This is a genomic window from Mycolicibacterium chubuense (assembly GCF_001044255.1).
Classification (GTDB): Bacteria; Actinomycetota; Actinomycetes; order Mycobacteriales; family Mycobacteriaceae; genus Mycobacterium; species Mycobacterium chubuense.
In genome coordinates this window covers 1-56,486 of the sequence record NZ_JYNX01000013.1, presented here as the reverse complement: position 1 = coordinate 56,486, position 56,486 = coordinate 1, and the positions used below count along the sequence as shown (strand labels likewise).

Below are 56,486 nucleotides of genomic sequence, written 5' to 3'. Positions count from 1 at the left end.
GTGACCACCTGGCCGGTGCAGGAGGTCGCGGAGCTCGCGCAGAAGTTCGGGGTGCTCGACAGCGGCGCCGCCGCGGGGCGACCCGCGATCACCACGGCCGAGCGGATGGCCGACGTCGTGCTCGCGCTGTCAGGCACGTCGAACGGCCGGCTGGCCGTCGAGGGCTTCCGCGAGCTTGAGCGCCGCACCGGTCGGCCGCTGGCCCACCTGGCCGAGGGGAGCGAGGAGAAGCGCATCACCTATGCCGACACCCAGGCGCGTCCCGTACCCGTCATCACCAGCCCGGAGTGGTCGGGGAGCGAGACCGGCGGCCGCCGGTACGCCCCGTTCACGGTGAACATCGAGGCGCTCAAGCCTTTTCACACGTTGACCGGCCGCATGCATTTCTATCTCGACCACGACTGGCTCGAGGAACTCGGCGAACAGCTGCCGGTCTACCGTCCGCCGCTAGACATCCACCGGCTCTTCGGCGAACCCGAGCTGGGCAGCGCCGGCTCGGACGGCGGCGTCGGGCTCACGGTGCGCTACCTGACCCCGCACTCCAAGTGGTCGATCCACTCCGAGTACCAGGACAACCTGTTCATGCTCTCGCTGTCGCGCGGCGGGCCGACGATGTGGATGAGCCCGGCCGACGCCGCGAAGATCGCCGTCCGCGACAACGATTGGGTGGAGGCGGTCAACCGCAACGGAGTGTTGGTGTGCCGGGCGATCGTCAGCCACCGGATGCCGGACGGGGTGGTTTACGTTTACCACGCCCAGGAGCGCACGATCGACGTGCCGCTGACCGAGACGACCGGCACCCGGGGCGGCATCCACAACTCGCTGACCCGGCTTCTGGTCAAGCCCAGCCACCTGGCGGGCGGTTACGCCCAGACCGCGTTCGCCTTCAACTATCTCGGCCCGACCGGAAACCAGCGCGACGAGGTCACCGTCGTGCGGCGACGCTCCCAGGAGGTGGTCTACTGATGCGCGTCATGGCCCAGATGGCGATGGTGATGAACCTCGACAAGTGCATCGGCTGCCACACCTGCTCGGTGACGTGCAAGCAGGCGTGGACCAACCGCCCCGGCACCGAGTACGTGTGGTTCAACAACGTCGAAACGCGCCCGGGACAGGGCTATCCGCGGACCTACGAGGACCAGGACCGGTGGCGCGGCGGATGGGTGCGCGACGCCCGCGGGCGGCTGCGGCTGCGCGGCGGCGGGCGCCTGCACAAGCTGCTGCACATCTTCGCCAACCCGAAACTCCCGTCCATCGACGACTACTACGAGCCGTGGACCTACGACTACGACACTCTCACCAGTGCGCCGCTGGGCGAACACTTCCCGGTCGCGCGGCCGCGCAGCCTGATCAGCGGCAAGCCGATGAAGGTGGAGTGGTCGGCGAACTGGGACGACGATCTCGGCGGCTCCACCGAGATCGTGCCTGGCGACCCCGTCCTGGCCCGCGTCAGCGAACAAATCCGTCTGGAACTCGAGCAGACCTTCATGTTCTACCTGCCGCGCATCTGCGAACACTGCCTCAACCCGTCGTGCGTCGCCTCGTGTCCGTCGGGGGCGATGTACAAGCGCGTCGAGGACGGCATCGTGCTGGTCGACCAGGATCGCTGCCGCGGCTGGCGTATGTGTGTGTCGGGCTGCCCGTACAAAAAGGTCTACTTCAACCACAAAACCGGCAAGGCCGAGAAATGCACGTTGTGCTACCCGCGGATCGAGGTCGGGTTGCCGACGGTGTGCTCGGAGACCTGCGTGGGCCGGCTGCGGTACCTGGGCCTGGTGCTCTACGACATGGACCGGGTGACCGAGGCGGCCTCGGTGCCCGACGAGCGGGATCTCTACGAGGCGCAGAAGTCGATCCTGCTGGACCCCCGCGACCCGGCGGTGGTGGCTGCCGCGCGGGCGGAGGGCATCTCCGACGAGTGGATCGAGGCGGCGCAGCGCTCGCCGGTCCATGCCCTGATCCACACCTATCAGGTGGCTCTGCCGCTGCATCCGGAGTTCCGGACCGTCCCGATGGTCTGGTACATCCCGCCGCTGTCACCGGTGGTCGACGCGGTCAGCCGCGACGGACACGACGGTGAGGACATCGGCAATCTCTTCGGGGCGCTCGAGGCGCTGCGCATCCCGATCGAATACCTGGCCGGATTGTTCACCGCAGGCGACACCACCGTCGTCGAGGGCGTGCTGCGGCGGCTGGCCGCGATGCGTTCCTACATGCGCGACATCAACCTCGGCCGCGAAACCCAGCCCCACATCCCCGAGTCGGTGGGCATGACCGAAGAGCAGATGTACGAGATGTACAGACTGCTGGCCCTTGCGAAATACGAAGAGCGCTATGTCATTCCGACGGCGTACGCCGATGTCGACCCGGGGTCGGTGGAGGAGCCCGGTTGCTCGCTGAGCTTCGAGGGCGGACCGGGCATGTACGAGTCAGGTCCCTTCGGGGAGGCCAGCGGCCAGCCGGTACCGGTGGCCGTGGAAACCTTTCACGCGCTGCGGCACCGTCAGACCGGCGACGGCATGGCCGCAAACGCCACCCGGCCCTCGCGGGTGAACCTGCTCAACTGGGATGGTCGCGGCGCTCCCGTCGGCATGTTCCCGGATTCCAGGGGGACCGAATGAGGCTGTTCGCCCGCTCGCGCGACGCCCTGGCCGACCGCGTCGTGTGGCAATGCGCGTCGCTCCTGCTGAGCTATCCCGACACGGACCGACTGCACGTCGCGGCCGAGCTCCTCGAGTACGCCGACGGCGCTGCCGGACAACGACTTCGGCGGACCGCGGCCGCGCTCAGCGCGATGAGCCCGATGCAGGCGGCGCAGCAGTATGTCGAGACGTTCGACCTGCACCGGCGCGCCACGCTGTACCTGACGTACTGGACCGCCGGCGACACCCGCAACCGCGGACAGGCGATGCTGGCGTTCGTGCAGGCGTACCGCGACGCGGGGGCGGTGCCACCCGTCGGTGAGGCGCCCGACCATCTGGCCGTCGTGCTGGAGTTCGCGGCCACCACGGACGCCGAGCGCGGACGGCGGTTGCTCGCCGCGCACCGGACACCGCTGGAGGTCGTGCACCGCGCGCTGCACGACACGGGGTCGCCTTATGCGGCGGCGCTCGCCGCCGTTCTGACGACGTTGCCCCCCGCCTCCGAGGAGGAGATCCGGCGCGCCCGGCGGTTGGCGGCCGACGGCCCGGCCGCCGAGGCGGTCGGCCTGGCGCCGTTCACGCTGACAGTGCCGCCGCGGCGGGCACCGGAGGGGGTCTGAGATGGGGGAGATCTTCTGGGACGTGGTGCCGTACGTGACAGTGGCTGTCGTCGTCGTCGGCAGCTGGTGGCGCTACCGATACGACAAGTTCGGCTGGACCACCCGCTCGTCTCAACTCTATGAGAGCAGGCTGCTGCGCATCGCCAGCCCGATGTTCCACTTCGGCATCCTCGTGGTGATCGTCGGGCACGTCATCGGTCTGGTGATCCCCGAGTCGTGGACCCGGGCGGTGGGTCTCAGCGAGCACGCCTACCACCTGCAGGCGGTACTCCTCGGGTCCATCGCAGGGGTGGCCACCCTGACAGGGATCGCGTTGCTGATCTACCGCAGGCGCACGCGCGGACCGGTGTTCCTGGCGACGACCGTCAACGACAAGCTGATGTACGTGGTCCTGGTGGCCGCGATCGTGGCCGGCCTGTGCGCCACCGCGCTCGGTTCCGGGCTGGTCGGTGAGGCGTACGACTACCGGCAGTCGGTGTCGGTGTGGTTCCGCTCGATCTGGGTCCTGCAGCCGCGCGGCGATCTGATGGCCGGGGCGCCGATCTACTACCAACTACACGTGATGATCGGGCTCGCCCTGTTCTGCTTGTGGCCGTTCACCCGGCTGGTGCACGCGTTCAGCGCACCGGTCGGTTACCTGTTCCGTCCCTACGTCGTCTACCGCAGTCGCGAGACACGGTCGGCCGACCTGATCGGATCCCATCCGCGACGCCGTGGGTGGTGACGAACTTCGTTTTCCGGATAACAGCGTCTCTTTGGCGTCAGACAGTGACAAAATGACGGCGTGAGCAACGGGGCCAGGGCGAAACCAGACCCGGGCGCGCGACCACTGCGCGACACGCTGTCGCAGCTGCGCCTGCGGGAGCTGCTGATGGAGGTGCAGGACCGCGTCGAGCAGATCGTCGAGGGCCGCGACCGCCTCGACGGCCTGGTCGAGGCGATGCTGGTGGTCACGTCGGGACTCGAACTCGACGAGACACTCAAGACGATCGTGCACACCGCGATCGACCTGGTCGACGCCCGCTACGGCGCGTTGGGGGTGCGCGGCCACGACCACGAGCTGGTCGAATTCATCCACGAGGGCATCGACGAGGAGGGGCGAGAGCTGATCGGCCACCTGCCTGAGGGGCGGGGTGTCCTGGGGGTGCTGCTCGACGACCCCAAGCCGATCCGGCTCGACAACATCTCCCACCATGCGGCCTCGGTCGGCTTCCCGGCCAACCACCCGCCGATGCGGACCTTCCTCGGCGTGCCGGTCCGGATCCGCGACGAGGTGTTCGGCAATCTGTACCTCACCGAGAAAGCCGGCGGGCAGCCGTTCAGCGAGGACGACGAGGTGCTGGTCCAGGCGCTCGCCGCGGCGGCGGGCATCGCGATCGACAACGCGCGGCTCTACGAACAGTCCAAGACCCGGCAGTCGTGGATCGAGGCCACCCGCGACATCGGCACCGAGTTGCTGGGCGGCACCGATCCGGCCGCGGTGTTCCGGCTGGTCGCCGACGAGTCGCGTAAGCTCAGCGGCGCCGAGGCGACGATCGTCGCGGTCCGCGCCGACCTCGACGAGCCGGCCGGCGAGGTCGACGAACTCGCCGTCGTGGCCACCACCGGTTCCGGACCCGCGGTCGACCTGCTGGAGCTCCCGACCGCGGCCACGGAGATCGGTGCGGTGTTCGTCAACCAGGTTCCGGGCCGGTTCGACACGCTGCAGCTGGCGGACGGCTGCACCGCGCACGGCCCGGCGCTGGTGTTACCGATCCGCGCCACCGACACCGTCGCCGGTGTCCTCGTCGCCCTGCGATCGCCGGGTGCGCTGCCGTTCAACGCCGGCGAGCTGGACATGATGGCCGCGTTCGTCGACCAGGCGGCGCTGGCCTGGCAGCTGGCCACCACGCAGCGCAGGCTGCGTGAACTCGACGTGCTCTCCGACCGCGACCGCATCGCCCGCGATCTGCACGATCACGTGATCCAGCGGCTCTTCGCCGTCGGGCTGGCGCTGCAGGGCACGATCCCGCGGGCGCGCACACCCGAGGTCCAGCAGCGGCTCTCCGAGTGCGTCGACGACCTGCAGCAGGTCATCCAGGAGATCCGCACGGCGATCTTCGACCTGCACGGCGGCCAGTCGGGAATCACCCGGCTGCGCCAGCGCCTCGACGAGGCGATCGCCCAGTTCGCGACCCCGAGGATTCGCACGACGGTGCAGTACTCCGGACCGCTGTCGGTCGTCGACGCCGCGCTCGCCGACCATGCCGAGGCCGTCGTTCGGGAAGCGGTGAGCAACGCCGTCCGCCACGCCGAGGCGACGTCACTGGCGATCAGCGTCGTCGCCGACGACAACCTGTGCATCGACGTCGTCGACAACGGCCGGGGGATCAGCGGTGACATCACCGGCTCCGGCCTGACCAATCTGCGTCAGCGGGCCGCCGACGCGGGCGGCACGCTGAGCCTCGATCCCGCCGAGGGCGGCGGCACGCGGCTGCGGTGGTGCGTCCCGCTGGGCTGAGATCAGGGATTCAACCGGATCTTGACGTGACCGCCCGAGCGCGACGTCGCGGCGGCGTAGCCGGCGGCAGCGTCGTCGAGCGGCAGGGTGGCGGTGAAGATGCCGCCGACGTCGAGGCGGCCGGACCGCAGCAGGGGAATCAACTCCTGCCAGGTCTGCTGCACGGGCGCGAGGGTCGAGCGGATCGTCAGGCTGCGCAGCAGGCACGCCAGGGCGGGCAGCGGATAGGGCTGCAGGTCGTGCACCCCGACCACCGACACGGTCCCGCCGGTCCGCACGCAGGCCAGCGCGTCGTCGAGTGAGGTGTCGGTGCCCACCGCGTCGATCACCGCGTCCGCGCCCAGCCCGTCGGTGGCGTCGAGAACGGGCCCGGCGCCCGGCGCCGGGACGGGGACCGCGCCCGCCGCCGCGCCCCGGTCGCGCCGCGCCGCCACCGGGTCCACCACCAGAACCGTTGCGGCACCGAGCAGTAACGCGCTGCGCAACGCGCACTGTCCGACGGCGCCCGCGCCGATGACCGCCACCGTGCCGCCCAGTGGGATGTCGGCGCGCTTGGCCGCCGCCCAGCCTGTCGCGAGATTGTCGGTCAGCAGCAGCGCGGCCTCGGTGTCGATGCCCTCGGGGATCCGCAGGAGCTGGAAGTCGGCCGCGGGAACGGCCAGCAGATCGGCCTGCGCGCCGCCGAGCAGTCCCGACCCGAAGATCTGCGGCCCGGACACGCAGCGCCCCGGATCCGCGGTGCGGCAGCCCGCGCAGTGGCCGCAGCCGGCGACCGAGGACACCAGCACCCGATCGCCGACGCGGAATTGCCGCACGTCCGAACCGATCTCGGCGACGACACCGACGGCCTCGTGGCCCACGGACACCGGCTCGGCGAGAGGGTAGTGCCCTTCGAGGAAGTGCAGATCGGAACCACAGATACCGCTCGCCGTGACCTCGACGACGGCGCCGTCGGGCCCCGGCAGTGCCGGATCCGGCCGGGTGTCGACGCGCACCGTCGCGTCGGGATCGATGACCACCGCGCGCATGTCAGGCGGTCCCGTCGGCGTCGACGCGGAACTGCGTGAAGTCGGGATCGGCCAGTGCCGCGCGGTACTCGCAGAGCCGCCACGGGCTGACGGTGTGGATCTCGCCGTCGGCGTTCTTGAAGTACGAGTGCTCGATGGCCGGGTGCGCCCACACCGTCGCGGTGATCCGTTCCTGGGTGCGTCGGTGCCACTCGCCGGTCGGCTCGGCCAGGGGCTCCATGGATCGGGCGCCCGTGTCGATCAGGTGGGCGAGGCAGGCGTTGATGTAGCGCATCTGCAACTCCGAGTGCATGATCAGGCTGCCGCCGTGCGCGAGATGCGTTCCGGGGCCGTACATCATGAAGAAGTTCGGGAACTTCGGCACGGTGATGCCGAGGTACGCGAAGGGCCGTCGGCCCCATTCGTCGTGCAGATCGGCCCCACCGCGCCCGGTCACCGTCATCGGCATCAGCAGGTCAGTGGCGTGGAAACCGGTCGCGTACACGAGCACATCCGCGTCGTGGATGACGCCGTCAACGGTGACCACCCCTTCGGGGACCACCCGTTGCAGCGGCGTCCGCCTCAGCGTCACGTTCGCCCGCTTCAGGGTCGCCAGCCAGCTGCCGTTGTCCTGCAGCGTGCGTTTACCGGTGGCCGGGTAGTCGGGCAGAACCCGGGCCAGCAGGTCCTCGTCGTCACCGACCTGCGTGGTGATCCAGTCGGTGAACATCATGCGCGCCAGTGCGTTGACCTCACTGACGGCGTGACCCTGGTCGGCGTATCCGGGGTCCACGCGGGCGGCGTCGAGGCCCTTGTCGGCGCCCGGCCACAGCAGCAGGAACCGGTACCAGCGGGCGTAATACGGCAGGTTCTCCATCGCCCAGCGCACGCCGGCGGGCACCCGCTCGTGGTACATGGGATTGGGGAACATCCACTGTGCGGTGCGCTGGAACACCTCCAGGTGGGCGACGCGCTCGGCGATCGCCGGAGCGATCTGGAAACCGCTCGCGCCCGCGCCGATCAACGCCACCCGCTTGCCGGTGAGATCGACCGTGTGATCCCACCGCGCGGAGTGAAAAGCCGGTCCGGCGAACGTGTCCCGGCCCGGTAGATCGGGTAGGGCGGGCCGGTTGAGCTGCCCGACGGCGGTGATCACCGCGTCGGCGGTCAGGGTCTGCATGCCGTCGGGGGTGCGCACCTGCACCCGCCAGGTGGCGCTGTCGTCGTCCCAGTGCGCGCCCAGCACCTCGGTGTTCCACCGGACGTGGGGGCGCAGACCGTGGCGGTCCATCACAGCGCCGAAATAGGCGGCCAGTTCCGGCTGCTCGGCGAAGAAGTGCTCCCAGTGATTACTCGGCTCGAAGCTGTAGCAGTACAGGTGATTGGCGACGTCCACCCGCGCGCCGGGATAGGTGTTCTCCCACCACGTTCCACCGGGACCCGCGTTCTTCTCGATGATCTCGAAGGCGATCCCGGCCTGGGCGAGGCGGATTCCGGCGAGGATGCCCGCTTCACCGCAGCCGATCACGATGACCCGGAACGCCTGAGCGCGAGCGGGATCGAGGGCGGCGGGGCGGCGCGGGTCGACGCCCTCGAGGTCGAGTTCTTCGAGCACCAGCGGCAGGTTGGCGTCGTCGACCGATTCGCACGCCGCCCAATCCAGCATCTCTTTGACCAGGTCGGGCGGCAGCGGCGCCAGGGGCGGGCAACCGCGATCCCGGTAATCGGCGATGACGGGCAGGGCCGCGGCGCGTGCACGGGCCTTGTCGTCGTCGCTCATGAAGCCCTGCACCTCGTTGAGGAACAGACCGGCCTGGGAGAACTCGCGAATGAACCGGGGATCACCGGTGAGATGGACCAGGGACAGCAGCAGAGTCGGGATGCTGACGTCGGCCAGCGCGGCCGCGATCTCGTCGGTGGGCGTGTCGAATCGCCGGCCTGCGTGGAACGTCCGCGTCACCGGTACTCCTCTCGCCATAACGCAACGTTGCGTAGCGTATCTGCGCGACGGGTGAGCGCGCAACGGATTGACCGCACTGGGTGCCGACGCCGCGGGCACCGGCGCTGACCTGCACCGCCGGGTCGAAAGCGGGACGGAAATCGCCTGCGGCCACCTCGCTGTCGGGCGCACAATCGAAGGTGCATGCGCCGGAGGAAGGGGTGCGTGGGGTCAGGCCTCCGGTGCAGCTGCGTTGCGGCGCGGTGCGCAGGGAGGAGGACAGTCATGAAGAAGCTCTGGCTCGCAGCAGGTGCCGCGGCGGCACTTCTCGGCGCGGGCCTCGTCAGCGCCGGGCCGGCATCGGCGCAACCGCCGTGCGGCAACTTCGAGGTCTGGGGCAACGGGGGCGGCCGCTGCGATTCCGGGCCGGGGCCCGATGGCAGCTTCACCCGTTGCGACACGGTCTACGTGTTGGGCATCGGCGGAACGAACTGCTATCTGGTGCCCGGGCCGCCGCCGCCGGCGGCGTAGAGCGGCGCCGGTGCCCGCTGTTGTAGATTCACGGCATGGAAGTACTACGTTCCGTAGTTGTCTTGCTGCACCTCGTCGGGTTCGCGGTCACCTTCGGAGCATGGGTCGCCGAGGCGGCCGCGCGCAGGTTCACCACGACGCGCGTGATGGACTACGGCCTGCTCGTCTCGCTCCTCACAGGCCTCGCGCTGGCGGCACCGTGGCCGGCCGGAATCGACCTGAACTACCCGAAGATCGGCGTCAAGCTGGTCATCCTGATCGTGCTCGGAGGCGTACTGGGCATGGGGAACGCGCGCCAACGGCGCACGGGCCATCCGGTGCCGCGTCCGCTGTTCGCCGCGGTGGGGGTGCTGGCCTTGGCGGCAGCAGCCATCGCCGTCGTGTGGTGACCGGCTGACCTCACTGCTCGCCGAGGCCCATCAGGTCGGTGACGTGATGATCCCGGCCGGCGGTGTAGCCGCCGTCCACGGCGATGGCCTGACCGCTGACGAATGCCGCGTCCGGCGACACCAGGAATGCCGCCACGGCGGCGACCTCCTCGGGGCGGCCGAAACGCCGCAACGCGTGCTCGTGGCGCAGTTCCTCACGGGGACCCGCCATGCCCTCGATCCCCATCACCGACTCGAACAGCGGCGTCCGGATGAAGCCGGGGCAGATCGCGTTGACGCGGATTCCGCTGGGCCCGTAGTCGATCGCCGCGTTCTTGGTCAGCAGGATGACGCCGCCCTTGGAGGCGTTGTAGGCGCTTCCTCCCGCGGTGCCCTCGATGCCCTCGACGCTCGACAGGGTCACGATCGCGCCGCGCTCGCCATCCACCCGGTCCTGCGTCGTCATCTGCGTGAGCGCCGCGCGCATCACCACGAAGGTCCCTTTGAGATTGACGTCGACGACCCGGTCCCACTCCTCGTCGGGCAGCAGGTGTATCGGACCGCCTCCTCCGACGCCGGCCGAATGCACCACGCCATCGAGTCGCCCGGTCTGATCGACCACACGGTGCACGGCCGCGCGCACGACCGCACCGTCGAGCACGTCCCCGCGCAGATAGGTGACCGCATCCGGGAGGTCCGGCGCGTCGGGGGCCAGGTCCATGCCCACGACCGTCGCCCCCTCGGCGGTCAGGCGCCGCACCGTGGCCGCTCCGATGCCCGAGGCCGCGCCCGTCACCAGAACCCCTTTGCCCACAAGCCCGTTCATCGGCACAGTATGGCCGACGTGGTGATTCGTCGCACGGACGTGCGGACACGCGCGCTCGGCAGATCGCGTCGACACCGCGGGAACACGGACCATCCACCCGGCGTGATCTGTATGGTGTGGCCACGCCGCCCGTCACCGGCGCCGACGCAGGAGGAACCATGACAGCACGGTTGGCCGGCAAGGTCGCTCTCATCAGCGGCGCGGCGCGCGGGATGGGCGCCTCGCATGCGAAAGAGATGGTGGCGCACGGCGCCAAGGTGGTGTGCGGTGACATCCTCGACGCCGAGGGCGAGCGCGTTGCCGCAGAATTGGGCGGCGACGCCCGCTTCGTCCACCTCGACGTCACCAGACCGGAGGATTGGCGGTCCGCCGTCGCCACCGCGGTGGAGGATTTCGGGACGCTCGATGTCCTGGTCAACAACGCCGGCATCCTCAACATCGGCACGATCGAGGACTACGACCTCGCGGAATGGCACCGCATCCTCGACATCAACCTGACGGGAGTGTTCCTCGGGATCCGTGCTGTGGCAGGCCCGATGAAGGCCGCGGGGCGGGGATCGATCGTCAACATCTCCTCCATCGAAGGCATGGCGGGCACCGTGGCCTGTCACGGTTACACCGCGACCAAGTTCGCGGTCCGTGGCCTGACGAAGTCGACCGCCCTGGAGTTGGGCCCGTTCGGGATCCGGGTGAATTCCGTGCACCCGGGGTTGGTGAAAACGCCGATGGCCGACTGGGTTCCGGAGGACATCTTCACCACGGCGCTGGGCCGCATCGCCCAGCCTCGGGAGGTGAGCAACCTGGTGGTGTACCTGGCCAGCGACGAATCGAGCTATTCCACCGGCGCGGAATTCGTCGTGGACGGTGGGACGATCGCCGGCCTCGCGCACAAGGATTTCGCCGCCGTCGACGTCGCCGCGCAACCGGACTGGATCACCTAACCGTCTGCCGGCCGGTCCATCCGCCTGCCCAGTTCCGTGCGCGAGCTGATCCCCAGTTTGCGGTAGACCCGGGTGAGGTTGTGCTCGACGGTCTTGGCGCTGATGAACATCGCCGCCGCGATGTGCTTGTTCGTCGCTCCGGTGGCGGCCATCTCGGCAACGCGCCGCTCGGAGGGTGTCAGCGCGGTCAGATCGTCGCTCGGTATCACCACGGTGCGCGAGAGTTCGGCCCGCGCACGTTGTGCCCACAGCGGGACACCGAGCCGTTCGAAGGTCTGCAATGCCTCGGTGAAATGGGCAGCTGCGGACTGCTTCTGGCGCAGCCGGCGCTGCAGCTGGCCGACCACGAGCTGGGTCCGGGCCCGTTCGAACGGCATCGGAAGCCGGGAGTGCTCGGTCATCGCCCGATGCGCGGTCCGCTCGGCGCCGGCGACGTCGCCGGTGGCGGCCTGAAGAATGGCCCGGCACCGCGCTCCGACGGCTTTCATCCAGGCGCGGTCGTGCTCTGCGCCGTCACGCTCCAGCCGGCCGGTCAGTGCGTCGGCGTCGTCGAATCGGCCGACCGCGGCCATCGCCTCGACCGCGTCCGGTAGGTGCCACGCGTACATGATCTCGGTGGCCAGCGACGGGCCGGACAGGAACGACGGGTTCAGTGCGGCCAGAGCCTCGCGGTGATTGCCGAGCGATTCCTCCAGGAAACACAACGTCATGCCGGGCCAGTCGGCGATGTGGGAAGCGCTGCGACTCTTCGTCGCGGCGAGCACCCAGTCGGCGTCCTTGCGGGCTTCCTCCACGCGGCCGGCGAACGCTGCGGCCACAGCACGCACGGTCATCGGGATGATCAACACGTCGTCGCCGCCGAGTTGCTCGGCGCGCTCGACGGCCTCGGCGGCGCGGATGGCGGCCTCATCGAACTGCCCGCACCAGATGTGGTTCATCGCAAGGAAACCGGCGATCGCCATCATGTCGCTCTCGGCGCCGCGCTCGGCGCACACCTCGCGCAGCGCCGTCAGCTGTTCGTGTGCCTGCGCCAGGCGGCCCGTCCAGGACAACGTCAGCGCGTGGACCAGAGGGGCGCGGAAGATGATCGGGACGTCGAATGCGCTGTCATGGAACTCCAGGGCGCGCCGCAGCGCCTGTGCGTCGAGGCCCCGCCCGCGCTGGAAGTTGAGGTACACCCACCAGGCCAGCGCAGCGCTGGTGACAGCCGGCACCCCCAACTCGTCGGCGAACTTCACGGCGTCACGCGCGTGCCGGGTCGCATCGTCGGGCTCGCCGATGCTGTTGAGCGCGAACGACAATCGCAGCAACACCTGCACCAGGACCGGTATGTTACCGACGGCGTCGTCGACGGCGCGGCGCAGCAGTTCCACCGCCTGCTCGTGCTCGTTCTGGTACATCAGGACCGTGGCGAGCAGGCTCGCCGCCAGGGCGCGCATGATCGCGGGCTCGACCGCGTCGACGGTGCCCAGCACCTCGCCCGCCCGGGCGGTGTTGCCGGCCAGGAAGTGGTTCTCCGCCGACGTGAGCCGCCGCGCCGTGGTGTCGCCGCCCAAACCGATGGCCAGGTCCACCAATTCGGCTGCGGCCGCCGGTGCGCCGCGGGCCCGGGCCGAGTTGGCCGCGGTGTCGAGCGCGGCGAAGATCTCGTCGTCTCCGGTCGCCGACGCCAGCGCCAGATGCCGGGCCTTCAGCTCGGGCAGGGTCTCCAGCGCTGCCAGCCTGCGGTGCATCGCGCGGCGCGCCGGCGCCCCGGCGTCGGCGTAGACACCGCTGGCCAAGAGGGGATGGGCGAACCGCACCCGGTTTCCCTGCAAGGTCAGGATGCCGGCCGTTTCGGCCTGCTCGACGCGGGTGGCCACCTCCTCTCGGCTCACCCCGGTGGCCTGGGCCAGCAGTTCCACGGACGGGTCGGCCACGCAGGCCGCGGCCAGCAGGAGCGCGCGGGCATCGTCGTCGAGCCGGCCGATCCGGGTGCGGACCACCTCGGTCAGAGTCGGAGGCAGCGCCTGCTCGGTGACGGCTCGCCCCTGCTTCTCGCCCTCGCCGATCGCGCGCGCGAGTTCGAGGGCGAAGAACGGGTTGCCGCCCGAGATCTCGGCGATGCGCAATACCGTGGGACGGGAGAAGCTGCGGCCCAGGCGCTCCGAGATCATCGTGTGCAGCGCGCCGGTGTCCAGGGGGCGCACCGCGATCCGGTCGACGCCGTCGGGCCTGCCCAGCGTCACCCAGCCGGCCGCCGCTCCCTCACCGGGGCGGCACCTCTCGCTCAGGAGCACACCGAACCGGCCGCGCAATCTGCGCACCGCGAACTCGATGACGGTGCGGCTCGACGTGTCCAGCCATTGCACGTCGTCGACGGCGACGAGCACCGGCGAGGCGTCGCCGAGCGCATGCAGGACGGCGACGAAACCCGCGGCCACCACCCGGTGATCGGTGGCTGGCCCCTCGGCGCCCGCCCGCAGCAGCACCCTGTCCAGGGCGAGTCGCTGCAGTGCCGGCAGCCCCGCGAACGCCTCGGCCTCGACGTCGGCGAGCAGGTCGGCCAGCGCGGCGAACGCCATCACCGACTCGGCCTGCCCGGCCCGTGCACCGAGCACCGTGAAGCCGTCGGCCCGCGCCCGGTCGACCAGCGACAACCACAGCGTGGTCTTGCCGATGCCGGCCTCGCCCTCGATGATCAGCCCGGTGGGCCGCGATGATGCGGAATCGAGGAATCCAGCAACCAGCGGATCGTCGAAGGATCCTGCGGGAGCGGGCGCCACGCCCTCCACTATCGCAGCGGGCAAAGAAGCGCGCAAAGTCCGCATGACATGGCCGGTCAGCGGACTGCCACGACCACCTTGCCCCGCGCGGTCCGGTTCTCCAACGAGGAGATCGCCTCCGCGGCGCGCTCGAGCGGGTACACCTCGGGTTGCGGTGCGGGCACCGCACCGGAGGCCAGCAACGGCTCGAGCTCTGCCCACTGCTCGGCCAGATAGCCCGGGTGCGTCATCGTCCAGGCTCCCCAGCCGACCCCGACGGCGTCGACGTTGTTGAGCAGCAGCCGGTTGACCTTCACGGTCGGGATCTCCCCGCCGGTGAACCCGACCACGAGCAGCCGGCCACCAGGCGCCAGCGAGCGCAGCGAATCGGTGAAGCGGTCCCCGCCGACCGGGTCGAGCACGATGTCGACGCCACGCCCGCCGGTCAGCTCCTTGACCGCGTCCTTGAACCCGTCAGCCGGGATGACGTCCGACGCGCCGGCGGCGCGCGCCACCTCGGCCTTGGCGTCACTGCTCACCACGGCGATCGTGCGTGCCGCGCCAAAGGCGGGAGCGAGGCGCAGCGTCGAGGTGCCGATCCCGCCCGCGGCCCCGTGCACCAGCACCGTCTCGCCGTCGCTCAACCGTCCGCGCGTCCGCAACGCGAAGTGCACCGTCAGGTCGTTGAACAACAGGCCGGCACCGGCTTCGAACGACACCGAGTCGGGCAGTTTGAACAGTCTCTCCGGTTGCAGCGCAACGACTTCGGCCATCGCCCCGTAGAGCATCGTGAGACCGGCGACCCGATCACCCGGCTGCACGTGCGCGCCCGCGGGAGCGCTGCGCACCACACCGGCGATCTCGGCGCCGGGGCTGTAGGGCAGATCGGGCTTGTACTGGTAGAGCCCACGGGACTGCAACGCGTCGGGAAAGGCGACACCCGCGGCGTGCACGTCGACGAGCACGGTGTCGTCGCCGGCGGTCGGTTCGTCGATCTCGACGAGTTCGGCGGCCTGCGGCCCGTCCAGGCTGGAAATCTGTATCGCGCGCATCCGACCATTGAACCGCACCGGTACGCGCGCCCTGCGGCGGTACAGTCACGAAATCCGGCAACATGCGCATGCGCACCGCAGCAACCGAGGAGAAGCGGCTATGGCGACACGTGGTGGGGTTCGACGGCGCGTCGCCGGCTTCGCGCCCGCGCAGAGCCTGGCCCACGGCCGCGTCGTCGACGTGCGCTCCCGCGACGGGGTGCGCCTGCACACGGAGGTGTTCGGTCCCGAGGACGGCTCTCCGGTGGTGCTGGCCCACGGCATCACCTGTGCGCTGCGGGTGTGGGCGTACCAGATCGCCGACCTGGCCCGGCACCACCGCGTGATCGCGTTCGACCACCGCGGCCACGGTCGCAGCGGCGTCCCGGCGGGCCGGGGCGGTTACAGCCTCGACCATCTGGCCGCCGACCTCGACGCCGTGCTCGACGCGACGCTCGCCCCCGGCGAGCGCGCCGTCATCGCCGGGCACTCGATGGGAGGCATCGCGATCACCTCCTGGGCCGAACGCCATCCGGACCAGGTCGCACAGCGCGCCGCCGCGGTGGCACTGATCAACACGACGACCGGTGATCTGCTGCGCCACGTCAACCTGCTGCCGGTGCCCGCCTCGCTGGCCGAGGCCCGCGTCCGGGCGGCGGGCACGGTGCTGCGGACGTTCGGCGGCGCACCGCTGGTCCGCGCCGCCGACCGGCCGAGCCGCCGGTTCGTCCAGATGATCGCCGTCGGCCGCGATGCCGACGCCGCGGTGGTCGATTTCGTGTTCGAGTTGTTCCACACGACGCCTGCTGCCGGGCGCGGGGGATGGGCACGCGTGCTGGTCGACCACCTGGGCCCGCAGCACATCGGCCTGAAGAACCTGACCGTCCCCACGATGGTGATCGGCAGCGCGAAAGACCGGCTGCTGCCGATAGTTTCGTCGCGGCGCATCGCCGCCACCGCGCCCAACCTGGCGCGCTTCGTGGAACTGCCCGGGGGCCACTGCGCGATCCTGGAACGGCCGTCCGAGGTCAACGAGCAACTCCGGTGGCTGATCGAGACGGTCGATGCTCAGGAGCGCCGCGTCAGCTCCTGATGCGCCTCACCGGCCGCGCGCACACCGGAGCGCACTGCACCGTCGAGGAATCCCGTCCACACGTCAGAGGTCTCGGTGCCGGCCCAGAAGATGCCGTCCACCGGTGCCCGCAGCCAGCGGCCGTACGTCGTCCAAGACCCCGGCGGGACCGCGGCCGTCGGGCCTCCCGGCGCGAAATCCTGTGCGCCCCAGCAGTAGTCGAGATAGTCGATCGGGGTCGACGCGGCATCGCCGAACAAGGCGGCGAATCCGGCCAGCGCCGTCTCGCGGCGATTCTCGGGCGTCAACGGGTCGAACGTGCGCGCGTCGGTGAACCCGAGCAGCACGCCGGGGCCCGTGTCACGGGGGCTGACGTCGAACGTGATGAACACCGGACCTTCGTCGGACAGTGCCTCACCCGAACATCCACCGTCGCGCCAGAACGGCCGCTCGTAGGCGGCGTAGGCCTTGCTCAGGTGACCCTGCGGCCAGTGCCGGGCGAGCTCCTCGTACTCCCCGGGCAGCGGCGGATCGAAGGCGATCGCGTCACGGTGCTCCGGCGGCACCGCGACGATCACGGCGCCCGCGGTGAATTCGCCGCGCTCGGACACCACGGTCAGTGTGCCGGCCCGGCGCTCGATGCGACGGACCGCGGCCCCGAGCATCACCCGCTCACCGAGGTGCTCGGCCATCCGCCGCGCGATCTGCTGGGTGCCGGCCAGAAACCGGTCCTGCTGCGCGCCACCCTTGACGTCGAGCATGCGGCCCAGCCCGCCGGCGGCCTTGACGTAGCGCGCCGCATGCAGCATGGACACCGCGTCGGGCTCACACCCCCAAGTCACCCGCGCCATGATCGCCATCAGGTCGCGGGTGGACGCACCGGCGTGCATCGAACGCAGCCATTGCTCGAGGCTCTGCCCGTCGAGTTCGCCCGCGATCGGCGACGTCCAGGGATCGGCGACGGGAACCTTGCGGCAGATCCGCTCGAACCGCCATTGGATGCGGGACACGTCGACCAGCTCCAGGATCGACAGCCGGGGAATGGTGCTGCGGTAGGAGCGCACCCGGCCCCGCCAGCGGATCAGGTTCTTGCCGTGGCCGTACGTCGGCACCGTGTCGCAGCCCACCTCGGCGGCCAGCGCCAGGACCGCATCCTGCGTCGGCCCCACGAAGGTCGCGCCGAGGTCGACGGGAACGCCGCCGACCTCGCCGGTGAAGGACCGGCCACCCACGCGGTCGCGCCCTTCGAGCACCAGGACGTCGCGTCCGAGGCGGGTCAGTTCGCGCGCCGCCGACAGGCCGGCGAAGCCCGCTCCGACGATGATGACGTCGACCATGGCCCCATCCTTGCGGATTCAGCGTGCAAACATGCGCGTAGCGACGATTAGCACGCCGAAATCGCATTAGGGTGGCCGCTTGTGCAGGTGATGACGGCGTTGTTCGGTCCCGTCGGCGCGATCGAACGGGCGAGCGCCCTGCGGGACGCGGGTGCAAGCGGAGTGTTCACGTTCGAAGGACCCCACGACGTGTTCTCGCCGCTCACCCTGGCCGCCACGGTGGGTGGGCTGGACCTGATGACCAACGTCGCGATCGCGTTTCCGCGCAACCCGATTCACCTTGCTCATCAGGCTGTCGACCACCAGGTGCTCTCCGGCGGTCGGTTCACGCTCGGGCTGGGCACCCAGATCCGCACGCAGATCGAGAAGCGCTTCGGCGCGGAGTTCGAGCACCCGGTGGAGCGCATGCGAGACCTCGTCGGTGCGCTGCGCGCGATCTTCGGCGCGTGGAGCACGGGGGAGCGGTTGGACTATCGCGGCGAGTACTACCGGCACACGCTGATGACGCCGACCTTCAGCCCCCGCGAGCACTTCGCGCCGATTCCGATCTACATCGGGGCGCTGGGCCCCCGGCTGACGCGGATGGCCGCCGAGGTCGCCGATGGCCTCCTGGTGATGCCGTTCGGGTCGAAACGCTTCCTCACCGAGGTCACGATGCCGAACGTGGACGCCGGGCTGGCCGCGGGCGGGCGTGGCCGCGCCGACCTGGCGATCGTCCCCGAGATCATCGTGTCGGTCGCCGATTCGGACCCCGACCACGCGTCGGCCCGGCGGCTTCTGGCGTTCTACGGCTCCACCCCCGCCTACCGACCCGTGCTCGACGTGCACGGGTGGGGGGATCTGCAACCGGAGCTGCACGCGCTGTCCAAGCAGGGGCGGTGGGCCGAGATGGGTGGGCTGATCGACGATGACGTGCTGCACACCATCGCCGCGTGTGGCACCCCGGCCGAGGTCGCGGCGCACATCCGGGACCGGGTGGCGGGCGTGTCGGACCGGATCTGCCTGTATCAGCCCGGGCCGATCCCGGTGGATTCGTTGAGCGAGATCGTCGACGCGCTGGCCGGCAGGGAGCAGATTCAGCCGGCGGCGACGTAGACGACGAGTCCGCGCCTGCGGTTCTGTCAGAGGCCGGCGGTGCGGGCGGGGTCCGGGATGGCGTCGGCGTATGGTCCGGTGCTTCGGTCGTGCAGTGGATGGACGACCATGTAGATCAGACCGATGCCGACGACGACGGCTGCCGACAGCGCGACGATCCAGTTGTCGTACCACGCAGCGTCGGGCGTTCGCGGCCACGCCATGTTGATCATCGCGGTGACGCCGTAGATCAGAGCTGCGACGTTGACCGTCAGTCCCCACTTGCCCAGCGAGTACTTGCCGCTCGGAACCCAGCCCTTCAACCGCGCGCGAAGTGCGGCCAGCACCACCATCTGGAATCCGAGATAGATCCCGAACGCGGCGAAGCTGATGATCTTGGTGATGGCATCGGTGGAGAACTTCGAACCGACGACGATCACGGCCGGCACCGCCGCCGCGAGAAGCAGTGCGTACGGCGGAACGTGCCGGGTGGTCGAGAATTTCTTCAAAAGTGAACTGCCCATGATCATTCCGTCGCGGCCGTAGGAGTAGGCAAGCCGACTGGCGGCGGCCTGCAAACTCATCGCACAGGACAGGAACGAGATCAGCACGATGGCCAGGACCGCCTTCGCGCCGACCGGGCCGAAGGCCTCGTTCAACACGGAGCTGACCGGGTCGGGGTTCTCTCCTGAGATGACCCCGGGAATGTCGGTGACGGCCAGCACCAGGGCGAGACAGACGAACGTCGCCGCGGCCCCACCGACATAGATGGTGCGGCGCATGGCCTTCGGGATCAGCCGGCCCGGATCGGGGACCTCCTCGGCCACGTCGCCGCACGCCTCGAAGCCGTAATACTGGTAGATGCCGATCAGCGCGGCTGCGGCGAACGCCCACAGGTAGTTGCCGTCTCCGCCTGCTCCGAAGCTGTCGAACAGCACGCCCAGGTTGTGGTGTCGGTGCCCGACCAACAGCCAGATGCCGACGACCAGGGCGCCGATGATCTCCGCGGTGAAACCGATGATCGCCGCCTTCGCAAGGACTTTCGTGCCCATGAAGTTGATGGCGGTGGCCAGCGCGAGCAGCGCGAGCGCGAAGGAGATGGTGCTGTTCACCGTGGCGTCTATCCCCAGCGTGGCGGCGATGTAAGGACCGGCGCCGTACACCACCGAGGCGATGGTCACCAGGAGCGCCACCATGTACACCCAGCCCGTCATCCAGGCGTATCGGCGGCCCCACAACCGGCGCGCCCACGGGTAGACGCCGCCGGCAACGGGGAACTGCGCGACGATCTCGCTGAACGTCAGCGCGACGAGGAGTTGTCCGAGTCCGACGAGGAGGAAGCTCCAGATCATCGGTGGTCCGCCCGTCGCCAGCGCGTAGGCGAACAGCGTGTACACACCCACGACAGGCGACAGGTACGTGAAGCCGAGGGAGAAGTTCGCCCACGGGCTCATGTCCCGTTTGAACTCCGATTTGTAGCCGAGCGCGTGCAGGTGCGCGGCGTCATCGTGGTCGTGGAAGGAGTAGAAGTCGTCAGCCGGGCTGCCGGGCGTACTCGTTTGTGTCATGGCGTGCTCTCTCCCATAGCTGTGACGCAGGTCAATGGATCGGAAAACTACAGTCTTATGGTTTAAAGGGCAACAGGAAGCGCGAGATTGGTCCGGGATCGAGTAGATTGCCCCTCGGGTCTACGGGAGGAGTGGCGGTGTCGTCGTTGTCACCCCTCGTCGCGGCCGAGGCCCCGATGGGGCGCGCCGACGAGATCGTGCAGCGCATCACCGAGGCCATTCATCTCGGACTTCTCGACGACGGTGAGCGACTGCCCGTCGAGGTGGACCTCGCGGCCCAGTTCGGGGTGGCCCCCATGACCGTGCGCGAAGCACTGGCAACGCTGCGCGACCAGGAGTTGATCGAGACCAGGCGTGGGCGCAGCGGCGGTTCGTTCGTGCGCAGGCCGGCGGGCCCGCCGATCGATCGGCTGACCGCGCGGCTGGCCGCGATGAGCGCGTCTGATCTGCGGGATCTGTTCGACGAGCACACCGCCATCGCCGGGCAGGCGGCACGGCTCGCCGCCGAACGTGCGGCGCCGTACATGGTGCGGCGGCTCTTCGCCCTCACCGATCAACTCGGCGTCGCCGCGACGTTGGGGGACCGGATCCGCGCCGACAGTCGATTCCACATCGAGGTGGCCGTCGCCTCCCAGTCCGCCCGGCTGGCGCGCCGGGAGGCCAACCTGCAGGCTGAGGTCGCCGGCCTTATCTGGCTGCCGATCGGGCCGCCGATCGACGTCACCGCCTATGTCGACCAGAAGCATGCCCTCGCCGCCGCGGTGGCAGCCGAGAACCCGCAGGAAGCCCGCCGGCTGGCCGAGGCCCATGTGATGGGCCAGCTGGCGCGGGTGACCGCGGTCAACCTGGATCTCTCGACCGGAGGGCCCGGCCCATGACATCCGAGACACTGGCGAACAGCCTGGCAGAGCAGGCGTCGCAGACCCTCGAACCCGTCTACGCGCTGCTCGCCCGCGTCGCCGAGGAGGTGCTGCGGAGTCGGCCGTCTCGGGCCGCGCTGACCGAGGCGCACTTCAGCAATCTGCAGCGGCTGCTGGCCGAACTCCTCGATGCCGAGCGCAGCATCGTCTGGGGTATGGGTTTCGTCGCGGCGCCGTCGGTCGTCGAAGGCCGGGAGCGCTACATGGCCTGGTGGCAGCGCATCAATGACCGGCCGACGCGACTTCGCCTGAACTTCGATCCGACCAGCATCGACGTCTACGACTACCTGCAGATGGACTGGTACCGGCTCGCTCAGGGCGGACAGGCGCGGGTGGCCTACGGGCCCTACGTCGATTACAGCGGCTCGGACATGTACACCATCACCGCCGCGGTCCCGATCGTCGCCGACGGCACGTTCCTCGGTCTGGCGGGTGCGGATCTCGTCGTCGGTGAGGTCGAACACCGGTTGCTCGAGGTGCTGCGGCAGACCGCCGAGGATGCCGTGGTGGTCAATGCCGAGCGTCGGGTCATCGCGGCCAACACGCCGAGGTGGATCGTCGGATCCCGACTCGGCGCGATGCCCTCGGCCGGTGCGGCGTCCGATCCGTCGGCCTTCCGCAGCGTCGTCGAGATGCCGCTGGGCACCGGCTGGGTTCTGGCGGTCGCGTGGCCCGAGGAGACGTCCTGACCCAGGCCGAGGACAGCACTTGACAATAAGAATCTACTTCTAGAGTATTTAGGGACCCACGGTCGCGATCACTCGGAGGTAGCACATATGTCGTCGGTCACCCTCGGAACCCCGCCGGCATTCGATGTCGCCGATCCGTCGTTCTCGATCACCTCGGCGGACGTGCACGACGCCCGCGAACGCAGCTGGTACGCGACCACGCCGTACGGCATCGCCGTGCTGCGCTACGAGCAGATGAACAAGCTCCTCAAGGACCGCAGGCTGCGGCAGGGCAGCGTCGCGTGGCCGGCGCACAACGGCGTCACCGAGGGTCCGTTCGCCGACTGGTTCGCCAGTTGGATCCTCAACAAGGAGGGCGAGGAGCATCACCGACTCCGCAGGCTGATGAACCCGGCCTTCTCTCCGAAACTGCTTGCGACCCTCGTCCCGAGGTTCCAGGCGCTGGCCGACGAACTGATCGACGGTTTCGCCGAGCCGGATCGGTGCGAGTTCGTCGCCGAGTTCGCCGAGCCCTATGCGGCCAGGGTCATCGCCATCATGCTGGGCCTCCCCGAGGAACACTGGAAGGTCATCTCCACCGAGGCGTCGACCATCGGCCTGGCCCTCGGCGTGACGTTGCGCCAGGATCTACCGAAGATCGAGGCTGCGCTGCAGCGCCTCTACGTCTACTGCGACGAGGTGATCGCCGATCGTCGCGCGCACCCGCAGGACGACTTCGTGACCGCGCTGGTCAACGCCTCCCGTCCGGAAGACGGACGCCTCTCGGACACCGAGCTGAGAGAGGCCATGGTGCTGCTGATCTTCGGCGGGTTCGACACCACACGCAATCAGCTCGGCCTGGCCATGCAGACCTTCATCGCCCATCCCGAGCAGTGGCGGTTGCTCGCTGAGCGGCCCGACCTCGGGGGCAAGGCCGTCGAGGAGGTCATGCGGGTGAACCCCACCGTTCGCTGGGTGACCCGCGAAGTGCTCGAGGACTTCGAATTCGACGGCGTGCAGTTCACCGCCGGCACCACCGTGCACCTCTACAGCGAATCCGCGGGCACCGACCCCCGTGTCTTCGGAGCGGGCTTCGACATCACCGCAGAACGTAAGCCGCACTTCGGTTTCGGTGGTGGCGTACACCATTGTCTGGGTCACTTCGTGGCACGGTCGGACATGAGCGAGGCCCTGCCCCTGCTGGCTCGCCGCCTGCGTGACCCGCACGAATTGCCCGGCGCCACCTGGCTTCCCGACTCCGGGAACACCGGACCGATTCGCCTCCCGATCGGGTTCACCCCCGTCGCCTGATCGGTACCCCTCAACCCTCCTCCGAAAGGACCTCCCAATGCGCATCACCGTCGACCGCAGCCTGTGTCAGGACCACGGCCAGTGCACCATCGCCGCACCGAACGTCTTCACCCTCGATGACGACGGGAAGCTCGAGTACGACCCGAGCCCCGACGAATCGGAGCGCGACGCCGTCGCCGAGGCCGCCGATGTCTGCCCTGCCCAGGCGATCTCGTTCGCGTTCTCCGTCATCGAGGTGAACAGATGACGACCACACCGCTCGACGCGCACCGGCAGCTCAACGCCACGAGCCCCGGCTTGGTGGAGGCGCAGGAGATCATCGATGACCACGGAGTGGAGTTCGTCTACTTCCAGGCGATCACCATCACCGGACGCGTCGTCGGCAAAGTGGTCCCGGCGCGGCATTTCCATCGGTTGTCGATCAAGGGGGTGCAGCAGCACCAGACCGCGGTCGCCAATCTGCAGAGCACCCGCGAAGGCGATCTGATGGCGGGCGGAGGGCACGCGCCCGAGTACACCGCTGTTCCGGACCTGGACACCTTCGCCGTCCTGCCGTGGGACACCAGCTTCGCCCGGGTGTTCTGCCGGCTCTATGAACCTGACCATCTCATCGACCGGGCCGGCGCGGAGTTCGCCTGCGACAGCAGGGGTTTACTGCACCGCATGCATGCCGGTTTCTCCGACCGGACCGGGTTGGAGCTGCGCACGGGGTGCGAACCGGAGATGACCTGGCAGGGCGAAGGTCTGGAAGCGCAGTTCCGGCCCGGCTCGAGCCCGGCCTATCACATCGAACACCTCGAGCGGAACCGGCCGATCGTCAAGAAGGTCGTCCAGTACGCCCAGGCGTTGGGCCTGGACATGGTCGAAGGCGACTACGAGGACGAGTTCCAGGTCGAGTTGAACTTCATGTTCGACCGAGCCGACCTGACGGCCGACCGACTCACCACCTACCGTCAGATCTGCAAACAGGTGGCCCGCGAATTGGGTATCCATGCGAGCTTCATGCCCAAGCCCGCCACCGGGATGATGGGCAACGGCTGCCATCACAACTTCAGTCTCTGGCGCGACGACGAGGTCAACGTGCTCGTCGATCCCGGAGTGACCGAGCTGCACCTGTCCACGGTCGGACAGCACGCCCTCGGTGGTCTGCTGGCCCACTCCGCCGGTGCGATGCTGGTGAACGGGTCCACCGTGAATTCGTACAAGCGTTACTGGGACGCTGGACAATTCGCGCCGTCGCGGATCAACTGGGGTCTCGACAACAAGACCTGCACGGTCCGCCTGTCGGCGAACGGTCGACTGGAGTACAAGCTGCCCGACGCTGCGGTCAACCCGTACCTGTCTCACGCGGTGATCCTCGCTGCCTGCGAGGACGGCATGAAGAATGCGATCGATCCCGGAGCGCCGACGCGAGGCTCGTCCTACGACACCGTGCAGGACGAGCTGTTCCCGGCCCTGCCGCTCACGCTCGGCGAGGCGATCGACGCCTTTCGCGCCGATGAGGTGCTCACCCAGGCTCTCGGTCCGGAGTTGTCGGCGCTGCTCGTCGACTTCCACGCCGACGAATGGGCCCGCTTCTGCGGGGTCGTCACCGACTGGGAGCGTCAGATGTACTGGAACGACGCGCCGTGACCGCATCCTCGCATCCGCTGCGTCTGGCCTGTCTGGACGCCGAAGCGCCCCCACTGTTCTCGCTGTGGACGCCCGAACACGGCCGGCGGGGCTACGAACCCGCCGTCGCCGACGCGCTCGGGTCACAACTCGGCCGTCCCGTCGAATGGGTGCGCGTGCCCTGGGTCGAGATGATTCCCGCGGTACAGCGTGGTGATGCCGACGCGGTGCTGTGCGGGCAGGGCATCACGGCTGAACGCCGAGCGCAGGTCGACTTCACCCGGCCGTACGCCGTGTTCCACGAAGGTGTGTTGATCCGGCGGGGCGACGACATCGAGGGGCCTGACGATCTGGTCGGCCGCAGGGTCGCCGCGATCGAGAACAGCACCAACATGGCGCTGGTCGAGACCTTCACGGGGGCGGTGCCGGTGCCGTTCGGGCCCGGCTCCGACGACGTCTACGCCGACATGCTCGCCGCGCTGCTCGCCAAGGACGTCGACGCCGTCGTCGACGACGACGTGGTGTTCGTCCCGTTGGGCGCCACTCATCCCGATTACGACCTCGCGTTCACGGTGCCGACCGGTAACCGATGGGGAATCGCGGTGGCCAAGGACCGGCCCGACATTCTGGCCGACATCGACGACGCACTCGGTCGTCTCATCGATTCCGGTCGCCTGCGCGATGTCTGGGAGGAGTGGCTGCCGACCCTCGAATACCCGTTCGGGACGTGAACCGGCCGTTGGTGGCCGTGCCCGGCCGCCGGGCCCCGCACGTGCCGATCCTGCGTTTCTCGGCGACGCTGGTCGCCGAGGCGATCTGTGAGGCAGTGTGGACGGCCGGCGGCGAACCGGTGACGGTGCACGGCCCTGCCGCCGACCCGGGCGCTGAACTACCCGGCAGATTGGCCGCTTTCGACGGCGTGCTCCTTCCGGGTGGTGCCGATGTGGACCCGTGCCGTTACGGAGCCGACCTCGATCCGCACACCCACGACACGGTGGCCTTCCAGGACGAGTTCGACCTGGCAGTGATCCGTGCGGTGCTGCAACTGGAGCTGCCGGCCTTGGCCATCTGCCGAGGGATGCAGGTTCTCAACGTCGCGCTGGGGGGCACCCTGGTTCAGCACGTCGAGGAGACCGACACGCTGCACCACAACGCCGTTCATCAGGTGTCGGTGAGCGCCGGATCCCGGCTGCACGCGATCGTGGGCGTCGAGACCATCGACGTGTCGTCGTACCACCACCAGGCGCTGGGGCGACTGGCTCCCGATCTGACTGCGACGGCCGTCGCGGCCGACGGCGTCGTCGAGGCCGCCGAGCATCGGCGCGCCGACGTCCTCGGCGTGCAATGGCATCCCGAGGACCGCCCCACCTCGACCACCGACGCCGCACTGTTCGCCGACCTCGTCGACCGCGCGGGTAAACGAAAGGACTCTCGATGAACCACCGGGTGGAGCTCCGCGATGTCATGCCGACGTCGTCCGCCCCCGACCGTCCCCGGGCCCACATCTGTGTCCTCGCTTCGCTCAACTTCCCGGACATCAGCCCGGCGGATGTCGCGCTGATCCGGCGGTTCACCCGCGTGGCGCTCTCGACGCTTCACGAACTCGGCGCGTCATACGACATCTGGGACACCACCGAGCCACTCGCGAACGCGCACAAGGCAGCAGAATTCGATGGTCTGCTGCTGCTCGGCGGCGGAGACATCGACGCATCCTGCTACGGAGTCCACCCGCCCCATCCGAAGGCCTACGGTGTCGACCTCCGCGCCGACCGGGACGCGCTCGCCGTCATCGCCGCCGCCGAGGCAGCTGATCGCCCGATTCTCGGCATCTGCCGGGGCTCGCAGCTCCTGAACGTGGCGCGCGGCGGCACGATCATCGGCGACATCGTGGACTACACCCTGCATCATGGAGCGCCCGGCGAGCCCGAGTTCGTCGACGAGCCGATCGATCTCGTTCCCGGTACCCGGCTGGCCGCGATCCTCGGCGCACAGCGCGTCATCGGACGATCCGGCCATCATCAGGCGGTGGACCGGGTGGGTACCGGTCTGGTCGTCGCGGCCCGGGCGTTGGACGGCATCGTCGAGGCGGTCGAGGATCCACACCGGTGGTTTCTGGGGGTGCAGTGGCACCCGGAGGACGACGACGGTCCGGAGGCTGACCGCACGGCCTTGTTCGCGGCGTTCGTGGATGCGGCCGAACAGGTGCGCCACGTCATGCTGGCCGCGGCGGCTGCCGACGAGTAAGACTGCTCTTCGTGGCGATCACCGCGCGGGAGCTGGCTCAGGTCGAGGGTCTGGGTCTGGCTCTCATCGCCGGTGCGACCGCCGCCGAGCGCGACATCACCTGGGCGCACGCGATCGAATTGGCCGATCCGACCCCGTACCTGTCCGGCGGCGAACTGGTGATGACCACCGGTATCAACATCGGCACCGATGAGCGGACGCAGTTCGACTACGTCGCACGCCTGGCCGCGGCCGGCGTCTCCGCGCTGGCGGTCGACACCGGGACCACACTCGCCGAGGTGCCCGCCGGCGTGCTCGCTGCCGGCGACGGACTCGGCCTTCCGGTTCTGGAGGTGCCCCCGTCCACACCGTTCATCGCGATCACCCGCACGGTCATCGACGCGGTCAAGGCCGACGAACTCCGGGCGGTGCAGCGCGTGGTGGACGGGCAGGAGGTGCTCGCCCGCGCGACGCTGCGCGGCGGCATTCCCGGCGTGGTCGAAGCACTGGCCGAGAAGCTGGCCGGCACGGTGCTGGTCGTCGGCACCGAGGGCACGGTGCTGGCCGCGGCGGGCAGCGAGCAGGACCGGCTCTTCGCCGTCGTCGTCGACGGCGCGCACTCGCCGGCGGCGCGCCGAGGGGGCGCGTATGTCACCGGCGATGCCGAGGGCTACGTCACGGTCCAGAACCTCCGTGCGGCGCAACCGCTTCGGGGCCAGCTGGCGGTGCGGACGGCAGCGCCGATGTCGAACTCGGAGCGGTTACTCGTCGCGCATGCGGTGTCGCTGATCTCGATCGCGCTGGAAAAGCCGGCCGGTGTGGCGGAGGCGGAGCAACGTCTGCGTACGGCGGCGACGCGCGCGCTGCTGCAGAGCTCCGTCGTCGACGACGGCGTGCTGCGCTATTTCGGTTTCGAGCCGCACGCCGATGTCGTGGTGGCGGTTCTCCACGACGTCGGACCGATGCTGGCCGCCGAACAGGATCTGGGGCGGCTGCTCGCGACCGCCGGGCCCTATCTGATGGCCCCGGTGGGCGACGAGGTGGTGATCGTGGTGCCGGGCAGCGAGAGACGACGTATCGACGGCCTCGCATCCGGGTTGGCGCAGCCACCCACCGGCGGCGTGAGCGACGCCGTCAGCGTCGACGAGATCGCTGTGGGCGTGGAACAGGCCCGCATCGCCGGACAGGCACACCCCGGACGGATGGCCGCGTTCGCCGACCTCGGGACGTTCGGGGTGCTCCTCGGCGGCCGCAGTGCCGTCGAGTTGACCGTACTGGCAGCACCGTTGACGCCGTTGGACACCGAGCTGGTCGGGACGCTCGAGGCCTATCTGCGGCGCAACGGTCATCTGGAGGCCGCGGCCACCGACCTGCGTATCCATCGCCACACGATGCGCCACCGGATGCGCCGCATCGGCGCGCTGCTGGCCGACGACGTCGACGTCGTGGACAGCCGGGTGCGACTATGGCTCGCGATCCGGGCCCGTCAGCTGCTCTCCGAGCGGCAACCGTCGGCGCTACCGCCCAGCGGGGGAGGGCTGAGCCGGTAGCTGACAGGTGTGGCTGACAACTCGATCGGATTGGCGACCTGCGGTGTGGATCCGTCGGGCATGCCGACCGTGGCGTCGATGCCGAGCTGGCGCGCGAAGGCGAACGCCTCGGACACGTCGTTGATCGGGCCGGCCGGCACTCCCGCGGCCGTCATGACCGCATACCAGTGATCGGCACCGTGGCGGCTCATCTCGGCTTCGATCAACGCGCACAACGCTTCCCGGTTGCTCACACGGACGGGGTTGGTGAGGAACCTCGGGTCGTCCGCCCAGTCGGGTCTGCCGAGGGCGGCGCTGAACGCACGGAACTGTTTGTCGTTGCCGACGGCGATCGCGATCGGCCGGTCGGCGGTCTCGAACGTCTGATACGGCGTGATGCTCGGGTGCCGGTTGCCCATCATGCCCGGGACCACTCCCGCACCCAGATAGCCGGATGCCTGATTCACCAGCGAGGAGAGCAGCACCGACATCAGGTTGGTGTCCACCCGCTGACCCTCGCCGGTGCGGTCGCGGTGTGCGAGCGCGGCCAGGATGCCGCTGAGCGCGTGCAGGCCCGCGAGTACGTCGACCAGTGCCACCCCGACCTTGGTGGGATCGCCGGGCTCGGTGCCGGTGACGCTCATCAGCCCGCCCACGGCCTGCACCAGCAGGTCGTAACCGGGCAGGGCGGCCCCGCCGGCGCGGCCGAATCCGGTGATCGAGCAGTAGATGACGTCGGGCCGGAGTTTTCGCACGTCCTCGTAGCCGAGCCCGAGCTTCTCCATGGTGCCGGCGCGGAAGTTCTCCACGACGATGTCGGCGCCGCTGACCAATTCGCGCGCTCGCAGGAGGTCGTCGGGATCGGCGAGGTCCAGCGCGACGGATCGCTTGTTGCGGTTGACGGCGTTGAAATAGGTTGCCACACCCGCCGAATCGTGCGGCGGACCCCAGTGCCGGGTGTCGTCGCCGGTGCCCGGCCGCTCGACCTTGATGACATCGGCGCCGAAGTCGCCGAGCATCATCGTCGCGTACGGTCCCGCGAGCACCCTGCTGAAGTCGACGACGACGATGCCGTCGAGCGCCCCCCGCGTCACGCGCCCGCCCGCCCGCCGCGCAGGTACACCGTGGTGGTGTGGGTGAAGAACTCGCGCGCGGCGCCGCCCTGCTCTTTCGGGCCGAGCCCGCTCTTCTTGGCTCCGCCGAACGGCACGTGCGGATCGGCACCGGCAGACTCGGAGTTCACGTGCAACACGCCGACGTCGATCTGCTCCACGGCCTGCAGCGCTCGGGTGAGGTCCTGGGTGAACACCGCTGCGGACAGCCCGAACTCGCTGTCGCCGGCGAGCGCGAAGGCTTCCTCGGCGTCGGCTGCCCGCGCCACCGCCAGCACCGGTCCGAACAGCTCCTCGGTCCACACGTCCGCGGTGACACCGTCGAGCTCCAGGATGGTCGGCGCGACGAAGAAGCCCTCGGCCCGGGCACTGTCCGCATAGGGTTGCCCTCCGGTCAGCACGAACCCACCCTGCGTGGCGGCGGTCGCGATCCCGGCTGCGATGCTCTGCCGCGCAGCAGCGCTGATCACCGGCCCCATCTCGGTGGCGTCGTCGGTGGGATCACCGACCCGCAGACGCTGGGCCCGGTCACACAGTGACTCCAGGAACCGGTCGGCGATTCCCGAGGTGACGATCAATCGCGATGTCGCCGTGCACTTCTGGCCGGTAGAGCGGAACGCGCCCAGCATCACCTGCTCGAGCGCGAGGTCGATGTCGGCGTCGTCGAGCACCACCGCGGCGTTCTTGCCGCCCATCTCGGCCTGTACCGGCACGCCGCGCGCCGCGCCGGTGGCGGCGATGCGCCGCCCGATCCCGGTGGAACCGGTGAAGGTGAGCGCGTCGACACCCGGATGACCGACGATGGCGTCGCCGATGTCCGGTCCGCCGACGAGCAGGTTGAGCACACCCGCAGGCAGGCCGGCCGTGGTCAGCGCTTCGGCGAGCCGCATCGCGAGCAGCGGAACGGTGCCGGCCGGTTTCCAGACGACGGTGTTGCCGTACACCAGGGCAGGCGCGATCTTCCACGCCGGGATCGCAATGGGGAAGTTGAACGGCGTGATCACCCCGACGACCCCGATCGGCTTACGAGTGACCAGGATTCGCTCACCGGAGCGCGGTGAGGCGAACATCTCTCCGGCCTGCCGGTCGCCCTCGTTGCCGTAGTAGCGCAGGATCTGGGCGGCGCGCTGCACTTCACCGATGCCCTCGGCCAGGGTCTTGCCCTCTTCGACGGCCAGTTCCCGTCCCCACTCCCGCGCGTGGCCGGCGACCACGTCCGACGCGGCGAGCAACAGCGCACCGCGCTGGTGAATCGGGGTCGCCGCCCAGGCTCTGGCAGCCTCGGTGGCGGCCGCGACCGCCTCGTCGACGTCCGCGGCGACGGCACCGCGGCCCTCGGCCACCACGACGTGCGGGCGGGCCGGATTGACGCTGCGCACCGGTTCGCCGCTGCCGGCCAACCACTGTCCGGCGATCAGGTGTCGGATGCCGGCGGTCATGACCGGAACGCGGCGTGCCCGGTCAGCGCCTTGCCGATGGAGAGCAGATGCATCTCGGAGGTGCCCTCGTAGGTGAGCACCGATTCCAGGTTGTTGGCGTGCCGCAGCGGGGAGTACTCCAGCGTGATTCCGCTGCCGCCCAGCAGGGTTCGGCACTCACGGGCGATGGCCAGGGCCTCCCGCACGTTGTTGAGCTTGCCCAGGCTGACCTGTTCCGGTGCGACGCCCTCGGCGTCCTTGATCCGGCCCAGATGGATCGCGAGGAGCATGCCCTTGCCGAGTTCGACGGTCATGTTCGCCAGTTTCTCCTGGGTCAGCTGGTAGCTCGACAGCGGCCTGTCGAAGACGCTGCGGGTGCCGGTGTACTCGATCGCCGTCTCGAGGCTGTCGCGGGCGGCGCCGAGCGCGCCGAAGACGATGCCGAAGCGAGCCTCGTTGAGACAGGACAGCGGTGCGCCGAGGCCTGCGGCGTGGGGCAGCTGCGCCGACGCGGGCAGGCGCACGTTGTCGAGCACCAACTCCGAGGTGACCGACGCGCGCAGCGACAGCTTGCGGTGGATCGCGTTGGCGGTGAATCCCGGTGTGTCGGTGGGCACCAGGAACCCGCGGATACCGTCATCGGTGCGTGCCCACACGGTGGCGACGTCGGCGAGGTTGCCGTTGGTGATCCACATCTTGGTGCCGTCGAGCACCCAGTCTGCGTTCTCTCCGGCGCCGGAGCGCCTTGCACGGGTGCGCATGCCGGCCGGGTTCGAGCCGAAGTCGGGTTCGGTCAGGCCGAAGCATCCGATCGCCTCACCGGTCGCGAGCCGCGGCAGCCATTCGTTCTTCTGTTCCTCGGACCCGTAACGGTGGATGGAGAACATCGACAGGGATCCCTGCACCGAGACGAAGCTGCGGAAGCCGCTGTCGCCGGCCTCGAGCTCCATGCAGGCCAGTCCATAGCTGACCGCGTTGGTGCCGGCGCAGCCGTAACCGTCCAGATGCATGCCCAGCAGGCCCAGGGCGCCGAACTCCTTGGCGAGTTCTTTGGGCAGGGTGGCCGATTCGAACCAGTTCTCGATGTCGGGACGCAGCACGGTGTCGACGAATTTGCGTACGGTCGCGCCGATCTCGCGTTCGTCATCGTCGAGCAGGCGGGCGGTGTCGAACAGTTCCAGCGGCGCGTAGATGGTCTTCTTCGGCGCAGAAGCAAGAGCGGTCATGGTGGTACTCCCGTTCGGTCAGAGGGTGGAGAAGCCGTCGCGCAGGACGTCGAAGGCCTCGACGAGCAGCGCATCGGAGATGGTCAGCGGGGGCAGGAATCTCAGCACGTTGCCGAACGTCCCCGCGGTGAGGGTGAGCACGCCGTTGTCGAGGCAGTGCCGGGTCAGCGCGGCCACCGCGTCGCGGTGCGGGTCACGGCTGCCCGGCACCACCAGTTCGATCGCCATCATCGCGCCGCGGCCGCGGATCTCGCCGATCACACCGGTGCGCCGGGCGATGTCGGCCAGTTCGCGCGCCATCACGTCGCCGATGACCCGGGCGCGCGACAGCAGGTCGGCGGTCTCGATCTCCTCGAACACCCCGAGCGCGGCGGCGCAGGCCACGGGATTGCCGCTGTAGGTGCCGCCGATACCACCCGGCTGCGCGGCGTCCATGACGTCGGCACGACCGGTGACCGCCGCCAACGGCAACCCGCCGGCCAGACCCTTGGCGGTGACGAGCAGGTCGGGCACCAGGCCCTCGTGGTCGGAGGCGAACCAGCTACCGGTGCGCGCGATGCCGGTCTGCACCTCGTCGGCGACCAGCAGGATGCCGCGGTCCCGGCAGAAGGCGGCGACCGACCGCAGGAACCCGTCGGCGGGGACGATGAAGCCGCCCTCACCCTGGATCGGTTCGACCACCACACACGCGACCGCGTCGGCGCCGAGCTGCGCGTCGACCAGCTGGGCGAACTGACTGAAGGCCTCGTCAGCGCAGTGTTCCGGTCCCGAGGGCCAGCGGTACGGGTAGGCCATCGGCGCCCGGTACACCTCGGGGGCGAACGGGCCGAAGCCGTGCTTGTAGGGCTGGTTCTTCGCGGTCATCGTCATGGTCAGTAGCGACCGTCCGTGAAACGCGTGGTCGAACACGACGACCGCGGATCGTCCGGTGGCGGCGCGGGCATACTTCACGGCGTTCTCCACCGCCTCGGCGCCGGTGTTGAACAGCGCGGTGCGCTTCTCGTGGTCGCCCGGGGTGATCCGGTTCAGTGTCTCGGCGACCTCGATGTAGGGCTCGTACGGGGTGGCCAGGAAACAGGTGTGGGTGTACAGCGGCAGCTGGGCCATCGCCCTGGACACCACCGCCGGCGCCGCGTTGCCCACCGTGGTGACGGCGATTCCGCTGCCCAGATCGATGAACGAGTTGCCGTCCACGTCGACGACGACCCCGCCGCCGGCCGCGGCCACGTACACACCGGCGGAGCTGGTCAGGCCCGCCGGCAGCGCCGCCGCGCGGCGGGCCGCCAGCTCCCGCGACCTCGGACCCGGAACCTCGGTGCGCACCCGGCGCCGCTGATCGAGGGAGGGTCCGCCGGTGAGCATGGCTGTCATGGCTTCACCGTAGGGAGATTCACGACAGCAGTACATGTCCAGGCCGGACAGCCGAACCGGCGATTATGTACGGAACGGCCAGTCAACAGATTGCGCGAGATCGTCGACGGGGCGGGTGGCGGAGCCCTAGGGTGGGTGGTACGCGGGCGGACCACAGGAGGTTGCGGTGCAGGACTACTCCGACGTGCTGATCATCGGTGCGGGCATCTCCGGGATCGGCGCCGCGTACCGGGCCACCGAGCGCAACCCGGGACTGCGGTACACCATCCTGGAGCGGCGATCGCGCATCGGCGGCACGTGGGATCTGTTCCGCTATCCGGGCATCCGTTCGGACAGCGACATCTTCACGCTGTCCTTCCCATGGGAGCCGTGGACCCGCCAGGAGAACGTGGCCGACGGGCAGTACATCCGGCAGTACCTGGAAGACACGGCCCGCAAGCACGGCATCGATCAGCACATCCGGTTCGACACGCACGTGACGTCGGTGGACTGGGATTCGTCGACGGACACCTGGACCGTGCGCGCCGAGCAGGACGGGCAGGAGCGCATCTTCCGCGCCCGATTCCTGTTCTGCGGCACCGGCTATTACAGCTACGACGCGCCCTACCGCCCCGACATCGCCGGCCTCGACCGATTCGGCGGGCAGGTGGTGCACCCGCAGTTCTGGCCCGACGACCTCGACTACACGGGCAAACGGGTGGTCGTGATCGGCAGCGGGGCGACCGCCATCAGCCTCATTCCCGCGCTGAGCGAGAAGGCGGCACACGTCACGATGCTGCAGCGGTCGCCGACGTACATGATGTCGATGGCGCGGATCGACCCGATGGTCGACGCCATCCGCAAGATCCTGCCCCGCAAGCTGTCCCATGCCGTGGTGCGCTTCCGCAACGCGATGTTCCACGTGCTGACGTACTTCATGTTCCGCAAGGCGCCGCGGTTCGGCCGCTGGCTGATCCGCAACCGCACGATGGCGGCGCTGCCGCCCGGCTACGACGTCGACGTGCACTTCAAACCGCGGTACAACCCGTGGGATCAGCGCATGTGCCTGGTCCTCGACAACGATCTCTTCGAGAAGGTGAAGCAGGGCCGTGCGGAGGTGGTGACCGACACCATCGACCACGCCGACGAGTCCGGGATCGTGCTGAGCTCCGGCGCACGCCTGGACGCCGACATCATCGTCACCGCCACGGGTCTGCAGCTGCAGGCGCTCGGCGGCATCCGGGTGTTCGTCGACGGCGGCGAGATCGACCCGACAGACCGGTTCGTCTACAAGGAGTACCTCATCGAGGATCTGCCGAACATCGCGTGGTGCATCGGCTACACCAACGCCTCGTGGACGTTGCGGGCCGACATGACCGCGAAGGCCTTCGCGAAGCTGGTGGCCTACATGAATTCTCACGGCTACACGCATGCCTACCCGCACCGAGGTGATGAGCCGATCGCGGAGAAGCCCGCGTTCGACCTGCAGGCGAACTACATCAAGCGCGCCCCGCACGCGTTACCGCGCTCGGGCACCCGCCGTCCGTGGAACGTGCGGCACAACTACGTGCTCGACGTCATCGACCACCGGTTCGACCGGATCGAGGAGTCGATGGTGTTCGGCCGCGCGGCGGTGAGGGCGGTCACGTCGGCATAGGGGGTTGGTCATGGATGCGCGCGAGTCGGAATACAGTGACGTCATCATCGTCGGGGCCGGTTTCTCCGGGATCGGCGCCGCGTACCGCATCCGCGAGAAGAACCCGGACCTGACCTTCACGATCCTGGAGCGACGCGAGCGGCTCGGCGGGACGTGGGACCTGTTCCGCTATCCGGGGATTCGCTCGGACAGCGACATCTTCACGCTGTCGTTCCCGTGGGAACCCTGGACGCGACCCGAGGCCATCGCCGACGGCCCCGACATCTGGCAGTACATGGCCGACGCTGCACGCAAACACGGGATCGACCGGCACATCCGATACCAGACCGAGGTGCGCTCCGCGGACTGGGATTCCGCGACGGACACGTGGACTGTGCGTGCCGACCACAACGGCACGGAGAACGTCTTCACGGCCCGGTTCCTGTTCTTCGCCAGTGGCTACTACGACTACAGCGCACCCTATGCGCCTGACTTCCCCGGTCTCGGCGACTTCCGCGGCGAGGTGATCCACCCGCAGCTCTGGCCCGAAGAGTTCGACACGACCGGCAAGCGCCTCGTCGTCATCGGCAGCGGTGCCACCGCGGTGAGCATGATCCCATCGCTTGCAAGCAAGGCCGCGCACGTGACGATGCTGCAGCGCACTCCGTCGTACCTGTTCTCGGTGCCGCGGGTGTTGCCGCCCATCAACGCGATCCGGCGAGTCCTGCCCGGGCGCACCGGGCATCTGGCGGCCCGCTGGGTCATGTCGATGTTCGGCTCGCTGCTGTGGCTGGTCTCGCGGGGCGCGCCCGCCCTGAGCAAGCGGTTACTGCGCTGGATGACCAAGCGCGAGCTGCCGGCGAACTATCCCGTCGACATCCACTTCCGGCCGCCGTACGACCCGTGGGACCAGCGCATGTGCTTCATGGTCGACGCAGACCTGCTCAAGGCCGTCGCGGCCGGTGACGTCGAGATCGTCACCGACCACGTCGATCACTTCGACGCCCACGGCGTCGTGCTCAGGTCCGGTCGTCGTCTGGACGCCGACGCGGTCATCACCGCCACCGGACTGCAGATGCAGGCACTCGGCGGTGCCATCCTGTCCGTCGACGGCGAGAAAGTCGAACCGCATCAACGGTTCATGTACCGCCGACATCTGCTCGAGGACGTGCCGAACGCGGCCTGGTGCATGGGCTACACCAACGCGTCGTGGACGCTGGGCGCCGACATGACGGCACGTGCGGTCGCGAACCTGTTGGCCTACATGAACTCTCATGGCTACACCCACGCCTACCCGCACCTCGGGAACGAGGCCATGGGCGAGCAGCCGGCCTTCAACCTGAAGTCGGGATACGTGTTGAGAGGCCTAAGCGCCCTCCCCAAGTCGGGGATACGGCGGCCGTGGATGCTCAGCCACACCTATGTCCGCGATGCGATCGGCCAGCGCCTGGAGTCGATCGAGGAATCGATGGTGTTCGGCCGCGCGGGGGAGCGCGAAGCGCACCCAGCCTGACCCTCGTTTCCGCCTTCGGCGACGGGTCAGGGGGCGACGGTGAGCCAGTCGGCGAAGCCCGACGGGTCGTGGCGCCCCAGCGCGCCGTGCTCGAAGAGCCCCCAACCCTCACATTCGGCGCTGTCGGCGTCGCGGCACACCGCGCGGCCGACGTGGTCGATCACGCCGAACCCGGCGCGGCCGACGACAGCCGGATCGTTCATGTCGTAGGTCAGCCGCTCGGTGAAGCGCTCGCCCTTCCACACACCGTGCAGCCAGTCCGAGTCGCCGCCGTAGCCACCGCCGACGTGGATCGGCACGGCCAGCTTCGACTCGACATCGAAATGCAGCGCGCCGCCGTCGCTTCCGGTGGCGTCGATGCTCGCTCCGGTGGGAATGCGGGTGCCGGAGCGGTAGTGGATCTTCACGCGCGGCCAGCCGAGCTGCTCGACCCGGCCGTCCTTCCAGATGCGCGTGCAGTCGTTGAGCGAGCGGAAACCCTGCGGATCCTCCTGGATGATGATCACGATGCCGAAGTCGTCGAACGCCATCGGCACGTACAGCCACCACATGCCCTCGAACGGCGGATCGTCGGGGCGTCCTGCCGGCTCCGCCTCGCCGACGGGCCGGATCCCCCAGGAGCGGTCGCGGGTGCCGATCCAGCGCGCCGGATCGACCGCGATGTCCTCACCGTCGATCGACAGCTGCCCACTCCACGTGCCCACCTGGGCGAAGCGCTGCGCGTCCAACGTGATCCGATTGCCGCGACGCATGATGTGCGGCTGCTCCTGGACGACGTCGAACAACCCCTCCCATGTCAGGTCAGCGGCGATGCCCTCGGTGTCGTCGCAGACGATGCGCAGCTTGCGCAGCGGCTCGATCACCTCGACGCGGTAGTTCCCGACGTGCTGGTTGAGCCTGTCCTGGTCGATGGCGTCGGACAGGTGCACCGCGGTCTGGGTGTCCCCCCGCCGAACCAGCAGGAAGGCGTCCTTGACCCCGAGGTTGGGGTAGTAGCCGATGCCGGTGACGACGAAGATGTCCCCGGTGCGGTCATGGGCGTTGAAGTAGGACCGGTCGTAGAAGTTACGGTCCGAGGAGCCCGGCCATGCGATCGGTTGCGGAACCTGGTGTACCGGGTACTCGTCCATCGGTCCGAGCATCAGAGCGCTTCTCCTAACAGTCGTTTCAGCAGTGAGGCGTGGTAGAACAGCGTCTCGACGTCGGCGGGCTTCTCGATCTCGCCGAAGTGCACGCGCCGGGCGCCGGTGCGCATGAACACGCAGCACCACACCACCGCGGAGTACACGTAGAACCAGTCGAGGTCGCCGACCTCCACGCCCGTGACGTCGCGGTAGGTGGCCCGGATGTCGTCCTCGCGCAGGAAGTCCGGCATCCCGGGGAGTCCGGCGAGCTTGGTCAACTCCTGGAACACCATGTGCGCGAACGCGAGCCACGCGACGTCGAACTCGCGCGGACCCACGGTGGCCATCTCCCAATCCAGTACCGCGACGGGGGAGAAGTCGCGGTACATGACGTTGCCGATCCTCGAATCCCCCCACACCAGTACGGGTTCGGTCGCGGCCACGTCGGCGGGAAAACGCTCCTCGAGCCACGCCAGCGCCCGCTCGACCAGCGGTGAGCGCCCGATGTCGGGAACGCTGAACTCATACCAGCTCTTCAGCCAGCCGAAGTGCCGGTGCAGCGCGGTCTCCCCGGGCGGGTCGATGTCCTGCAGGAAGCCGAACGTCTGCTGGGCGTTGGGGATCGAGTGCAGCGCGGCCAACACCTTCACGGTGTTGTCCTGCAGCAGGCGCTGCTGCTCCGGATCGGCGTCGAAGAGCCAGTTACCGCCGAAGGTGTAGGGCATCACGTCGGGCGGCACAATCCCGTCGACGCGGTCCATCAGGAAGAACGGCCGCCCCAGCACGTCACCGGAACGCTCGAGCCAGCGCACCGGTGGCACCGGGACATCGGTCAACTCGGCGACCAGGCGCATCACCTCGTGCTGGTGATCGAGCCGGTAGTGCTCGAAGACCGGCACGTCCGCCTCGGCGGGGGCCACTCGCGCGACCCACCGCTGCTCGACGGGGTTACCGCCCTGCACCCAGCGGCCCGAGACCAGGATGGTCTCCGACGACATGCCATTGGCGTCGACGCCGCTGTCGACGGTGATCTCGGGGGTGGTGTTGGGCAGCACCGTCGACAGCCAGGTGGACAGCGCGGCAGGGACGTTGGTCATGTCGCGGCTGGACCGTTGGAGCCGGTCGACGTCCTCGACGGCTGGGTCAGTGGTCACGAGAGAGTCCTTCCCGCCACGAATCGAGGTCCTGGCGCCTGCCAATACGATACGGTGGGTAGCGATATGAAAGCAGACCCGTCCTCGGCTGACAAGGCCCCGAGTGCCGGACGCCCACGCGACCCGCGTATCGACGCTGCCATATTGCGGGCCACGGCGGATCTCCTTGTCGAAATCGGCTACGCCAACGTCACGATGGCCGCAGTCGCCGAGCGCGCCGGCACCACCAAGACCGCGCTGTACCGCCGGTGGTCGAGCAAGGCCGAACTCGTCCACGAGGCGGCCTTCCCGGTCACCCCGTCGGCGATCGACACCCCGCCCGGTGACATCGCCGCGGATCTGCGGGCGATGGTGGCGGCGGCGCGCGATGTGTTCACCAGCCCCGTGGTGGCCGCGGCGCTGCCCGGGCTCATCTCCGACATGTCGGCCGACCCCGCGATGCTGGGCCGCGTCAGCGCACGGTTCACCGACCTGTTCGCCGCCGTGGGGACCCGATTGCGTGACGCGGTCGACCGGGGCGAGGTGCGCGACGACGTGGATCCCGACGGCCTGGTTCACCTCATCGGCGGCGCGACGATGCTGGCCCTGCTGCAGGCCCCCGACTACCTGGCGAGTGCGGCGTGGGTGGACAACACCACGTCGATCCTGCTGCACGGCGTGGCAGCGCCGTAGTCAGCCCGGGTTGATCTGCTCCCTGTTGCGCTGCGCGACGGCGGTGAAGCGGTCGCCGAGAGTGTCGAACTCGCGGTGCTGCGCGAACGCGATGCGTTCCTCGGCGGCCAGCGCGGGATCGGTCACGGCGGCCGCGCCGCTGGTGTAGATCTCTTTGAGGCCGCGCATCGTGGGCCCGGGCACGTCGGCGATCTGGGTGGCGAGCTCGACGGCCCGCTCGAGCAGCCGGCCATGCGGCACCACCTCGGTGACCAGACCGATCCGCTCGGCGCGCGCAGCGTCGACCACCTCTCCGGTCATCGACAGACGCCGCGCCATCGCGGCACCGACCAGCTGGGGGAGCCGCGCCGTCATGCCGCCGCCGGGCAGGATGCCCACCCGGGCATGGGTGTCGGCGAACACCGCCCGCTCGGAGGCGATCAGGAAGTCGCAGCCCAGCGCCATCTCCAGACCACCGGTGAACGTGGCCCCGTTCACCGCTCCCACCACCGGGGTCCGCATGGCGGCCACCGCGGCGATACAGCTCTGCGAGCGGAACTCCTCGAAGTACGAAAGGCCATCGCGCGCAGCTTCTTTGAGGTCGACGCCGGCGCAGAATGCGGGATCGGCACCTGTGAGCACCACTGCGCGGACGGACTCGTCGGCGTCCGCGGCGGTCAACGCGGCGTAGCAGGCGCGGATCAGATCGCGGCTGAGCGCGTTGCGCGCCTGCGGGCGGTTCAGCGTGATCACGCGGACGGCGCCATGGTCTTCGGTGAGCACGAGATCGGTCGACATCAGAGGAAGCGGTTGGCCGCGTTGGCCAGGTCGAGCAGCGGTTGCGGCAGCGCGCCGAGCAGGAACGTCACCGCCGCGGTGACCACTACGACGGCCGTCGTCAGCACGCTGGGCACCACCACGGTCGGCGCGTCGTCGGGACGGTCGGTGAAGAACATCAGCACGATCACGCGCACATAGAAGTACGCCGCGATCGCGCTGGCGACCACGCCGACCACCACCAGCGGGATGGCCCCGCCTTCGCCGGCCGCCTTGAACACCGCGAACTTGCTGACGAACCCGCTGGTCAACGGAATCCCGGCGAACGCCAACAGAAACAGCGAGAACACGATGCCGACCAGTGGATAGCGTTTCCCCAGCCCTGCCCACCGCGCCAGCGCGGTGTCCTCCTCGCCGTCGGCATCACGGACCAGGCCGACCACGGCGAACGCCCCGACGGTGGAGAACCCGTAGGCGAACAGATAGAACAGCGTCGACGACAGCCCCGACTCGTTGCCGGCGACCACGCCGGTGAGGATGAACCCGCTGTGCGCCACCGCCGAATACGCCAGCATCCGTTTCACGTCGTTCTGCGTGACGGCGGTGACGGTGCCGACGGCCATGGTGGCGATCGCGATGGTCCACAGCACGGGGCGCCAGTCGTCGTGCAGGCCGGGCAGCGCAACGTAGAACAGGCGCAGCATCGCGCCGAATGCCGCGATCTTGGTGGCCGCGGCCATGAACGCGGTGATCGGCGTCGGCGCGCCCTGGTACACGTCGGGGATCCACGAATGGAACGGCACGGCACCGACTTTGAACAACACGCCGACCAGGAGCAGCGCAATGCCGATCAACGCCAGGGACCGTGAACCCGTGTCCGCCGACACTGCCTCGGCGATGCCCGGCAGCGACAGCGTGCCGGCATACCCGTACAGCATCGCCGCGCCGTACAGGAAGAACGCCGACGAGAACGCCCCCAGCAGAAAGTACTTCAGGGAGGACTCCTGGGACAGCAACCGTCGCCGGCGCGCCAGCCCGCATAGCAGATACAGCGGCAACGAGAGGACTTCGAGCGCGATGAACATCGTCAGCAGATCGTCGGCCGCGGGGAACAGCAGCATGCCGCCGACGGCGAACATGGTCAACGGGAAGACCTCGGTCTGGATCACGCCCGCCGCGGTCGCCTGCTTCTCGGCGACGCTGCCGGCGATCGCGGAGGCCTGGGGGGTGAAGGCGTCCAGTCCGCCGCGCTCCGCGCCGCGGTCGGGCACGGCGATCCGGCGCTCGCCGATCAGCAGGACCCCGAGGATGCCGACGAGCACGATGGTGCCCTGCAGGAACAGCGCGGGCCGGTCGACGGCCACCGCCCCCATCACCGCAGTTGTTCCGTTGCCGCCGTGCATGTCCCGCGCGACCAGAACGACCGCGACGAACGCGCCGATCAGAGCCGCCAGGCTGAGCGCGACCTGCGCGGGGTAGCGCAGCCGGCGGGGGAGGACGGCTTCCAGCAGCACCCCGAGGACGGCCGCGCCGAAGACGATCAGCATCGGCGCGATCAGGCTGTACTCGATGGACGGGGTGGGCAGGTTCATCGCGCCGGGCCTTCCGCCATCCGGGGTGCCGGGTCGGGCTGGTCGATCGTCGTCAGCGTGTGCGTCACCGCGGGATTGATCACGTCGAGTGCGGGCTTGGGATACACCCCGAGGAGGAGGAGCAGCGCGATCAGCGGTGCGACGACGGCGATCTCGCGTGCCCGCAGATCGGGCAGCCGGGTGTCGCCCTCGGCGAGGGTCGGCGGGGTGGGTCCGGTCATCATCCGCTGGTACATCCACAGCACGTAGATCGCCGAGAGCACCAGCGCGCCGGCGGCCAGCACACCGAACACCGGGTAGCGGGTGAAGGTGCCGATGAGAACCAGGAATTCACTGATGAACGGTGCCAGCCCGGGTAGCGACAGCGTGGCCAGCCCCGCCACCAGGAAGGTGCCGGCGAGCACCGGCGCCACCTTCTGAACACCGCCGTAGGCACTGATGAGGCGGGAACCGCGGCGCGACACCAGGAATCCGGCGATCAGGAACAGCGCCGCGGTCGAGATGCCGTGGTTGACCATGTACAGCGTCGACCCGGACTGGCCCTGCGTGGTCATCACGAAGATCCCCAGGATGATGAAGCCGAAGTGCGAGATCGACGTGTAGGCGATCAACCGCATCACGTCGGTCTGACCGATCGCGACGACCGCGCCGTAGATGATGCCGATCACCGCCAGCGTGATGATCAAGGGGCTGAAGAACTTCGCGGAGTCCGGAAACAGCGTCAGGCAGTACCGGATCATGCCGAACGTCCCGACCTTGTCCATGATCGCCATCATCAGCACCGCGCTGGCCGGGGTGGCCTCGACCGCGGCGTCGGGCAGCCAGCGGTGCAGCGGCCACAGCGGCGCCTTCACCGCGAACGCGAACATGAAGCCACCGAACAGCAGGTGCATCACCACCGGGTTCATCGTGAACTCGCCGCCGGCGACCGCCGCGACGATCGCCCGCACGTCGAAGGTGCCCCCGTCGAACGCGCCGCTCGTGGACGTCGCGACATAGAGTCCGACGACCGCGGCGAGCATGATCAGACCGCCGAACAGGTTGTACAGCAGGAACTTCACTGCCGCTCGGCTGCGGTCGCGTCCGCCGAATCCGCCGATCAGGAAGTACATCGGGATCAGCATCGCTTCGAAGAACACGTAGAACAGCAGGATGTCCAGCGAAACCAGGGAGATCAGCACCATCCCCTCGACGGCCAGCGTCAGCGCGAAGTAGATGTGCACCGAGCGGCCGCCCCAGCTGAGCCGGTCGCCGGCGTCGTTCCAGCCCGCGACGATCAGCAGCGGCACCAGAACCGCCGTCAGCACCACGAGGGCGAGTGCGATGCCGTCGACGCCGAGGATGTAGCCGGTGCCGAAAGACGGGATCCAGCGGTAATTCTCGACGAACTGGTACTGCTCGCCGCCGGGGTCGAAGCCGACGGCGACGACCGCGGTGACGGCGAGCACCGCCAGTGCGACGGCCAGCGCCACCCACTTGGCCAGCGAACGGGCGGCCGCGGGCAGCACCATCACCACCACCGCGCCCAGCATCGGGAGGACCCAGAGCACGGTCAGCCACGGCAGGGACATCGAAGACGTTCCGGTCGTCACCACAGGTTCACCGCCAGGATCAGCGCGACGACGAACGTCGCACCGGCCAGCATGGACAGCGCGTAGGAACGCGCGAATCCGGTCTGCACCTGTCTGAGCCGCCCGGACAGGCGGCCGATCCCCGCGGCCAGGCCACTGGCCGCGCCGTCGACCGCCTCGTCGTCGAGTTCGGTGAGTCCCCTGGTCAATTGCGCCCCCGGCGCCATCAGCACCCTCTCGTTGAACGCATCGCCGTAGAGATCGCGCCGCGCGGCGACGGTCAGCGCCGATCCTGCCGGCGCCTCGGCGGGCACCGCGCGCGTCCCGTACATGCGGTAGGCGATCAGGATCCCGACCGCGACCACGGCCAGCACCACCACGGTCACCACCCAGACCGGCACGGCGTGGTGCGCCTCGTGGGCGCCGACCACCGGTTCGAGCCAGTGCTCCAGGGTGCCGCCGAGTGCCAACGCGCCACCGGCGGTCACCGAGCCCACCGCGAGCAGGATCATCGGCCACGTCATCACCGCGGGCGCCTCGTGTGGATGCGCCACGGGTCTTTCTCCCGTCGCTTCGCTCGCCCCGGCAGCCCAGCGCTTCTCCCCGAAGAACGTCATCAGCATCACCCGGGTCATGTAGAACGCGGTGATCCCGGCTCCGAGAATCGTTGCCGTGCCGAGGATGACGCCCTTGATGCCGCCTGCGCCGAGCGCGGCCTCGATGATGCCGTCCTTGGAGAAGAACCCGGCCAGCGGCGGGATTCCGATGATCGCGAGGTAGCCGAGGCCGAAGGTCACGAACGTCACCGGCAGGGCCTTGCGCAGCCCGCCGTAACGGCGCATGTTCACCTCGTCGTTCATCGCGTGCATCACCGACCCGGCGCCGAGGAACAGGCCGGCCTTGAAGAAGCCGTGGGTCAGCAGGTGCATGATCGCGAACGCGTAGCCGGCCGGTCCCAGACCCGCGGCCAGCACCATGTAGCCGATCTGACTCATCGTCGACGCTGCGAGCGCCTTCTTGATGTCGTCCTTGGCGCAGCCGACGATGGCGCCGAACAACAACGTGACCGCGCCGACGACCACCACCGCGGTCTGCGCGTGCGGGGCGAGGTCGAAGACCGGCGCCGAGCGCACGATCAGGTACACCCCGGCGGTGACCATGGTCGCGGCGTGGATGAGCGCCGACACCGGTGTGGGACCCTCCATCGCGTCGCCGAGCCAGGACTGCAGAGGGACCTGGGCCGACTTGCCGCACGCGGCGAGGAGCAGCAGCAGACCGATCGCGGTGAGTGTGCCCTCGCCCAGTTGCGGCGCGGCACCGAATACGCCGCTGAAGGACACCGCGCCGATGGCGGAGAACATCACCATCAGCGCGACGGCCAACCCGATGTCACCGACCCGGTTGACGACGAACGCCTTCTTGGCCGCGGTGGCGGCCGACGGCTTGTGCGACCAGAAGCCGATCAGCAGGTACGACGCGAGACCCACACCCTCCCAGCCCATGTAGAGACCGAGGTAGTTGTCGGCGAGCACCAGCAGCAGCATCGCGGCGAGGAACAGGTTCAGATACGCGAAGAATCGTCTGCGACCGACGTCCTCCTTCATGTAGCCGATCGAATAGATGTGGATCAGTGAGCCGACACCGGTGATCAGCAACGCGAAGCACATCGACAACTGGTCGAGCTGCAGGCCGAAGTCGACGCGCAACTCGCCGACGGGCACCCAGCTGAACAGGCTCTGGTGCATCGCGCGCTCTTCGGCGTCCCGGCCCAGCATGTCGGCGAAAAGCACTGCCGCGCAGATGAACGACGCCAGCGCCGCGGCGGTGCCCAGCAGGTGGCCCCAGGGGTCGGAGCGTCGGCCGGCCAGCAACAGCACCAGTGCGCCCGCCAGCGGCAGGGCGATGAGCAGCCACACGGGAAGCGTCATGGTGGCCTAGTGCCTCAGCAGGCTGGCGTCGTCGACGTTCGCCGAGCGCCGGGTCCGGAAGATGGTCATGATGATCGCCAGGCCGATCACGACCTCGCAGGCCGCGACGACCATCGTGAAGAACGCCACCACCTGTCCATCGAGTTGGCCGTGGATCCGGGAGAACGCGACGAACGCGAGGTTCCCGGCGTTGAGCATCAGCTCGACGCACATGAACATGACGATCGCGTTGCGCCGCAACAGTACTCCGGCCGCGCCGATGGTGAACAGCAGCGCCGAGAGGTAGAGGTAGTTGTCCGGGTTCATCGGCTCTCGCCGTTCCCGCCGTGGTCGGCACCGCGGTCGTCGGGCACCGGCCGCAGCTGCAGGATTGCGCTGACCGACAACTCGGAGCCGGTTCCGTCGGGCAGCCGGGCGGGCACGTCGACGGCGTTGTGGCGGGCGTACACCCCGGGATTGGGCAGCGTGGTCGGGTGACCACCGGGGGCGAACCGTTCGGCCGCGAGCTCGCGCTGGGTCTTGCGCCGCTCGAAGCGTTCCCGGTGCGCTAACACCATCGCGCCCAGCGCGGCCGTGATGAGCAGCGCACCGGTCAACTCGAAGGCCCACAGGTACTTCGTGAAGATCAACGCGGCGAGGCCTTCGACGTTGCCGTTGGCATTGGCCTGGGACAGCCCGGTGAAACCGGCCGCTGACACGGTGCCGATGCCGGCGATCAGCAGCACACCGAAACCGACGCCGATCACGATCGCCGCGACCCGCTGCCCGCGCAATGTCTCCACCAGCGACTCCGACGAGTCGACGCCGATGAGCATCAGCACGAACAGGAACAGCATCATGACCGCGCCGGTGTACACCACCACCTGGACCACGCCGAGAAACGGCGCGTCCTGGGCGATGTAGAGCACCGCGAGCGCGATCATCGTGACGGCCAGCGAGATCGCCGAGTAGACCGCCTTAGGTGCGGACACCACACCCAGCGCGCCCGCCACCGTGACGACGGCGAGCACCCAGAACAGCACTGTCTCACCCATGCGTGCTCCTCGCCGACGGCGGCGTGATGTTGCCGAGGTAGTAGTCGTCGTCCGTGCTGCCCGGCGCCATCGCGTGCGGCGGCGGCTCCATCCCGGGAGCCAGCGGGGCCAGCAGCTTGTCCTTACCGTAGATCAGGTCCGACCGGTTGTCGTCGGCCATCTCGTAGTCGTTGGTCATCGTCAACGCGCGGGTGGGGCAGGCTTCGATGCACAGGCCGCAGCCGATGCAGCGCAGATAGTTGATCTGGTACACGCGGCCGTAGCGTTCCCCGGGCGAGAACCGTTCGGTATCGGTGTTGTCGGCGCCCTCGACGTAGATCGCATCGGCGGGGCAGGCCCAGGCGCACAGCTCGCACCCGATGCACTTCTCCAGACCGTCGGGGTACCGATTGAGTTGGTGGCGGCCGTGGTACCGCTTGGCCACCGGCCCCGGCTTCTCCGGATACTCCTCGGTGACCGGCTTTTTGAACATCGACCCGAAGGTGACGCCGAAACCCGCCACCGCGTCGAAGAACTTAGACATCTGCACGCTCCTTCACCGGCATCGGCGGCACCGGGAAGGCGCCGGGACCCGCCGGACGGACGGGGGACGGGGGAGACGGCGACTTGGCGCGCCGCGACCGCCACAGATACGTGCCCAGAGCCGCGAACACCACGACCGCGAGCCCGATCGCCGCGGTCGACCATGTCTGGTAACCGTGGTTGCTCAGCGTGTGGGTGGTCGCGACGATCATGATCCAGCCCAGCGAGACCGGGATCAGAATCTTCCACCCCAGCGCCATGAACTGGTCGTAACGCAGGCGGGGCAGTGTCGCCCGCAGCCACATGAACACGAACAGGAACACCCACACCTTCGCGGTGAACCACAGCAGCGGCCACCACCCGGTATTCGCGCCTTCCCACAGGCTCAGCGGCCACGGAGCGTGCCAGCCGCCGAGGAACAGCGTGGTGGCCAGCGCGGACACGGTCGTCATGTTCACGTACTCGGCGAGCATGAACATCGCGAACTTCAGCGACGAGTATTCGGTGTGGAAACCGCCGACGAGCTCACCTTCGGCCTCGGGCAGATCGAACGGGGCCCGGTTGGTCTCGCCCACCATGGACGTCAGGTAGACCAGGAAGGACGGCAGCAGCAGGAACACGAACCACGTGTCCGTCTGTGCGGCAACGATGCCCGAGGTCGACATGGTGCCCGAGTAGATGAACACCGCGGCGAACGACAACGCCATCGCGATCTCGTAGGACACCACCTGCGCCGACGAGCGCAGCCCGCCCAGGAGCGGATACACCGAGCCCGACGCCCATCCCGCGAGCACGATGCCGTACACGCCGATCGAGGTGACTGCCAGGATGTAGAGCACCGCGACGGGGAGGTCGGTCAACTGCAGTGCGGTGCGGTGGCCGAAGATCGACACCTCACCACCGAGCGGGATTACCGCGAACGCCATGAACGCCGGGATGACCGAGATCACCGGCGCAGCGAGGTAGATCCACTTGTCCACCCCGGCGGGGATCAATCCCTCCTTGAGGGCGAGCTTGACGCCGTCGGCCAGCGACTGCAGCAGTCCGTGCGGACCGACCCGGTTGGGGCCGAACCGCATCTGCATGCGGCCCAGGATCTTTCGCTCGAGCAGGATGGCGGTGAGCACCGTCAACAGCAGGAACACGAAGATGCCCAGCGATTTGGCGAGGATCAACCACCATGGATCGTGCCCGAACAGCGTCGGGTCGGGATAGGTCACGGCTGCTCCCGTCCGATCGATACGACAGCTCCGGACGTCGCGCCCAGCGTCGAATGAACCGTGCTGCCGGGTGAATTCATCGGCAGCCAGACCACGCGGTCGGCCATGTCGGTGACGGCCAACGGCAGGGTGATCGTGCCGCGTTCGGTGCTCACGGTGACCGGGTCACCGGCGGCGGCGTCGATCTCGGCGGCCGTGGCGGCGGACAGCCGCACCACGGGGCGGTGGGCCGTGCCCGCGAGATGCGGTTCGCCGTCCTGCAGTCGGCCGTTGTCCAGCAGGAGGCGCCACGTTGCGAGCACCGCCTGACCCCGCTCCGGTGCGGGCGATGGTGGCGCGGCCTGTCCGGCGGCGTCGCGGGCTCCTGCCCACAGTCCGATCCGGGCGCGTTCGTCGGCCGCGGCCGAGGCGCTCGGCAGGCCGAGGTCGATCCCGATCTCGTCGGCCAGGTAGGTCAACACCCGCTGGTCGGGAATCGCGTTGGTGCGCAACGACGCCTCGAACGGCCGGATCCGGCCCTCCCAGTTGACGAACGAGCCGGCCTTCTCCACGACCGGGGCGACCGGGAAGACCACGTCGGCACGCTCGGTCACCGCACTGTGGCGCAGCTCCAGGCTGACCACGAACGGTGCGGCGTCGAGCGCCGCGACGGCGGCCGCCGGGTCGACCAGGTCGTCGACGTCGACCCCGCCGACCAACAGGGCGTCCAGCCCGCCGGCCGTGGCGGCCGCGAGAATCGCGGCGGTGTCGCGTCCCGGCGCGGCCGGCAGCCCGTCGACGTTCCACGCGGCAGCCATCTGCGCCCGTGCAGTGTCGTCGCCGACGGGGCGTCCACCGGGCAGCAGGTTCGGCAGCGCCCCCGCTTCGAGGGCTCCGCGCTCACCGGCCCGGCGGGGCACCCACGCCAACCGTGCCCCGGTCGAGGCCGCGAGCCGCGCCGCGGCCGTCAGCGCACCCGGCGTGGCTGCGAGCCGTTCCCCGACCAGGATGAGTGCGCCGGGCATCGACAGCAGCTCGTTGCCGGCCAGGCCGTCCAGCGCCGCGGGTTCGGCGCCCGGGGCGGTGAGGAACACCTCGCCGGACAGCTTGCGCAGACCGCGCGACGCCAGCGGTGCCACCGACAACACGCGGACACCGTGCCGCCGCACCGCCTTGCGCAGCCGCAGGAAGACGATCGGCGACTCCTCCTCGGGCTCGAACCCAGCCAGCAGCACGGCCGGGGCCTTCTCGAGATCGGTGTAGGTGACCGTCATCGGCCGGCCGGCGACGTGCGCGGCGAGGAACTCCGCCTCCTCGACACTGTGCTGCCGGATGCGGAAGTCGATGTCGTTGCTGCCCAGCACGATTCGGGCGAACTTCGCATAGGTGTAGGCGTCTTCGGCGGTGCACCGGCCGCCGACCAGCACACCCGCTCTGCCGGCGGATGCCGCCAGCCTGCCTGCCGCCACGCCGAGTGCTTCCGACCACGACGCCGGACGCAGCGCACCGTCCTCACGGATCAGCGGTGTGGTCAGTCGATCACCGGTCCCGGTGTAGGTGAAGGCCCAGCGGCCCTTGTCGCAGTTCCACTCCTCGTTGACCTCGGGGTCGTCGCCGGCCAGCCGGCGCAGCACCTTTCCGCGACGGTGATCGGTGCGCTGCGCGCACCCCGAAGCGCAGTGCTCGCAGACACTGGGGCTGGACACCAGGTCGAACGGCCGGGCGCGGAACCGGTAGGCGGTGCCCGTCAGCGCCCCGACCGGACAGATCTGCACGGTGTTGCCGGAGAAGTACGACTGGAACGGCTCCCCGGTGGCGATGCCCACCTGCTGGCTCGCCCCGCGTTCGAGCAGGTCGATGAAACGATCCCCGGCGATCTGGTCGGAGAAGCGTGTGCACCGCGCGCACAGCACGCACCGTTCGCGGTCCAGCAGCACCTGCGAGGAGATCGCGATCGGTTTGGGGAAGGTGCGCTTGACGTCGTCGAAACGGGTCTCGGTGCGGCCGTTCGACATCGCCTGGTTCTGCAGTGGGCACTCGCCGCCCTTGTCGCAGATCGGGCAGTCCAGCGGATGATTGATGAGCAGCAGTTCCATCACCCCGTGCTGCGCCTTGTCGGCGGCCTCGGAGGTGAACTGCGTGCGCACCACCATGTCGGGGGACACGGTGGTGGTGCAGGACGCCAACGGTTTCCGCTGCCCCTCGACCTCGACCAGGCACTGACGGCAGGCGCCGACGGGGTCGAGCAGCGGATGGTCGCAGAAGCGGGGGATCTGTACCCCCATCAGCTCGGCGGCGCGGATCACCAGGGTGCCCTTCGGGACGCTCACCTCGGTGCCGTCGATCGTCAGCGTGACCATCTCGACCGGCGGTGCGTCGTGGCTGTGCTCGGCCAGCGTCATGCGCCCACTCCTTCCGGTGCCGCCAGCATCGACGCGTACGGGTCGATGGGACACCCGGCGGGATCCAGATGCGCCTCGTACTCGTCGCGAAAGTGCTTCAGCGAGGACAGGATCGGGCTGGCGGCGCCGTCACCCAACGCGCAGAACGATTTACCGAAGATGTTGTCGGAGATGTCGAGCAGTTTGTCGAGATCCTCCTCGGTGCCCCGGCCGGTCTCGAGGCGCTCGTAGATCTGCGCCAGCCAGTACGTGCCCTCCCGGCACGGGGTGCACTTCCCGCAGGATTCGTGCGCGTAGAACTGCGTCCAGCGGCGCACCGCGCGCACCACGCATGTGGTGTCGTCGAAGATCTGCAAGGCCTTGGTGCCCAGCATCGACCCCACGCCCGCCATGCCCTCGTAATCGAGGGGCACGTCGAGATGTTCGGCGGTCAGCAGGGGAGTCGAGGACCCGCCGGGGGTCCAGAACTTCAGCTCGTGCCCGGCGCGCACACCGCCTGCGTAGGAGAGCAGTTCGCGCAGCGTGATTCCCAGCGGCGCCTCGTACTGGCCCGGAGTGGTCACGTGCCCTGACAGCGAATACAGCGTGAACCCGGGCGACTTCTCCGTGCCCATCGACCGGAACCAGTCCACGCCGTTGCGCAGGATGGGCGGCACGCTGGCGATCGACTCGACGTTGTTGACGACGGTCGGGCAGGCGTACAGGCCCGCGACCGCCGGGAACGGCGGCCGTAGTCGGGGCTGGCCGCGGCGGCCCTCCAGGGAGTCCAGCAGCGCGGTCTCCTCGCCGCAGATGTAGGCCCCGGCACCGGCGTGCACCACGAGTTCCAGATCGAAGCCCGAACCGCCGATGTCGGTGCCCAGATGGCCGGCCGCGTACGCCTCGGCGACGGCGGTCTGCAACCGGCGCAGCACCGGCAGCACCTCACCGCGCAGGTAGATGAACGCGTGGTGGGCACGGATCGCGTAGGCCGCGATGATCGCGCCCTCGACCAGGAAGTGCGGTGTGGTCAGCATCAGCGGCATGTCTTTGCACGTGCCGGGTTCGGACTCGTCGGCGTTGATCACCAGGTAGTGCGGTTTGGCCGCGGGACCTTCGTCACCCTGTGCCTTCTGGTCGCTCCGCGGGCTCCGCTCCTGCGGGATGAACGACCACTTGGTCCCCGTCGGGAAGCCGGCGCCGCCGCGACCCCGCAGCCCGGAATCCTTGACCGTGGTGATGACGTCATCGGGGCTCATCGACAGGGCGCGCTCCAGCGCCTGATAGCCGCCGTGTCGGCGATAGGTCTCGAGTGTCCACGGTTGGGGCTCGTCCCAGAAGCTGCTGAGCACGGGGGTCAAAGGGGTCATGGCGTGTCCGTCGCGGTCGGATCGGTCTCCGCGGTGTGCCCGCGGGCGGGAACATCGGCCGACGGTGCGGGTGCCGCCTCGTCCTTGACGGCCTCGGCCGCTTCGGCCTGCTCGTCTCGTGGGGCGTCGGCGGTGCTGTCGCTGGGGGGTCCGTCGGTGTCCGGGGCGCTCATGCCGCGTTCCCGGGCGATGCGCAGCCCGGCCAGCGTCGCCGCGCCCACCGCGCCCGCGTCGTCGGTGCTGCCCGAATGGGCAAGCCCGGCAAGCATTCTCGCGGTCTCACGGAAGGTACAGAGCGTCCCGCTGCGCGACGGTGTCGGCCTTTCGCCCTCGCGCAGCGCATCGACGAGGTCGCGCGCCGACGACGGCGTCTGGTTGTCGAAGAACTCCCAGTTCACCATCACGACGGGTGCGTAGTCGCACGCCGCGTTGCATTCGACATGCTCCAACGTGATTCGGCCGTCCGGAGTGCTCTGCCCGGCCCCGATCCCGAGATGGTCCTCCAAGGTCTCCAGGATCGCGTCGCCGCCCATCACCGCGCACAGCGTGTTGGTGCAGACGCCGACCAGGTAATCGCCGGTCGGGGTGCGGCGGTACATCGAGTAGAAGGTCGCCACCGCGGTCACCTCGGCAGCGGTCAGGCCCAATTGCTCAGCACAGAAGGCGATCCCGGCCGGAGTGAGGTAGCCGTCCTCGGCCTGCACCAGATGCAGCAGCGGCAGCAGGGCCGACCGCGAGTCGGGGTACCGGTCGATGATGACGGCGGCGTCGTCGCGCAGTCGCGCCGTGACGTCGGCGGGATAGCCGGCCGGGCCGTGGATCGGCGGACCGGGTTCGTCGGGCCGCTGCCCGAGTTCGAGAAAGATACTCACTACCTGTCCACCCCGCCCATCACCGGATCGATCGACGCCACCGCCGCGATCGCGTCAGCCACCATGCCCCCCTCGCACATCGCCGCGACCGCTTGCAGATTCGTGAACGACGGGTCCCGGTAGTGCACCCGGTACGGCCGCGTCCCGCCGTCGGAGACCATGTGCACCCCGAGCTCCCCGCGGGGCGACTCCACTGCCGTGTACACCTGCCCCGCGGGCACCCGGATTCCCTCGGTGACGATCTTGAAGTGGTGGATCAGGCCCTCCATCGAGCGGCCCATGATCTTGGCGATGTGTTCGGGTGAATTGCCCAGACCGTCGGGGCCGACCTCGAGATCGGCCGGCCACGCCAGCTTCTTGTCCTCGATCATCACCGGCTGATCGGCGAGCCGTTCCAGACGTTCCACGCACTGCTCGACGATCTTCAGGGACTCCCGCATCTCCTTGACCCGGATCAGGTAGCGGCCGTAGGAATCACAGCGGTCGTCGGTGATGACGTCGAAATCGTAGGTCTCGTAGCCGCAGTACGGCTGCGCCTTGCGCAGGTCGTGCGGAAGGCCGGTGGCGCGCAGCACGGGTCCGGTGATGCCGAGCGCCATGCATCCCGTGAGATCGAGGTAGCCGATCCCCAGCGTGCGCGCCTTCCAGATGTAGTTCTCGTTGAGCAGGTTCTCCAGATCGCGCAGCCGCTCGGGCAGCAGGTTCAGCAGGTCGTGCAGCTGCGGCATGGCCTCGGGCGGGAGGTCGACGGCCACACCTCCGGGCCGGACGTAGGCGTGGTTCATCCGCAGGCCGGTGATGGTCTCGAACACCGACAGGATCAGTTCGCGTTCGCGGAAACCCAGGAACATCGCGGTCATCGCGCCGAGTTCCATTCCGCCGGTGGCCAGAGCGACAAGGTGGCTGGAGATCCGGTTGAGCTCCATCATCATCACGCGGATCACCGACGCGCGCTCGGGGATGGCGTCGGTGACGTCGAGCAGCTTTTCTACGCCGAGGCAGTACACCGTCTCGTTGAAAAACGTTGCCAGATAGTCCATCCGGGTGACAAAGGTGACACCCTGTGTCCACGTCCGGAATTCGAGATTCTTCTCGATCCCGGTGTGCAGATAGCCGATACCGCAACGGGCCTCGACGATCGTCTCGCCCTCGATCTCGAGGATCAGGCGCAGCACCCCGTGGGTCGACGGATGCTGGGGTCCCATGTTCACGACGATGCGCTCGCCGGCATGCTCGGCCGCGTTCTGCCGCGCTGCCATGACCACCTGGTCCCAATCCTGGCCGCCGACGACGACCACCCGCTCGGGTGGGCCTTGGGAAATCGTCATCAGTTGTAAGCCCTCCGCTCGTCGGGCGGGGGTATCTGCGCGCCGTGATATTCGACGGGCACCCCGCCCAGCGGGTAGTCCTTGCGTTGCGGATGGCCGACCCAGTCGTCGGGCATCTCGATGCGGGTCAGCGACGGATGGCCGTCGAAGACGATGCCGAAGAAATCGAACGTCTCCCGCTCGTGCCAGTCGGTGGTGGGATAGACCGAGAACAGCGACGGAATGTGCGGATCGGCATCGGGCGCGGCCACTTCCACGCGCAGGCGCCGGTTGTGGGTGATGGACATCAGCGGGTAGACGGCGTGCAGTTCGCGGCCGCTGTCCTCGGGGTAGTGCACGCCGTTGACGCCCAGGCACAGCTCGAAGCGCAGTGCGGCGTCGTCGCGCAGCGCCCGGGCCACCGTGAGCAGCCGGGCCCGGTGCACCTCGAGCGTCAGTTCGCCGCGGAACACGACGACGCGCTCGATGGACTCCGCGACCACGTCGTCGCCGAGTGCGGCCGTCAACGCGTCGACCACGCCGTCGAAATAGCCGCCGTAGGGCCGCGGCGTGCTCCCGGGCAGCGCCACCGGCCGGATGAGGCGCCCGTACCCCGAGGTGTCTCCGCTGCCCTTGGCGCCGAACATGCCGCGCCGCACGCCGATGACCTCGGGGCCACCGCCGTTGCCGTCGGTGCTCACCTCAACAGCCCTTTGAGCTCGATCGTCGGCGGAATCGCCAGCGCCGCCTGCTCGGCCTCCCTCACCGCCTCCTCGCGATTGACCCCGAGTGGCATCTGCTGAATCTTGTCGTGCAGCTTGAGGATCGCGTGCAACAGCATCTCGGGCCGGGGCGGGCAGCCGGGGAGGTAGATGTCCACCGGCACGACGTGATCGACGCCCTGCACCACGGCGTAGTTGTTGAACATCCCGCCCGACGACGCGCACACCCCCATGGCCAGCACCCATTTGGGCTCGGCCATCTGGTCGTAGATCTGCCGCAGCACCGGCGCCATCTTCTGGCTGACCCGGCCCGCGACGATCATCAGATCGGCTTGGCGCGGCGTCGCGGAGAACCGTTCCATGCCGAACCGCGAGATGTCGAACCGCGGTCCGGCGGTGGCCATCATCTCGATCGCGCAGCACGCCAGACCGAAAGTCGCCGGCCACAGCGACCCCTTGCGCACGTAGCCGGCCACCTTCTCGACGGTGGACAGCAGGATGCCGCCCGGAAGGCGTTCCTCTAGTCCCATTGCAGGCCTCCTCTGCGCCACACGTAGGCGTAGGCGACGAAGACGATGATCATGAACAGCAACATCTCGACCAGTGCGAACAGACCGAGACTGTCGAAAGCGACCGCCCACGGGTAAAGGAACACGATCTCGATGTCGAAGACGATGAACAGCATCGCGGTCAGGTAGTACCGAATCGGGAAGCGCTGGCCGGTGGCCGCCGCCGCGGGGTCGGAGGCGTCCATCGGTTCGATACCGCACTCGTAGGCCTCGAGCTTGGCGCGGTTGTAGCGGCGGGGTCCGATCAACACCGCGATGCCCACCGAACCGACGGCGAACACCGCAGCAATCGCACCAAGAACCAGGATCGGCGTGTACAGGCTCATGCTGCGCGGGCGCTCCTCGGGGGCTGTCGATGTGAGCTATCACACAGCCTAGCCCTGTTCGGGATGCAAGCCACACATTTTGATTAGTATCGCTAGTGGCGTCCCCTCGGGATCCCCCCTTGCCTCCAAAAGGCAAGGCCAGCAGGGTTTTTCGCGTGTCGGCGGCTCAGGCCGCGGCGCGCAGGAGCGACACGACGGCGTCGCCGAGCCGGATGGGGTCGATCGGGTGGGGGACCGCCGCCTCCGCGCGGGACCAGTTGGCCAGCCACGCGTCGTCGGGCCGCCCCGTCAGCACCAGCACCGGTGGGCAGTGCTCGATCTCGTCCTTGAGTTGTTTGGCGATCCCCATCCCCCCGACCGGGGTGGCCTCGCCGTCGAGGATCACCAGGTCGAACCCGCCCTCGTCCATCTGTTTGATCACCATCGGGCCGGTGGCGACGTCCAGGTAGCTCAGTTCGGGGAGCTCGGGGTGCACCCGCTTGCCCAGGGCCAGCCGAACCTGCTCACGAGTCCTCGGATTGCTGCTGTAGACCAGGACCCGCAGCACACGTTGCGCCTCGGGTGTCGACGACGGCACCACCATGGGTTTCTCCTATGTCAAGCCGCTGCTGTTTGGCAAGCGGGGTGACGGTTGTTGTGATCGGTGTGTAGGTGTCCGAATACGACGCGG

At 68.9% G+C, this 56,486-nt stretch carries 50 protein-coding genes and 1 pseudogene (1 of these 51 running past the window's edge); 22 read left to right on the top strand and 29 right to left on the bottom strand.

Annotated elements, in window-relative coordinates:
- From MCHUDSM44219_RS02405 to MCHUDSM44219_RS02385, 5 genes and pseudogenes are all read left to right on the top strand, one after another.
- Nucleotides 1–966, top strand: partial view of a nitrate reductase subunit alpha gene (locus tag MCHUDSM44219_RS02405; protein ID WP_048416628.1) — the 3' portion only. The gene continues 2,733 nt to the left of window position 1, outside the view; the window shows 966 of its 3,699 coding nt (coding positions 2,734–3,699); its start codon lies beyond the left edge, outside the window; its stop codon occupies nucleotides 964–966.
- The gene (gene narH / locus MCHUDSM44219_RS02400) at nucleotides 966–2,621 is read left to right on the top strand and encodes a nitrate reductase subunit beta (RefSeq protein ID WP_048416627.1); all 1,656 of its coding nucleotides are present in this window, start codon (nucleotides 966–968) and stop codon (nucleotides 2,619–2,621) included. The genes MCHUDSM44219_RS02405 and narH overlap by 1 nt, the downstream gene beginning before the upstream one ends.
- The gene (narJ, locus tag MCHUDSM44219_RS02395; RefSeq protein WP_048416626.1) at nucleotides 2,618–3,262 is read left to right on the top strand and encodes a nitrate reductase molybdenum cofactor assembly chaperone; all 645 of its coding nucleotides are present in this window, start codon (nucleotides 2,618–2,620) and stop codon (nucleotides 3,260–3,262) included. The genes narH and narJ overlap by 4 nt, the downstream gene beginning before the upstream one ends.
- Nucleotides 3,249–3,986, top strand: a pseudogene (gene narI / locus MCHUDSM44219_RS02390) (respiratory nitrate reductase subunit gamma); the annotation flags it as partial. The gene narJ and the pseudogene narI, both read left to right, overlap by 14 nt.
- 60 nt (nucleotides 3,987–4,046) lie before the next feature.
- A complete protein-coding gene (locus MCHUDSM44219_RS02385; protein WP_236695322.1) occupies nucleotides 4,047–5,762 on the top strand; it encodes a GAF domain-containing sensor histidine kinase in 1,716 nt (571 codons plus the stop codon).
- 2 nt (nucleotides 5,763–5,764) lie between these two features.
- On the opposite strand, the gene MCHUDSM44219_RS02380 is transcribed toward MCHUDSM44219_RS02385, so the two are convergent.
- Both MCHUDSM44219_RS02380 and MCHUDSM44219_RS02375 read right to left on the bottom strand, forming a co-directional pair.
- Nucleotides 5,765–6,790 carry an alcohol dehydrogenase catalytic domain-containing protein gene (locus tag MCHUDSM44219_RS02380; RefSeq protein WP_048416625.1) on the bottom strand — a complete coding sequence of 342 codons (1,026 nt, stop codon included), beginning with the start codon at nucleotides 6,788–6,790 and terminating at the stop codon, nucleotides 5,765–5,767.
- A gap of 1 nt (nucleotide 6,791) precedes the next feature.
- The gene (locus MCHUDSM44219_RS02375) at nucleotides 6,792–8,729 is read right to left on the bottom strand and encodes a flavin-containing monooxygenase (RefSeq protein ID WP_236695321.1); all 1,938 of its coding nucleotides are present in this window, start codon (nucleotides 8,727–8,729) and stop codon (nucleotides 6,792–6,794) included.
- A gap of 264 nt (nucleotides 8,730–8,993) precedes the next feature.
- Here MCHUDSM44219_RS02375 and MCHUDSM44219_RS02370 point away from each other — a divergent pair, with 264 nt between their 5' ends.
- Complete coding sequence (locus MCHUDSM44219_RS02370) at nucleotides 8,994–9,239, top strand: CDGP domain-containing protein (protein ID WP_048416623.1); 246 nt, start codon at nucleotides 8,994–8,996, stop codon at nucleotides 9,237–9,239.
- 35 nt (nucleotides 9,240–9,274) lie between these two features.
- The gene (locus MCHUDSM44219_RS02365) at nucleotides 9,275–9,628 is read left to right on the top strand and encodes a hypothetical protein (RefSeq protein WP_048416622.1); all 354 of its coding nucleotides are present in this window, start codon (nucleotides 9,275–9,277) and stop codon (nucleotides 9,626–9,628) included.
- A gap of 10 nt (nucleotides 9,629–9,638) precedes the next feature.
- On the opposite strand, the gene MCHUDSM44219_RS02360 is transcribed toward MCHUDSM44219_RS02365, so the two are convergent.
- Complete coding sequence (locus tag MCHUDSM44219_RS02360) at nucleotides 9,639–10,433, bottom strand: SDR family NAD(P)-dependent oxidoreductase (RefSeq protein WP_048416621.1); 795 nt, start codon at nucleotides 10,431–10,433, stop codon at nucleotides 9,639–9,641.
- Nucleotides 10,434–10,591: 158 nt separating this feature from the next.
- Here MCHUDSM44219_RS02360 and MCHUDSM44219_RS02355 point away from each other — a divergent pair, with 158 nt between their 5' ends.
- On the top strand, nucleotides 10,592–11,374 hold the full coding sequence (locus MCHUDSM44219_RS02355; protein ID WP_048416645.1) for a glucose 1-dehydrogenase: 783 nt from the start codon (nucleotides 10,592–10,594) through the stop codon (nucleotides 11,372–11,374).
- Here MCHUDSM44219_RS02355 and MCHUDSM44219_RS02350 read toward each other — a convergent pair.
- Together MCHUDSM44219_RS02350 and MCHUDSM44219_RS02345 are read right to left on the bottom strand one after the other, a co-directional pair.
- Nucleotides 11,371–14,184, bottom strand: a complete 2,814-nt coding sequence (locus tag MCHUDSM44219_RS02350; protein ID WP_172506331.1) for a helix-turn-helix transcriptional regulator — start codon at nucleotides 14,182–14,184, stop codon at nucleotides 11,371–11,373. The genes MCHUDSM44219_RS02355 and MCHUDSM44219_RS02350 overlap by 4 nt on opposite strands.
- A gap of 11 nt (nucleotides 14,185–14,195) precedes the next feature.
- On the bottom strand, nucleotides 14,196–15,170 hold the full coding sequence (locus tag MCHUDSM44219_RS02345; protein ID WP_048416620.1) for an NADPH:quinone oxidoreductase family protein: 975 nt from the start codon (nucleotides 15,168–15,170) through the stop codon (nucleotides 14,196–14,198).
- 100 nt (nucleotides 15,171–15,270) lie between these two features.
- On the opposite strand from MCHUDSM44219_RS02345, the gene MCHUDSM44219_RS02340 reads away from it, so the two are divergent.
- Nucleotides 15,271–16,242 carry an alpha/beta fold hydrolase gene (locus MCHUDSM44219_RS02340; protein ID WP_048416619.1) on the top strand — a complete coding sequence of 324 codons (972 nt, stop codon included), beginning with the start codon at nucleotides 15,271–15,273 and terminating at the stop codon, nucleotides 16,240–16,242.
- Here MCHUDSM44219_RS02340 and MCHUDSM44219_RS02335 read toward each other — a convergent pair.
- Complete coding sequence (locus tag MCHUDSM44219_RS02335; protein WP_048416618.1) at nucleotides 16,218–17,558, bottom strand: flavin monoamine oxidase family protein; 1,341 nt, start codon at nucleotides 17,556–17,558, stop codon at nucleotides 16,218–16,220. The two genes, MCHUDSM44219_RS02340 and MCHUDSM44219_RS02335, sit on opposite strands and share 25 nt — an antisense overlap.
- Nucleotides 17,559–17,648: 90 nt before the next feature.
- Between MCHUDSM44219_RS02335 and MCHUDSM44219_RS02330 the strand changes: the two genes are divergently transcribed.
- Complete coding sequence (locus MCHUDSM44219_RS02330) at nucleotides 17,649–18,653, top strand: TIGR03617 family F420-dependent LLM class oxidoreductase (RefSeq protein WP_048416643.1); 1,005 nt, start codon at nucleotides 17,649–17,651, stop codon at nucleotides 18,651–18,653.
- A gap of 26 nt (nucleotides 18,654–18,679) precedes the next feature.
- Here the strand turns inward: MCHUDSM44219_RS02330 and MCHUDSM44219_RS02325 are convergent, their stop codons facing one another.
- Nucleotides 18,680–20,200 carry an APC family permease gene (locus MCHUDSM44219_RS02325; protein WP_048416617.1) on the bottom strand — a complete coding sequence of 507 codons (1,521 nt, stop codon included), beginning with the start codon at nucleotides 20,198–20,200 and terminating at the stop codon, nucleotides 18,680–18,682.
- 137 nt (nucleotides 20,201–20,337) lie between these two features.
- Between MCHUDSM44219_RS02325 and MCHUDSM44219_RS02320 the strand changes: the two genes are divergently transcribed.
- The 9 genes from MCHUDSM44219_RS02320 (at nucleotide 20,338) to MCHUDSM44219_RS02280 (ending at nucleotide 28,483) form a co-directional block, all read left to right on the top strand.
- Nucleotides 20,338–21,078, top strand: coding sequence for a FadR/GntR family transcriptional regulator (locus tag MCHUDSM44219_RS02320; protein WP_236695320.1), 741 nt, complete (start codon nucleotides 20,338–20,340; stop codon nucleotides 21,076–21,078).
- Nucleotides 21,075–21,809, top strand: coding sequence for a cache domain-containing protein (locus tag MCHUDSM44219_RS02315; RefSeq protein WP_048416616.1), 735 nt, complete (start codon nucleotides 21,075–21,077; stop codon nucleotides 21,807–21,809). The genes MCHUDSM44219_RS02320 and MCHUDSM44219_RS02315 overlap by 4 nt, the downstream gene beginning before the upstream one ends.
- An 87-nt stretch (nucleotides 21,810–21,896) precedes the next feature.
- Nucleotides 21,897–23,099, top strand: coding sequence for a cytochrome P450 (locus MCHUDSM44219_RS02310; protein WP_048416615.1), 1,203 nt, complete (start codon nucleotides 21,897–21,899; stop codon nucleotides 23,097–23,099).
- 37 nt (nucleotides 23,100–23,136) lie between these two features.
- Nucleotides 23,137–23,346, top strand: a complete 210-nt coding sequence (locus MCHUDSM44219_RS02305) for a ferredoxin (RefSeq protein WP_048416614.1) — start codon at nucleotides 23,137–23,139, stop codon at nucleotides 23,344–23,346.
- The gene (locus tag MCHUDSM44219_RS02300; RefSeq protein WP_048416613.1) at nucleotides 23,343–24,731 is read left to right on the top strand and encodes a glutamine synthetase family protein; all 1,389 of its coding nucleotides are present in this window, start codon (nucleotides 23,343–23,345) and stop codon (nucleotides 24,729–24,731) included. The genes MCHUDSM44219_RS02305 and MCHUDSM44219_RS02300 overlap by 4 nt, the downstream gene beginning before the upstream one ends.
- A complete protein-coding gene (locus MCHUDSM44219_RS02295) occupies nucleotides 24,728–25,441 on the top strand; it encodes a substrate-binding periplasmic protein (RefSeq protein ID WP_048416612.1) in 714 nt (237 codons plus the stop codon). The genes MCHUDSM44219_RS02300 and MCHUDSM44219_RS02295 overlap by 4 nt, the downstream gene beginning before the upstream one ends.
- Nucleotides 25,438–26,148: a gamma-glutamyl-gamma-aminobutyrate hydrolase family protein gene (locus MCHUDSM44219_RS02290; protein ID WP_048416611.1), complete on the top strand. Its 711-nt coding sequence runs from the start codon at nucleotides 25,438–25,440 to the stop codon at nucleotides 26,146–26,148. The genes MCHUDSM44219_RS02295 and MCHUDSM44219_RS02290 overlap by 4 nt, the downstream gene beginning before the upstream one ends.
- Complete coding sequence (locus tag MCHUDSM44219_RS02285) at nucleotides 26,145–26,954, top strand: gamma-glutamyl-gamma-aminobutyrate hydrolase family protein (RefSeq protein WP_048416610.1); 810 nt, start codon at nucleotides 26,145–26,147, stop codon at nucleotides 26,952–26,954. Before MCHUDSM44219_RS02290 ends, MCHUDSM44219_RS02285 begins: the two co-directional genes overlap by 4 nt.
- Nucleotides 26,955–26,965: 11 nt before the next feature.
- A complete protein-coding gene (locus MCHUDSM44219_RS02280; RefSeq protein ID WP_048416609.1) occupies nucleotides 26,966–28,483 on the top strand; it encodes a PucR family transcriptional regulator in 1,518 nt (505 codons plus the stop codon).
- Here MCHUDSM44219_RS02280 and MCHUDSM44219_RS02275 read toward each other — a convergent pair.
- Genes MCHUDSM44219_RS02275 through gabT form a run of 4 tightly spaced genes read right to left on the bottom strand, consistent with a single transcriptional unit; the run spans nucleotide 28,420 to nucleotide 33,589 of the window.
- The gene (locus MCHUDSM44219_RS02275) at nucleotides 28,420–29,556 is read right to left on the bottom strand and encodes a CaiB/BaiF CoA transferase family protein (protein ID WP_048416608.1); all 1,137 of its coding nucleotides are present in this window, start codon (nucleotides 29,554–29,556) and stop codon (nucleotides 28,420–28,422) included. The two genes, MCHUDSM44219_RS02280 and MCHUDSM44219_RS02275, sit on opposite strands and share 64 nt — an antisense overlap.
- A complete protein-coding gene (locus MCHUDSM44219_RS02270; protein ID WP_048416607.1) occupies nucleotides 29,553–31,013 on the bottom strand; it encodes an aldehyde dehydrogenase family protein in 1,461 nt (486 codons plus the stop codon). Before MCHUDSM44219_RS02270 ends, MCHUDSM44219_RS02275 begins: the two co-directional genes overlap by 4 nt.
- A complete protein-coding gene (locus MCHUDSM44219_RS02265) occupies nucleotides 31,010–32,218 on the bottom strand; it encodes an acyl-CoA dehydrogenase family protein (RefSeq protein ID WP_048416606.1) in 1,209 nt (402 codons plus the stop codon). Before MCHUDSM44219_RS02265 ends, MCHUDSM44219_RS02270 begins: the two co-directional genes overlap by 4 nt.
- Nucleotides 32,219–32,236: 18 nt before the next feature.
- Nucleotides 32,237–33,589, bottom strand: coding sequence for a 4-aminobutyrate--2-oxoglutarate transaminase (gene gabT, locus MCHUDSM44219_RS02260; RefSeq protein WP_048416605.1), 1,353 nt, complete (start codon nucleotides 33,587–33,589; stop codon nucleotides 32,237–32,239).
- 166 nt (nucleotides 33,590–33,755) lie between these two features.
- On the opposite strand from gabT, the gene MCHUDSM44219_RS02255 reads away from it, so the two are divergent.
- The gene (locus tag MCHUDSM44219_RS02255; protein WP_048416604.1) at nucleotides 33,756–35,225 is read left to right on the top strand and encodes a flavin-containing monooxygenase; all 1,470 of its coding nucleotides are present in this window, start codon (nucleotides 33,756–33,758) and stop codon (nucleotides 35,223–35,225) included.
- Between the two features lie 10 nt (nucleotides 35,226–35,235).
- The gene (locus MCHUDSM44219_RS02250) at nucleotides 35,236–36,717 is read left to right on the top strand and encodes a flavin-containing monooxygenase (RefSeq protein ID WP_048416603.1); all 1,482 of its coding nucleotides are present in this window, start codon (nucleotides 35,236–35,238) and stop codon (nucleotides 36,715–36,717) included.
- A 26-nt stretch (nucleotides 36,718–36,743) separates the two neighbouring features.
- On the opposite strand, the gene MCHUDSM44219_RS02245 is transcribed toward MCHUDSM44219_RS02250, so the two are convergent.
- On the bottom strand, nucleotides 36,744–37,859 hold the full coding sequence (locus MCHUDSM44219_RS02245; RefSeq protein ID WP_048416602.1) for an Rv3169 family protein: 1,116 nt from the start codon (nucleotides 37,857–37,859) through the stop codon (nucleotides 36,744–36,746).
- Nucleotides 37,859–38,995, bottom strand: coding sequence for a phosphotransferase family protein (locus tag MCHUDSM44219_RS02240; protein ID WP_048416601.1), 1,137 nt, complete (start codon nucleotides 38,993–38,995; stop codon nucleotides 37,859–37,861). Before MCHUDSM44219_RS02240 ends, MCHUDSM44219_RS02245 begins: the two co-directional genes overlap by 1 nt.
- Nucleotides 38,996–39,061: 66 nt before the next feature.
- Between MCHUDSM44219_RS02240 and MCHUDSM44219_RS02235 the strand changes: the two genes are divergently transcribed.
- A complete protein-coding gene (locus MCHUDSM44219_RS02235; RefSeq protein ID WP_048416600.1) occupies nucleotides 39,062–39,667 on the top strand; it encodes a TetR/AcrR family transcriptional regulator C-terminal ligand-binding domain-containing protein in 606 nt (201 codons plus the stop codon).
- On the opposite strand, the gene MCHUDSM44219_RS02230 is transcribed toward MCHUDSM44219_RS02235, so the two are convergent.
- From MCHUDSM44219_RS02230 to MCHUDSM44219_RS02155, 16 genes are all read right to left on the bottom strand, one after another.
- Nucleotides 39,668–40,444 (bottom strand): enoyl-CoA hydratase, encoded by a 777-nt coding sequence (locus tag MCHUDSM44219_RS02230; RefSeq protein WP_048416599.1) that lies wholly within the window; start codon nucleotides 40,442–40,444, stop codon nucleotides 39,668–39,670. It abuts the gene before it with no gap.
- The gene (nuoN, locus tag MCHUDSM44219_RS02225) at nucleotides 40,444–42,015 is read right to left on the bottom strand and encodes an NADH-quinone oxidoreductase subunit NuoN (protein WP_048416598.1); all 1,572 of its coding nucleotides are present in this window, start codon (nucleotides 42,013–42,015) and stop codon (nucleotides 40,444–40,446) included. Before nuoN ends, MCHUDSM44219_RS02230 begins: the two co-directional genes overlap by 1 nt.
- On the bottom strand, nucleotides 42,012–43,586 hold the full coding sequence (locus tag MCHUDSM44219_RS02220) for an NADH-quinone oxidoreductase subunit M (protein ID WP_048416597.1): 1,575 nt from the start codon (nucleotides 43,584–43,586) through the stop codon (nucleotides 42,012–42,014). The genes nuoN and MCHUDSM44219_RS02220 overlap by 4 nt, the downstream gene beginning before the upstream one ends.
- Before the next feature lie 17 nt (nucleotides 43,587–43,603).
- Nucleotides 43,604–45,514, bottom strand: a complete 1,911-nt coding sequence (gene nuoL / locus MCHUDSM44219_RS02215; RefSeq protein WP_048416596.1) for an NADH-quinone oxidoreductase subunit L — start codon at nucleotides 45,512–45,514, stop codon at nucleotides 43,604–43,606.
- 6 nt (nucleotides 45,515–45,520) lie between these two features.
- Complete coding sequence (gene nuoK / locus MCHUDSM44219_RS02210) at nucleotides 45,521–45,820, bottom strand: NADH-quinone oxidoreductase subunit NuoK (protein WP_043406980.1); 300 nt, start codon at nucleotides 45,818–45,820, stop codon at nucleotides 45,521–45,523.
- The gene (locus MCHUDSM44219_RS02205; protein WP_048416595.1) at nucleotides 45,817–46,548 is read right to left on the bottom strand and encodes an NADH-quinone oxidoreductase subunit J; all 732 of its coding nucleotides are present in this window, start codon (nucleotides 46,546–46,548) and stop codon (nucleotides 45,817–45,819) included. The genes nuoK and MCHUDSM44219_RS02205 overlap by 4 nt, the downstream gene beginning before the upstream one ends.
- Nucleotides 46,541–47,071 (bottom strand): NADH-quinone oxidoreductase subunit NuoI, encoded by a 531-nt coding sequence (gene nuoI, locus MCHUDSM44219_RS02200; protein ID WP_048416641.1) that lies wholly within the window; start codon nucleotides 47,069–47,071, stop codon nucleotides 46,541–46,543. Before nuoI ends, MCHUDSM44219_RS02205 begins: the two co-directional genes overlap by 8 nt.
- Nucleotides 47,064–48,290: an NADH-quinone oxidoreductase subunit NuoH gene (nuoH, locus tag MCHUDSM44219_RS02195; protein WP_048416594.1), complete on the bottom strand. Its 1,227-nt coding sequence runs from the start codon at nucleotides 48,288–48,290 to the stop codon at nucleotides 47,064–47,066. Before nuoH ends, nuoI begins: the two co-directional genes overlap by 8 nt.
- Nucleotides 48,287–50,671: an NADH-quinone oxidoreductase subunit G gene (locus MCHUDSM44219_RS02190; protein WP_048416593.1), complete on the bottom strand. Its 2,385-nt coding sequence runs from the start codon at nucleotides 50,669–50,671 to the stop codon at nucleotides 48,287–48,289. The genes nuoH and MCHUDSM44219_RS02190 overlap by 4 nt, the downstream gene beginning before the upstream one ends.
- Nucleotides 50,668–52,020, bottom strand: coding sequence for an NADH-quinone oxidoreductase subunit NuoF (gene nuoF / locus MCHUDSM44219_RS02185; protein WP_048416592.1), 1,353 nt, complete (start codon nucleotides 52,018–52,020; stop codon nucleotides 50,668–50,670). Before nuoF ends, MCHUDSM44219_RS02190 begins: the two co-directional genes overlap by 4 nt.
- Nucleotides 52,017–52,892 (bottom strand): NADH-quinone oxidoreductase subunit NuoE, encoded by an 876-nt coding sequence (nuoE, locus tag MCHUDSM44219_RS02180; RefSeq protein WP_048416591.1) that lies wholly within the window; start codon nucleotides 52,890–52,892, stop codon nucleotides 52,017–52,019. The genes nuoF and nuoE overlap by 4 nt, the downstream gene beginning before the upstream one ends.
- Nucleotides 52,892–54,220, bottom strand: a complete 1,329-nt coding sequence (gene nuoD, locus MCHUDSM44219_RS02175) for an NADH dehydrogenase (quinone) subunit D (protein ID WP_048416590.1) — start codon at nucleotides 54,218–54,220, stop codon at nucleotides 52,892–52,894. Before nuoD ends, nuoE begins: the two co-directional genes overlap by 1 nt.
- Nucleotides 54,220–54,900: an NADH-quinone oxidoreductase subunit C gene (locus MCHUDSM44219_RS02170; RefSeq protein ID WP_048416589.1), complete on the bottom strand. Its 681-nt coding sequence runs from the start codon at nucleotides 54,898–54,900 to the stop codon at nucleotides 54,220–54,222. The genes nuoD and MCHUDSM44219_RS02170 overlap by 1 nt, the downstream gene beginning before the upstream one ends.
- Nucleotides 54,897–55,451 (bottom strand): NuoB/complex I 20 kDa subunit family protein, encoded by a 555-nt coding sequence (locus MCHUDSM44219_RS02165; protein WP_048416588.1) that lies wholly within the window; start codon nucleotides 55,449–55,451, stop codon nucleotides 54,897–54,899. Before MCHUDSM44219_RS02165 ends, MCHUDSM44219_RS02170 begins: the two co-directional genes overlap by 4 nt.
- Nucleotides 55,442–55,816, bottom strand: a complete 375-nt coding sequence (locus tag MCHUDSM44219_RS02160) for an NADH-quinone oxidoreductase subunit A (RefSeq protein ID WP_043407004.1) — start codon at nucleotides 55,814–55,816, stop codon at nucleotides 55,442–55,444. Before MCHUDSM44219_RS02160 ends, MCHUDSM44219_RS02165 begins: the two co-directional genes overlap by 10 nt.
- 166 nt (nucleotides 55,817–55,982) lie before the next feature.
- Nucleotides 55,983–56,399, bottom strand: coding sequence for an Rv3143 family two-component system response regulator (locus MCHUDSM44219_RS02155; RefSeq protein WP_048416587.1), 417 nt, complete (start codon nucleotides 56,397–56,399; stop codon nucleotides 55,983–55,985).
- Nucleotides 56,400–56,486: the final 87 nt, after the last annotated feature.

Coding starts and splice junctions, on each gene's coding strand:
- MCHUDSM44219_RS02190 (WP_048416593.1), bottom strand. CDS start 50,671: ATGACGCTGGCCGAGCACAGCCACGACGCACCGCCGGTCGAGATGGTC.
- nuoL (WP_048416596.1), bottom strand. CDS start 45,514: ATGACGCTTCCCGTGTGGCTGCTCATCGCCCTGCCGCTGGCGGGCGCA.
- MCHUDSM44219_RS02235 (WP_048416600.1), top strand. CDS start 39,062: ATGAAAGCAGACCCGTCCTCGGCTGACAAGGCCCCGAGTGCCGGACGC.
- MCHUDSM44219_RS02205 (WP_048416595.1), bottom strand. CDS start 46,548: ATGGGTGAGACAGTGCTGTTCTGGGTGCTCGCCGTCGTCACGGTGGCG.
- MCHUDSM44219_RS02165 (WP_048416588.1), bottom strand. CDS start 55,451: ATGGGACTAGAGGAACGCCTTCCGGGCGGCATCCTGCTGTCCACCGTC.
- nuoI (WP_048416641.1), bottom strand. CDS start 47,071: ATGTCTAAGTTCTTCGACGCGGTGGCGGGTTTCGGCGTCACCTTCGGG.
- MCHUDSM44219_RS02340 (WP_048416619.1), top strand. CDS start 15,271: ATGGCGACACGTGGTGGGGTTCGACGGCGCGTCGCCGGCTTCGCGCCC.
- MCHUDSM44219_RS02155 (WP_048416587.1), bottom strand. CDS start 56,399: ATGGTGGTGCCGTCGTCGACACCCGAGGCGCAACGTGTGCTGCGGGTC.
- MCHUDSM44219_RS02305 (WP_048416614.1), top strand. CDS start 23,137: ATGCGCATCACCGTCGACCGCAGCCTGTGTCAGGACCACGGCCAGTGC.
- MCHUDSM44219_RS02310 (WP_048416615.1), top strand. CDS start 21,897: ATGTCGTCGGTCACCCTCGGAACCCCGCCGGCATTCGATGTCGCCGAT.
- MCHUDSM44219_RS02355 (WP_048416645.1), top strand. CDS start 10,592: ATGACAGCACGGTTGGCCGGCAAGGTCGCTCTCATCAGCGGCGCGGCG.
- MCHUDSM44219_RS02370 (WP_048416623.1), top strand. CDS start 8,994: ATGAAGAAGCTCTGGCTCGCAGCAGGTGCCGCGGCGGCACTTCTCGGC.
- nuoD (WP_048416590.1), bottom strand. CDS start 54,220: ATGACGATTTCCCAAGGCCCACCCGAGCGGGTGGTCGTCGTCGGCGGC.
- MCHUDSM44219_RS02285 (WP_048416610.1), top strand. CDS start 26,145: ATGAACCACCGGGTGGAGCTCCGCGATGTCATGCCGACGTCGTCCGCC.
- MCHUDSM44219_RS02265 (WP_048416606.1), bottom strand. CDS start 32,218: ATGACCGCTCTTGCTTCTGCGCCGAAGAAGACCATCTACGCGCCGCTG.
- MCHUDSM44219_RS02325 (WP_048416617.1), bottom strand. CDS start 20,200: ATGACACAAACGAGTACGCCCGGCAGCCCGGCTGACGACTTCTACTCC.
- MCHUDSM44219_RS02230 (WP_048416599.1), bottom strand. CDS start 40,444: ATGTCGACCGATCTCGTGCTCACCGAAGACCATGGCGCCGTCCGCGTG.
- MCHUDSM44219_RS02270 (WP_048416607.1), bottom strand. CDS start 31,013: ATGACCGCCGGCATCCGACACCTGATCGCCGGACAGTGGTTGGCCGGC.
- narH (WP_048416627.1), top strand. CDS start 966: ATGCGCGTCATGGCCCAGATGGCGATGGTGATGAACCTCGACAAGTGC.
- MCHUDSM44219_RS02380 (WP_048416625.1), bottom strand. CDS start 6,790: ATGCGCGCGGTGGTCATCGATCCCGACGCGACGGTGCGCGTCGACACC.
- MCHUDSM44219_RS02300 (WP_048416613.1), top strand. CDS start 23,343: ATGACGACCACACCGCTCGACGCGCACCGGCAGCTCAACGCCACGAGC.
- MCHUDSM44219_RS02360 (WP_048416621.1), bottom strand. CDS start 10,433: ATGAACGGGCTTGTGGGCAAAGGGGTTCTGGTGACGGGCGCGGCCTCG.
- gabT (WP_048416605.1), bottom strand. CDS start 33,589: ATGACAGCCATGCTCACCGGCGGACCCTCCCTCGATCAGCGGCGCCGG.
- nuoK (WP_043406980.1), bottom strand. CDS start 45,820: ATGAACCCGGACAACTACCTCTACCTCTCGGCGCTGCTGTTCACCATC.
- MCHUDSM44219_RS02335 (WP_048416618.1), bottom strand. CDS start 17,558: ATGGTCGACGTCATCATCGTCGGAGCGGGCTTCGCCGGCCTGTCGGCG.
- MCHUDSM44219_RS02220 (WP_048416597.1), bottom strand. CDS start 43,586: ATGTCCCTGCCGTGGCTGACCGTGCTCTGGGTCCTCCCGATGCTGGGC.
- narJ (WP_048416626.1), top strand. CDS start 2,618: ATGAGGCTGTTCGCCCGCTCGCGCGACGCCCTGGCCGACCGCGTCGTG.
- MCHUDSM44219_RS02365 (WP_048416622.1), top strand. CDS start 9,275: ATGGAAGTACTACGTTCCGTAGTTGTCTTGCTGCACCTCGTCGGGTTC.
- nuoN (WP_048416598.1), bottom strand. CDS start 42,015: ATGAACCTGCCCACCCCGTCCATCGAGTACAGCCTGATCGCGCCGATG.
- MCHUDSM44219_RS02350 (WP_172506331.1), bottom strand. CDS start 14,184: ATGCGGACTTTGCGCGCTTCTTTGCCCGCTGCGATAGTGGAGGGCGTG.
- MCHUDSM44219_RS02330 (WP_048416643.1), top strand. CDS start 17,649: ATGACGGCGTTGTTCGGTCCCGTCGGCGCGATCGAACGGGCGAGCGCC.
- MCHUDSM44219_RS02250 (WP_048416603.1), top strand. CDS start 35,236: ATGGATGCGCGCGAGTCGGAATACAGTGACGTCATCATCGTCGGGGCC.
- MCHUDSM44219_RS02315 (WP_048416616.1), top strand. CDS start 21,075: ATGACATCCGAGACACTGGCGAACAGCCTGGCAGAGCAGGCGTCGCAG.
- MCHUDSM44219_RS02160 (WP_043407004.1), bottom strand. CDS start 55,816: ATGAGCCTGTACACGCCGATCCTGGTTCTTGGTGCGATTGCTGCGGTG.
- MCHUDSM44219_RS02245 (WP_048416602.1), bottom strand. CDS start 37,859: ATGCTCGGACCGATGGACGAGTACCCGGTACACCAGGTTCCGCAACCG.
- nuoF (WP_048416592.1), bottom strand. CDS start 52,020: ATGACCCCTTTGACCCCCGTGCTCAGCAGCTTCTGGGACGAGCCCCAA.
- MCHUDSM44219_RS02345 (WP_048416620.1), bottom strand. CDS start 15,170: ATGCGCGCGATACAGATTTCCAGCCTGGACGGGCCGCAGGCCGCCGAA.